The sequence below is a fragment of the Nakamurella sp. UYEF19 genome (assembly GCF_040546275.1).
Taxonomy (GTDB): domain Bacteria; phylum Actinomycetota; class Actinomycetes; order Mycobacteriales; family Nakamurellaceae; genus Nakamurella.
Genome location: NZ_JBEPNO010000009.1, coordinates 170,563 through 215,494 on the forward strand (window position 1 = coordinate 170,563; position 44,932 = coordinate 215,494).

At 67.8% G+C, this 44,932-nt stretch carries 39 protein-coding genes (1 of these 39 cut by a window edge); 15 read left to right on the plus strand and 24 right to left on the minus strand.

Annotated features, from left to right (window positions below; all coding sequences use genetic code 11):
- The 3 genes from ABIB25_RS14695 to ABIB25_RS14705 all read left to right on the plus strand — a co-directional run.
- Window positions 1–317: the 3' end of a class I SAM-dependent methyltransferase gene (locus tag ABIB25_RS14695; protein ID WP_354529207.1), read on the plus strand. It extends 340 nt beyond the left edge of the window; 317 of the gene's 657 nt are visible here — the last part of the coding sequence; the start codon falls outside the window, past its left edge; it ends in the stop codon at window positions 315–317.
- Window positions 318–584: 267 nt separating this feature from the next.
- Window positions 585–1,442, plus strand: a complete 858-nt coding sequence (locus ABIB25_RS14700) for a glycosyltransferase family 2 protein (protein WP_354529208.1) — start codon at window positions 585–587, stop codon at window positions 1,440–1,442.
- 45 nt (window positions 1,443–1,487) lie between these two features.
- Window positions 1,488–1,754: a hypothetical protein gene (locus ABIB25_RS14705; RefSeq protein ID WP_354529209.1), complete on the plus strand. Its 267-nt coding sequence runs from the start codon at window positions 1,488–1,490 to the stop codon at window positions 1,752–1,754.
- Window positions 1,755–1,775: 21 nt separating this feature from the next.
- Here ABIB25_RS14705 and ABIB25_RS14710 read toward each other — a convergent pair whose 3' ends face one another.
- Window positions 1,776–2,609, minus strand: a complete 834-nt coding sequence (locus ABIB25_RS14710; RefSeq protein WP_354529210.1) for an AraC family transcriptional regulator — start codon at window positions 2,607–2,609, stop codon at window positions 1,776–1,778.
- Window positions 2,610–2,703: 94 nt separating this feature from the next.
- Here ABIB25_RS14710 and ABIB25_RS14715 point away from each other — a divergent pair, with 94 nt between their 5' ends.
- The gene (locus ABIB25_RS14715) at window positions 2,704–3,519 is read left to right on the plus strand and encodes a phytanoyl-CoA dioxygenase family protein (protein WP_354529211.1); all 816 of its coding nucleotides are present in this window, start codon (window positions 2,704–2,706) and stop codon (window positions 3,517–3,519) included.
- Between the two features lie 71 nt (window positions 3,520–3,590).
- Here the strand turns inward: ABIB25_RS14715 and ABIB25_RS14720 are convergent, their stop codons facing one another.
- The 10 genes from ABIB25_RS14720 to ABIB25_RS14765 form a co-directional block, all read right to left on the minus strand.
- A complete protein-coding gene (locus ABIB25_RS14720; protein WP_354529212.1) occupies window positions 3,591–4,451 on the minus strand; it encodes a carbohydrate ABC transporter permease in 861 nt (286 codons plus the stop codon).
- Window positions 4,448–5,359, minus strand: a complete 912-nt coding sequence (locus ABIB25_RS14725) for a carbohydrate ABC transporter permease (RefSeq protein ID WP_354529213.1) — start codon at window positions 5,357–5,359, stop codon at window positions 4,448–4,450. The genes ABIB25_RS14720 and ABIB25_RS14725 overlap by 4 nt, the downstream gene beginning before the upstream one ends.
- A 17-nt stretch (window positions 5,360–5,376) precedes the next feature.
- Window positions 5,377–6,648 (minus strand): extracellular solute-binding protein, encoded by a 1,272-nt coding sequence (locus tag ABIB25_RS14730; protein WP_354529214.1) that lies wholly within the window; start codon window positions 6,646–6,648, stop codon window positions 5,377–5,379.
- Window positions 6,649–6,718: 70 nt separating this feature from the next.
- A complete protein-coding gene (locus ABIB25_RS14735; RefSeq protein WP_354529215.1) occupies window positions 6,719–8,080 on the minus strand; it encodes an FAD-dependent oxidoreductase in 1,362 nt (453 codons plus the stop codon).
- Window positions 8,077–9,051 (minus strand): phosphotriesterase family protein, encoded by a 975-nt coding sequence (locus tag ABIB25_RS14740; RefSeq protein ID WP_354529216.1) that lies wholly within the window; start codon window positions 9,049–9,051, stop codon window positions 8,077–8,079. Before ABIB25_RS14740 ends, ABIB25_RS14735 begins: the two co-directional genes overlap by 4 nt.
- The gene (locus ABIB25_RS14745; RefSeq protein ID WP_354529217.1) at window positions 9,048–9,743 is read right to left on the minus strand and encodes an SDR family NAD(P)-dependent oxidoreductase; all 696 of its coding nucleotides are present in this window, start codon (window positions 9,741–9,743) and stop codon (window positions 9,048–9,050) included. The genes ABIB25_RS14740 and ABIB25_RS14745 overlap by 4 nt, the downstream gene beginning before the upstream one ends.
- Complete coding sequence (locus tag ABIB25_RS14750) at window positions 9,740–10,513, minus strand: sugar isomerase domain-containing protein (RefSeq protein ID WP_354529218.1); 774 nt, start codon at window positions 10,511–10,513, stop codon at window positions 9,740–9,742. The genes ABIB25_RS14745 and ABIB25_RS14750 overlap by 4 nt, the downstream gene beginning before the upstream one ends.
- Window positions 10,510–11,481 (minus strand): ROK family protein, encoded by a 972-nt coding sequence (locus ABIB25_RS14755; protein WP_354529219.1) that lies wholly within the window; start codon window positions 11,479–11,481, stop codon window positions 10,510–10,512. The genes ABIB25_RS14750 and ABIB25_RS14755 overlap by 4 nt, the downstream gene beginning before the upstream one ends.
- Window positions 11,481–12,605 (minus strand): Gfo/Idh/MocA family protein, encoded by a 1,125-nt coding sequence (locus ABIB25_RS14760; protein WP_354529220.1) that lies wholly within the window; start codon window positions 12,603–12,605, stop codon window positions 11,481–11,483. The genes ABIB25_RS14755 and ABIB25_RS14760 overlap by 1 nt, the downstream gene beginning before the upstream one ends.
- On the minus strand, window positions 12,602–13,750 hold the full coding sequence (locus ABIB25_RS14765) for a Gfo/Idh/MocA family protein (RefSeq protein ID WP_354529221.1): 1,149 nt from the start codon (window positions 13,748–13,750) through the stop codon (window positions 12,602–12,604). The genes ABIB25_RS14760 and ABIB25_RS14765 overlap by 4 nt, the downstream gene beginning before the upstream one ends.
- 138 nt (window positions 13,751–13,888) lie before the next feature.
- On the opposite strand from ABIB25_RS14765, the gene ABIB25_RS14770 reads away from it, so the two are divergent.
- From ABIB25_RS14770 to ABIB25_RS14780, 3 genes are all read left to right on the plus strand, one after another.
- Complete coding sequence (locus ABIB25_RS14770; protein WP_354529222.1) at window positions 13,889–14,905, plus strand: sugar-binding transcriptional regulator; 1,017 nt, start codon at window positions 13,889–13,891, stop codon at window positions 14,903–14,905.
- On the plus strand, window positions 14,898–15,533 hold the full coding sequence (locus ABIB25_RS14775) for a bifunctional 4-hydroxy-2-oxoglutarate aldolase/2-dehydro-3-deoxy-phosphogluconate aldolase (protein WP_354529223.1): 636 nt from the start codon (window positions 14,898–14,900) through the stop codon (window positions 15,531–15,533). Before ABIB25_RS14770 ends, ABIB25_RS14775 begins: the two co-directional genes overlap by 8 nt.
- Before the next feature lie 106 nt (window positions 15,534–15,639).
- A complete protein-coding gene (locus ABIB25_RS14780; RefSeq protein ID WP_354529224.1) occupies window positions 15,640–16,299 on the plus strand; it encodes a sigma-70 family RNA polymerase sigma factor in 660 nt (219 codons plus the stop codon).
- A gap of 40 nt (window positions 16,300–16,339) precedes the next feature.
- Here ABIB25_RS14780 and ABIB25_RS14785 read toward each other — a convergent pair whose 3' ends face one another.
- The 4 genes from ABIB25_RS14785 to ABIB25_RS14800 all read right to left on the minus strand — a co-directional run bounded on the left by ABIB25_RS14785 (window position 16,340) and on the right by ABIB25_RS14800 (window position 18,795).
- A complete protein-coding gene (locus ABIB25_RS14785) occupies window positions 16,340–17,092 on the minus strand; it encodes an SDR family oxidoreductase (protein WP_354529225.1) in 753 nt (250 codons plus the stop codon).
- Between the two features lie 132 nt (window positions 17,093–17,224).
- The gene (locus tag ABIB25_RS14790) at window positions 17,225–17,668 is read right to left on the minus strand and encodes a MarR family winged helix-turn-helix transcriptional regulator (RefSeq protein ID WP_354529226.1); all 444 of its coding nucleotides are present in this window, start codon (window positions 17,666–17,668) and stop codon (window positions 17,225–17,227) included.
- A 53-nt stretch (window positions 17,669–17,721) separates the two neighbouring features.
- Complete coding sequence (locus ABIB25_RS14795) at window positions 17,722–17,934, minus strand: hypothetical protein (RefSeq protein ID WP_354529227.1); 213 nt, start codon at window positions 17,932–17,934, stop codon at window positions 17,722–17,724.
- A 51-nt stretch (window positions 17,935–17,985) separates the two neighbouring features.
- The gene (locus tag ABIB25_RS14800) at window positions 17,986–18,795 is read right to left on the minus strand and encodes a spermidine synthase (protein WP_354529228.1); all 810 of its coding nucleotides are present in this window, start codon (window positions 18,793–18,795) and stop codon (window positions 17,986–17,988) included.
- 78 nt (window positions 18,796–18,873) lie between these two features.
- Between ABIB25_RS14800 and ABIB25_RS14805 the strand changes: the two genes are divergently transcribed.
- The 3 genes from ABIB25_RS14805 to ABIB25_RS14815 all read left to right on the plus strand — a co-directional run bounded on the left by ABIB25_RS14805 (window position 18,874) and on the right by ABIB25_RS14815 (window position 20,823).
- Entirely contained in the window at window positions 18,874–19,272 is a 399-nt protein-coding gene (locus ABIB25_RS14805; protein ID WP_354529229.1) for a pyridoxamine 5'-phosphate oxidase family protein, read from the plus strand.
- 138 nt (window positions 19,273–19,410) lie between these two features.
- The gene (locus ABIB25_RS14810; protein WP_354529230.1) at window positions 19,411–20,181 is read left to right on the plus strand and encodes an alpha/beta fold hydrolase; all 771 of its coding nucleotides are present in this window, start codon (window positions 19,411–19,413) and stop codon (window positions 20,179–20,181) included.
- A 141-nt stretch (window positions 20,182–20,322) separates the two neighbouring features.
- Entirely contained in the window at window positions 20,323–20,823 is a 501-nt protein-coding gene (locus ABIB25_RS14815; RefSeq protein WP_354529231.1) for a polyketide cyclase, read from the plus strand.
- A gap of 31 nt (window positions 20,824–20,854) precedes the next feature.
- On the opposite strand, the gene ABIB25_RS14820 is transcribed toward ABIB25_RS14815, so the two are convergent.
- Complete coding sequence (locus ABIB25_RS14820) at window positions 20,855–21,430, minus strand: dienelactone hydrolase family protein (RefSeq protein ID WP_354529232.1); 576 nt, start codon at window positions 21,428–21,430, stop codon at window positions 20,855–20,857.
- 80 nt (window positions 21,431–21,510) lie between these two features.
- Between ABIB25_RS14820 and ABIB25_RS14825 the strand changes: the two genes are divergently transcribed.
- On the plus strand, window positions 21,511–22,095 hold the full coding sequence (locus ABIB25_RS14825) for an ArsR/SmtB family transcription factor (protein WP_354529233.1): 585 nt from the start codon (window positions 21,511–21,513) through the stop codon (window positions 22,093–22,095).
- Between the two features lie 13 nt (window positions 22,096–22,108).
- Here ABIB25_RS14825 and ABIB25_RS14830 read toward each other — a convergent pair whose 3' ends face one another.
- Window positions 22,109–22,672 carry a TetR/AcrR family transcriptional regulator gene (locus tag ABIB25_RS14830; protein ID WP_354529249.1) on the minus strand — a complete coding sequence of 188 codons (564 nt, stop codon included), beginning with the start codon at window positions 22,670–22,672 and terminating at the stop codon, window positions 22,109–22,111.
- 234 nt (window positions 22,673–22,906) lie between these two features.
- On the opposite strand from ABIB25_RS14830, the gene ABIB25_RS14835 reads away from it, so the two are divergent.
- Together ABIB25_RS14835 and ABIB25_RS14840 are read left to right on the plus strand one after the other, a co-directional pair.
- The gene (locus ABIB25_RS14835; RefSeq protein ID WP_354529234.1) at window positions 22,907–23,938 is read left to right on the plus strand and encodes an aldo/keto reductase; all 1,032 of its coding nucleotides are present in this window, start codon (window positions 22,907–22,909) and stop codon (window positions 23,936–23,938) included.
- Entirely contained in the window at window positions 23,938–24,828 is an 891-nt protein-coding gene (locus ABIB25_RS14840) for an LLM class flavin-dependent oxidoreductase (protein ID WP_354529235.1), read from the plus strand. The genes ABIB25_RS14835 and ABIB25_RS14840 overlap by 1 nt, the downstream gene beginning before the upstream one ends.
- Here ABIB25_RS14840 and ABIB25_RS14845 read toward each other — a convergent pair.
- Window positions 24,822–25,181 carry a VOC family protein gene (locus tag ABIB25_RS14845; RefSeq protein ID WP_354529236.1) on the minus strand — a complete coding sequence of 120 codons (360 nt, stop codon included), beginning with the start codon at window positions 25,179–25,181 and terminating at the stop codon, window positions 24,822–24,824. The two genes, ABIB25_RS14840 and ABIB25_RS14845, sit on opposite strands and share 7 nt — an antisense overlap.
- Window positions 25,182–25,193: 12 nt before the next feature.
- Window positions 25,194–25,403 carry a hypothetical protein gene (locus ABIB25_RS14850; RefSeq protein WP_354529237.1) on the minus strand — a complete coding sequence of 70 codons (210 nt, stop codon included), beginning with the start codon at window positions 25,401–25,403 and terminating at the stop codon, window positions 25,194–25,196.
- Window positions 25,404–25,726: 323 nt separating this feature from the next.
- Here ABIB25_RS14850 and ABIB25_RS14855 point away from each other — a divergent pair, with 323 nt between their 5' ends.
- On the plus strand, window positions 25,727–28,960 hold the full coding sequence (locus tag ABIB25_RS14855) for an eCIS core domain-containing protein (protein ID WP_354529238.1): 3,234 nt from the start codon (window positions 25,727–25,729) through the stop codon (window positions 28,958–28,960).
- 112 nt (window positions 28,961–29,072) lie between these two features.
- On the opposite strand, the gene katG is transcribed toward ABIB25_RS14855, so the two are convergent.
- The 3 genes from katG to ABIB25_RS14870 all read right to left on the minus strand — a co-directional run bounded on the left by katG (window position 29,073) and on the right by ABIB25_RS14870 (window position 32,708).
- Window positions 29,073–31,271 (minus strand): catalase/peroxidase HPI, encoded by a 2,199-nt coding sequence (katG, locus tag ABIB25_RS14860; RefSeq protein WP_354529250.1) that lies wholly within the window; start codon window positions 31,269–31,271, stop codon window positions 29,073–29,075.
- A gap of 83 nt (window positions 31,272–31,354) precedes the next feature.
- Complete coding sequence (locus tag ABIB25_RS14865; protein WP_354529239.1) at window positions 31,355–31,819, minus strand: Fur family transcriptional regulator; 465 nt, start codon at window positions 31,817–31,819, stop codon at window positions 31,355–31,357.
- A gap of 166 nt (window positions 31,820–31,985) precedes the next feature.
- On the minus strand, window positions 31,986–32,708 hold the full coding sequence (locus ABIB25_RS14870; protein ID WP_354529240.1) for a GAF domain-containing protein: 723 nt from the start codon (window positions 32,706–32,708) through the stop codon (window positions 31,986–31,988).
- Between the two features lie 141 nt (window positions 32,709–32,849).
- Here ABIB25_RS14870 and ABIB25_RS14875 point away from each other — a divergent pair, with 141 nt between their 5' ends.
- On the plus strand, window positions 32,850–33,284 hold the full coding sequence (locus tag ABIB25_RS14875; RefSeq protein ID WP_354529241.1) for a DUF1810 domain-containing protein: 435 nt from the start codon (window positions 32,850–32,852) through the stop codon (window positions 33,282–33,284).
- Window positions 33,285–33,294: 10 nt separating this feature from the next.
- Here ABIB25_RS14875 and ABIB25_RS14880 read toward each other — a convergent pair whose 3' ends face one another.
- Together ABIB25_RS14880 and ABIB25_RS14885 are read right to left on the minus strand one after the other, a co-directional pair.
- Window positions 33,295–33,933: a hypothetical protein gene (locus ABIB25_RS14880; RefSeq protein WP_354529242.1), complete on the minus strand. Its 639-nt coding sequence runs from the start codon at window positions 33,931–33,933 to the stop codon at window positions 33,295–33,297.
- Window positions 33,934–33,982: 49 nt separating this feature from the next.
- A complete protein-coding gene (locus ABIB25_RS14885) occupies window positions 33,983–44,929 on the minus strand; it encodes an Ig-like domain-containing protein (RefSeq protein WP_354529251.1) in 10,947 nt (3,648 codons plus the stop codon).
- Between the last annotated feature and the right edge of the window lie 3 nt (window positions 44,930–44,932).

Genomic DNA, 44,932 nt, shown 5'->3' on the forward strand with positions numbered 1-44,932 from the left:
TGCTTGCGTTCTACTCGGTCATCCATGTCCCGGACGAGGCGATCCCCGGTGTGCTCCGACATTTTCACCGGATTCTTCGGCCGGATGGTGTTGCGCTGCTGGGCTTTCACGTCGGCGACGAGCACCGCATCAAGACGGAGGGGTACGGCGGCCACCGGATGAACCTGCCGCTGGATCTGCGACCGATGGACCGGATGACGGGCTGGCTCCGAGACGCGGGATTCGGCATCGAGGCGCAGATCCTCCTCGAACCGGACGCCAAGGTGCCCGGCGGCATCGTGGTCGCCAGGCGGTCGGGCATCAGCGCCGAGAGCTGATACGACCTGTGGGGTCTCAACCAGCGCAACGAGACCACCCAGCTCGGCATCCGCCTCATCATCGCAACCGTCCCTACCCTCAGTCACGCGGCGCCCTGAAATCGTCACTTCGGTGGCAGCTATTCGTCGTCAGCACCCGAACGGATGGGCGAGACATGACAGAAAGTGCACCTTCTAACATCCTCGGCGTAAACCCTGTCGTCAATCGGGTGATCCCGATAGCTTGGGCTGGTCCACCACCGCCTTCGAGAATCCCGGGAGAAAATGATGCGTGTTGCGCCGACTCGACCGACCCAGCCCACCGTCAGCATCGTCGTTCCCGCCCGGAACGAGGCTCGTAACCTCGAGGTTGTGCTCCCGGGACTACCTGACGGCGTGGAGGTCATCGTCGTGGACGGCCACTCCCAGGACGACACGGAACAGGTGGTGAACGTCGTCCGACCGGACGCCGCCTTCGTCCAGCAGACCCGACGGGGCAAGGGCAACGCCCTGGCCGTCGGTTTCGCCCGGGCGACCGGCGACATCATCGTCATGTTCGACGCCGATGGTTCCGCCGACCCGGCCGAGATCGATCGGTTCGTGACCGCACTGAAGAACGGCGCGGATTTCGCCAAAGGTAGCCGGGTACTCGCCGGCGGCGGGAGTGCGGACATCACCTTGCTGCGTGACACGGGCAATCGCGCCCTGACCTGGTTGACGAACCGGGGTTTCCGTACCCGCTACACCGACCTGTGCTACGGCTACAACGCCTTCTGGGCCGACGTCCTGCCGCATCTGGACCTGCCGCCGACCCATCCGACGTCGGACACGATGGTCTGGGGTGACGGCTTCGAGATCGAGACCCTGATCAACTGCCGGGTCGCCGTCGCCGACCTTCGCGTCGCTGAGGTGCCCAGTGTGGAGCTGTTGCGCCTCTTCGGAGCCAGCAACCTGCACGCGGTGCGCGACGGACTTCGGGTCCTCAAGACCATCGCGACGGAGTGGCGAAGGGCCCGCAGCATCAGCCGTGTCGGCCGAGCCGACCGTGCGAACGCCCACCCGCGGCCGGTCGCCGAGCCGACCTCGGCCCAGCGGCCTTTGTCGCGCGATGACGGGGGCCGGGAGTCCTACCGCGCTTCGGCGTGAACATCCCGTCCCCACACCCATCAAATCTCCTGCGAAAGCTGATCGATGAATCGACGACAAATCCTCCTGGCCACCCGGATCGTGGAGGGCCACACCGACGAACTGATACCAGCGGTTCACCAGGCCGACCTCGTCCACCTGAGCAAGTTGCTGCTGCACGCGCAGCATCTGCGGTGGCGTCGTTCGTCCGTGGTTCGCGAGATCGCCCGAGTGGAAGCGCATGTCATCAACCACCTGCGCGACGAGGGCCAGGAACGGCCGATGGCCAGACGCCGACAGCGTGGGCTGTTCGGGAAACGACGTCAGGCCTGAGCGTCCCGTCACCGGCTTCCGCTACGTCAACTCGAACCCGGCCCGGTAGTCCCGGGGCGTCATGTTCTTCACGTCGCGGAAGCGGCGGTTGAAGTTCGACAGATTCGAAAAACCGCAGTCGGTCGCGACGGTGGAAATGTTCAGGTCGGTGTCGCGCAGCAACCGGCACGCGGCGTTGACCCTGACCACGTTGAGATAGATGGTCACGTTGCTGCCGGTGCTCCGGGCGAAGACCCGGCTCGCCGAGCTGGGGGCCAGGTGGGCGGCGCCGGCGATCTGGGCCAGCGTGAGCCGGGACGCGAATTCACGATGCATCAACGCCACCATGGATTCGATCCGGCCGGCGGTGGCCTTGTTCAGGGCCGGCGACTCGTGCTCGCCGGCCAGCAGCGGGGCCTCGTGGTGCGACAGTTCCAGCAGCAGCCCGAGCAGCTCCACCGTCTTCTCCGCCGGCGGGAGCTGCTCCAGCCGCCGCAGCGGTGCGTCGGCCCAGGTAAACGACACTCCGCGCGACGCGCGGTCGAGCAACGAGGACACACCGTCGAAGACCGGCGCATCGAAGAACCCGCGCCCGAGGAAGTCCCGCTTGAACTGGATGACCACGGCCTCGTGCTCGGTGTCGCCCGGCGTTGACACGTAGGTGTGCGGGACCTCGGGGCCGATCAACGTCAGGTTCCCCGGGGAGTAGTCCCCGACCGAATCACCGATCAGGCGCGTGCCCGAACCCTGCCGGATGTAGGTCAGCTCGAACTCGCGGTGGAAGTGCCAGACCGATTCGAATTCCGGCACGGCGAAGGAGGTGATCTTCCAGGTCAGCGGGTAGGTCGGGACGATGTGCTCGAAGGCAGCCAGCACGGCGTCGACCTTTTCTCGAATGAGGGCAAAATAGTATCAGAACGTGCTTCCAGCGGCATTGTGGCGGCCCACCCCCCCACGCCATCCTTGAGTCATGACCAGCACCCTAGAAAACATGCGGACGAGGTACCACATCTCTCCGGAAACCGTCCAGAAGTTCAACGACGAGGGCTTCGTCAAGCTCTCCGATGTGTTGGAACCCGACGATCTCCGTCTCTACGAGGCCGAGATCACCGCCAAGGTGAAGGAGCTGAACACCCAGCACCTCCCGATGGAAGAGCGCGACACCTACAACAAGGCGTTCCTCCAGATCGCCAACCTGTGGGAGCACAGCGACATCGTCAAGGAGTTCGTCTTCTCCGAGCGGTTGGCGGCCATCGCCACCGACCTGATGCAGGTCCGCGGCGTCCGGCTCTACCACGACCAGGCGCTGTACAAGGAGTCCGGCGGCGGCATCACGCCGTGGCATGCGGACCAGTACTACTGGCCGGTGTCCAGCGACAAGACCGTCACCGTCTGGGTTCCGCTCCAGGAGACCCCGCTGGAGATGGGCCCGCTCGCCTTCGCCAAGGGTAGCCAGAAGTTCGAATTCGGCCGCGATCTGCCGATCAGCGACGAGTCGGAGGCCTCCTTGGAGAAGGAACTGGCCGAGCACGACTTCCCGCTGGTGCAGGCGCCCTACCACCTCGGCGACGTCAGCTTCCACACCGGCTGGACGTTCCATCGGGCCGGCGCCAACAACTCCGGCGCACCGCGGGCCGTCATGACGGTCATCTACATGGATGCCGACATCACGCTGACCGAGCCGGTCAACCAGTACCACTTGAACGAGATCGACAACTGGATGCCCGGCACCAAGCCCGGCGAGGTGCCGGCCAGCCTGCGCAACCCGGTGCTCTACCAGCGCTGAGATCCACCACCCACCCTTCTGACCGACGACAGTGGCCCGGAACACCGAGAGGTGCTCCGGGCCACTGCGTCTCAGCCCTTGAGCCCGCCGGTCACCGTCTGCACGAACTGCTTCTGGAAGATCGCGAACACGATGATGATCGGGATGGCGGTCAGCACGGAGCCGGCCATGATCCCGCCGTAGTCGGTGGTGTACTGGCCGACCAGGCTCTGCAGACCCACGGTGGCGGTGAAGGAACCGGGCTCGTTCATCAGCGACGACGCGATGACGTACTCCTGCCACGTCGTCACGATGACGAAGATGCCGGCCGACGTCAGCGCCGGTGCCAGCAGCGGCAGCACCACCCGGCGGAAGGTGCCGAAATTGCTGCAGCCGTCGATGGCCGCGGCTTCGTCGAGCTCGCGCGGGATGTCGTCGATGAAGCCCTTGAGCAGCAGCAGGCATACGGCGGTGTTGAGGCCGGCGTAGGCGATGCCGAGACCGATGATGTTGTTGAACAGGTTGAGGTCTGCCCAGAGCTTGTACAACGGAACGACCATGGAGACGGCCGGCACCACCTGGACGACGAGCACCAGCCAGAACAACGCGTTGCTCCCACGAAAGGTGAAGCGGGAAAAGGCATAGGCCGCGGAGGCACTGACGCCGACGCTGAGGATCGCGGCCACGCCGCAGGCGATCACGCTGTTCAGCAGGTTCGACGGGAAGCTGCCCTCGAGCACCCGGATGTAGTTGGCCAGGCTCATGTTGCTGAAGTCGAACGAGCTACCCGTCAGGACGTTGGTCTGCCGTAACGAGGCCAACAGCACCCAGACGAACGGCACCATCACGATCAGGAAGACGATGGACAGCACCACATTCGGGATCGCCCCGGCCAACCGGTGGCGTGATACGGCGACCGGCGCGATGGTGGGGGCTTCGGGAGCGGTGATCATCGTCTTGACCTCTTCCGTTGGGCGATGAGGCGAATGATGACCGGCACCAACACGATCAGCAGGATGATCACCGAGAGCGCCGACGCCTTGGCGATGTCGAACTCGGAGAACGCCGTGTTGTAGAGCCACACCGGCAAGGTCAGCGTCGCATTGGACGGGCCACCACCGGTCATCAGGTAGATGCCGTCGAAATAGTTGGACGTGGCGATCACACCGAGCACCAGGCTGGTGATGACGATCGCCTTCATCTGGGGCAGGACCACACCCTTGAGGGTCTGGAACGAGTTCGCCCCATCGATCTTCGCCGCCTCCCGCGTTTCCACCGGCACCGATTGCAGACCGGCGAGCAGCAACAGGAAGTAGAACGGGAAGCCCTTCCAGGCCGCCGCCAGGATGACGGCCGGGAGCGCCGTGTTCTGGTTGGCGAGCCACGCCTGGTCGGAGTGGATGCCGACCAGCGACAGCAGGGAGTTGACCAGCCCGTCCTCGTTGTAGAACACCACCCAGATGTTGGCCACCACGACGCCGGGCAGCACCCACGGGATGATCAGCACGGGCCTGATCCGTCGCACGAACCAACTGCTGCGGTCGGCGGCCAGTGCCGCCACCGCACCGAGCAGGAACTGCAGCGCTGTGACGCCGACCGTCCAGTAGATGGTCAGCAGCACCGAGTGGTAGAACAGCGGATCCGACAGCATGGACTTGTACTGAGCCAGGCCGACGTATTGATCAGTGCCGCCTGCCGCTGTCGTGAAGCTGGCATTGATGTTCTCGATGATCGGATAGCCGACCACGAACAGCAGGAGGGCGAAGGCCGGGATCAGCCAGACGTAGGGTCCTGCGTTCCGCCGGCGCGACGCCGGTCGGCGCGGGGAGATCCCCGCGCCGACCGCTTTGATCGATGTCACAGTGCTTCTCCGCGAATCTATTTCGTGAGAGTCGCGTCGAAGGCCGTCTGGGCCTGTGCCAATGCGGCTTTGGTGGACTGGGTTCCCTGGATGACGCTCTGCATCGTCGACATCAGCAGGTTGGCCTGAGCAACGAGGTTGGCGTTGAGCGGGATCGGGTTGTTGGCGTTCTCGTTCAGGATCTTCCAGTAGATGTCGTACTGCGGCGCCTTCAGCGCGGTGGCGGCGTCACGACCGGACTTCGTCGCCGGCATCAGACCGGTGAACTGCACGATGTTCTTCGGTGCGTACATGTCGTTCACGAAAGTCTTGAGCACGTCGAACTTGTCGGACTTGACGTAGGTCGGCACACCCAACACCCAGCCACCCGTGCTGGAGTAGGTGGTCTTGTCCTTCGGCATGGTCTGGCCGAGCTCGAAGTCGGTGGCCGATGCCTTGTCCTTGCTGGGGATGTCCCAGAAGCCGTCGAACTGCATGCCCACGGTGCCGGCGCCGAAGCCCTCGACACAGGTGGAGGAGGCGGTGGCGACCAGGTTCGACTTGTCACCGGTGGCGGCCATCGACTTGAAAAAGTTGAAGCCGGCTTCGGCCTCGGGCGTGTCCAGCGTTGCCTTGGTCTGCTCCTTGTTCATGAACGCGCCGCCGGACTGGATGACGAACGGGCCGGCGTTGGAGTTGACGGTGTACCACTTGTCGCCGCCGACATAGCAGAAGCCCTGGTACTTGTCGCCCAGCGCACGGACCTTCTGCGCCGCCGACAGCAGATCGGCGTAGGACGTGGTCTCGCCGAACGGCGCCACCCCGGCCTTGGCCAACAGCTTCTTGTTGTACTGCATCACCCGCGTGCCGGTGTCGATCGGGAGCGAGAGCTGCTTGCCGTCGAAAGCGGCTGCCTGGTAGAGGTTCGGGTAGAAGTTGGCGGTGGCCAGCTCTCCGGTGTCGCCGACGATGGGCACGATCGGCTGCAGGTACCCCTTCGAGGCGAAGGACGGGAAGGTGGTCCCGTTGATCTGGGCGATGTCCGGGCCCTGCCCGGCCCTGAAGGCCTGGCCGAGCGCGTTGTCGTACTGGGCGAACGGGATCTGCCGCAGCGTCACGGTGTAGCCCGGGTGAGACGTGTTGAAGGCGGCGATGTACGCCGCCACCCGTCCGGAATCGTCGCTCGGGATCCACACGCTCAGTTCTTTGGACGGAGCCGCGGAGCCGGAACTGCTGGACGAGCAGCTCGCGACGGTCAGCACCATCGCAGCCGCCATGGCGGCCACGCCGATCTTTCGGATGTTTCGCATTGTTCTCTTCCTTGAGGGCGAAGTGCGGGGTCTGATCGGGGCACGGCGGAAGTGCCGTACCCCGGTGCTGCTAGCGGAGCGACAGGACAAGCGACGGGTTCTCGAGAATGACGCCGTCGGCGAGCAATTGGTGCTGCAGGGCAGGAACATCCACGTCCCGGAGCGCCAGGTCTCCGGGAAGTGCCTGCGCAACAGCGGTACCGGCTGCCTGTCCCATCGCAAGGCACTGGGCGATGGAGCGACAGCTGGCATGGGCCTCGTGGGTGGCCGAGAGGCATCGGCCGGCCACGATCACGTTGGACAGCGCACGCGGGAGGAGGACCCGATACGGGATGTCGTAGGTCCCGGAATCGGGAATGTACTTCCAGACCGTGTCGGTGCCACCGGTGTGATCCTCGATCGGTGCGCCGCAGGACGCGATCGAGTCGTCGAAACGCCGTGCCGACAGCACGTCGTCGGCGGTCAGCTGGTACTCGCCGTGGATCCGGCGGCTCTCCCGGACGCCGATGTGCATGCCGACGCCGACCAGCTCGGCCGCCTCGTAGCCGGGAATCTTCTCGCGCAGGAAGCGCACGTACTCCCCGACCTGCCGCCGGCCCTCCATCTCGGCGCGGGACAGCGCCTGGACATCGGTGGGGTCGATGTTCTCCACCCGAGTCATGTTGGCCAGCGAAACGCCATCCACCGGGGTGCGGTGGATGCTGCCCTCCTGCCGCGGGAGGTCGTAGGCGCCAGAGGCTGCGCCCTCTGCCATCCGCGCGAAGAGCTCCTCCTTCGGGAAGGAACGCGACCGCTCGGTGTCGACGTTCGCCAGCCGGAAGGTGGTGGTCAGCGCCTGCACCTGCTCACCGGTCTCCGCGCCGTCGAACCCCGCCCCGCCGAACGCACAGACGTCGGCGTCGCCGGAGGAGTCGACGACGTACCGGGCGCTCACCCGGGAGAGGCCGTTCTTGTTGGCCACCAGGACACCGGTGATCTGGTCGGGCCGGTCGCCCTTGATCACGTCGATGACCACCGAGTGGAACAGCACCGGGACTTTCGCCGCCGTCACCAACCCGTCCCAGACGGTCAGCAGCACCTCCGGGTTGTAGGTGACACCGCCACCCGCGCCATAGGTGTTCGGCCGGATGAACGCAGCCCCGACGGAGGTGAGTGCGTCCACCACCTCGTCACCGATACCGCCGACCACCTTGCGGTTCTCGCCCGGTGTGTAGAAGCCGTAGAACGTGTCGAGCACGGCCGTGCCGATCCCGCCGAGGCGGCCGGACTTCTCCAGCAGCAGGACGTCGGCACCACCACGCGCGGCTGCGATCGCCGCTGTGCACCCGGCCGACCCACCGCCGACGACCAGCACGTCCACCGAGGCGATCTCGGGAATGGAGAACAGGGCGCCGCCGAGGGTGCCGGCCAGCGGGAAATGGTGGCGATTCATGCGGGAACTCCTTCGAGACGCAGGTAGGCGGCCGGGGTGTCGACGAGCAGGGCATCCACCCCGGCGACGCCGATCCGTCTGACCAGCCGGGGCACGAAGTCGCGGCCCAGCACATCCATGCCGGGGCCGCCGCCGTAGGCGCGCAACGTGTTCCGCCGGCCGACGTCGGTCCCCAGCATCAGCTTCCCGGCGAAGCCACGCTCGACCATCTCGGCCACCAGATCGAGCAGGGCGCTCTCGGGGCGGTACTTGATGCGGCCGACGGTGTCGTAGACCAGAAAAGCGCCACGCTGCATCAGTTCCTCGTGGGCGTCCGGATCGGGGTTGCGATCGAGGTGGGCCAACATCACCCGGGAGGCCGGCAGGCCACCGGACTCGACGACGTCCAGGATCTGGTGACCGCTGGTGCCGACCTCGGTGTGTACGGCGAGCGGAACACCGGTGAGAACCGCTGCCTCGACGCAGATCTCGAGGCGCTCCCGCTCGGTGCGGCTGATCAACTGGTAGGACGCACCGGCTTTGATCACACCGGCCCTGGCCGAACTGGTGTCGCGGAACGGGACGCTCCAGTCGGAGGCGTCCATGCCCTCCTCGATGTCCGAGACCACGGCGCGGAGCAGTTGATCGGCGGTCGCCTGGTAGATCCAGTGATCAGCGCGGTAGTGGGCGTCGCGGTGGTACCCGGTCGCCGCCACGATGTGCAGCCCGGTGTCCTGGGCGACCTTCGCCAGCTCGGCCGGACGGCGGCCGAGACCGATGGTGGTGAGATCGACCAGGGCGTCGATCCCGGAATCGCGGACCGTCTCCAGCTCCTGGATCGCCTTGCCCAGGTCCTGGAAGTCCTCGCCGGCCAGCAGCGGGGACGACAGGAAGACGTGCTCGTGGGCATCCGTGCGGCCCAGCTGCGATACGTCGAGATCGCCGGTGACGGTGCGGATCAGGGCTGTAGCCGTGGTGGCGGGCGTACTCATCGCAGCGTCCATCCGCCATCGGCGGGGATCTCGGCACCGCTGAGGTCGCCGGCCTCGTCGGACAGCACCCAGCACACCACCTTCGCCACCGATTCGGCCCGCTGCGCTCCGTGGCTGACCCGTTGCAGTGACTGCAGTCTCGGCCCGAGCTCAGGTGATTCGACGGCGCGTCGGGCCATCGGGGTGTCGACCACGCCCGGAGACACCAGATTGACCCGGACACCGTCGGCCGCACCGACGTACGCCGAGGACCGGACCAGCGGCAGCAGGGCCGCCTTGGCGCTGGCATAGGCCACCGTCAGGAACTCGTCGTCGAGGGTCTTCGCGAGGGCCGAGCCGACGACTGCGACCGAGCCTCCGCCACTGGCCGCGAGGGCCGGGACGGCCGCACGCAGCAGCCGGAATACCGACTCGTGGTTGACCCGGTGCACTTCCCGCCAGGCCTCGTCGGTGCAGACGCCGATCGGTCCGTCGCCAAGGCGCCGACCGCTCATCCCGATGGCGTGGACCACTCCATCGAACGTTCCGAGCTCGGCAGTGGCGAATTCGATCGCACGCTCTGCACCACCGGGCTCGGTGATGTCGATGGTGTCGCGGTCGACGCCGACGTTCGGGATGCCACGGGCGGTCAGCTCGCGCATGACGGCCGCGCCGATCCCGCCAGTGGCTCCTGCCACCAGCACGCCGTTCACCTCCGTCTCCGAACGCGCAGGACCGCGGCCGACCGCTCGGCCTGGTCGAGATAGGCATCCTCGAAGAGAGCGTGCGAACGCTCCGCCCCGACGACGGCCGCACTGGTGAGCACCGACGGCAGTTGTCCACGGCCGGCGAGGATCTGCGCGGTCGAGACCTTCAGCATGTTGACGATCGCGGTGGCCGCGAGCGTGCTGCCCGGTCCGACCGGTGTCTCGACACCTTTGAGCGTGCAGAGGGAGTCACCGACCGGTGTGCACAGGTCGATGACAAGATCGCTGACGTCGGAGAGCTTCTGGCCCGAGCTGTGCCGCGGGGTGCTGGCGCCGTACTCCGACATCGAGGTCACGCCGACCACCGGGAGACCGGCCTTCCGCGCGATCATCGCCAGCTCGATGGCGACCGCGTTCTGGCCGCTCGCGCTGAACAGGATCATGCTCTGCGGCGGCGCCAGTTCGAAGTTGGCCAGGATCGCGTCGGCGAGCCCCTCGACCTTCTCCAGGAACATGGCCTGGCGCTGCCCGTTGTTGCCCACCACCTGGGTGTGGAAGGTGGTGGACAGCTCGACCAGCGGGTAGAAGCCGGGGAACGACCCGTAGCGAGGGAACAGTTCTTCCACCGCGATCCGGGAATGGCCGGTACCGGAGGCGAACATCACCGACCCGACACCGATCGAATCGGCGGCGATCTTCGCGGCCTGCTCGATGTTCTCGCCCTGGGTCTGCTCGATCCGGTCCAGGATCTCCCGAGCGCTGCTGAGCCAATTCATGTCAGTACACCAGTTCCTTGACTAAGCGGGAATGTGATCGAGCGGGAATGTGACGAGCCGGAATGTGACGAGCGGGCGGCGAGGGCGGCGCCGAGGGCGCCGGCCCGGGAACCGAGCGAGGAGGCGAGCACCTCCACCTCGCCGAGAAGCAGCCGACGATCGGCCAACCGGTCACGGCACCGCTGCCGGTAGCCGTCGAGTTCGTCGGCCACCGCCCCACCGACGACGACGGTGCGGGCCCCGGTGTAGGCGCAGACGGAGGAGATTCCGACGGCGAAGGCGTCGTAGGCCTGCTCCAGCACCCGTTCCGCCACCGGGTTGTGCTCGGCCTCCCGCGCCAGCAACGGCAGCGCGTCCGGGCCGTCGACCACCGTGACACCGCGTAGTTGCGCCCGGGCCAGGACGTAGGCGCCGCCGGCGTAGGCCTCGACGCAGCCGGCGCTGCCGCAACCGCACCGCTCACCGTCGATCACCGCTGTGAGATGACCTACCTCGCCGAAGTTGTCGCGGCCGGAGCTGACGACCTTGCCACCGACCACCACCGCGCCACCGATGCCGGTGCCGATGGTGGCGAACAGGACGTCGCTGCGGCCGTGCGCGGCTCCAAGTTCCAGTTCTGCGACGGCGAAAGCTCTGGCGTCGTTGAGCAGGACCGGTGTGCTATCGATCCGGTTGGCCAGGTAGGCGCGCACCGCGAACCCGGACCACTCGCCGGATACGTTGGGCAACAACGTGATCGTGTCGCGCTCCGGACTGAGGTGCCCGGGGACGGCGATGCCGACGCCTTCCACCGGGCCGCCTCCGGCCATGCGTTCCTGGCAGAGCGCCGCGATCGCCTCGGTCACCGCGAGATGCCCGGTGGTCGGCGTGCGGACCTTCCCGGAGGCGATGCTCCGGCCGTCATCGGAGAGGAGCTCCCACTTGATGTAGGTGCCACCGAGGTCGATGCCGAGCCAGGACCCGGACATCAACGGTCGGCGGAGTTCACGGTGCGCGGGTCGACGCTGCTGCGAAGCCGGTCCGACTGCAATGCGGCGTAGCAGAGCTGCAGTCCCGCAAGGGCCGTGCCGGCCTCGTTGGACGGCACCGTGCCTTCCTCCAGCGATCGCAGGAGGACGCCCATGCTGCCGTGCATGCCGTTCGCGAACCACGAGCCCTGCAGGTCGACGGTCTCGGTGCCGCGGTCGGTGAAGAGGTTGACCGAGCTGCTACCCAGGTATTCGTCGCTGCTGTTGTAGAGCACGCCCTTCGTCCCCTCGACGCGGTAGCCGGCCCACTCCTGCAGGTGACTGCTGCCCCGGAAGGTCACCGACGCCTGGGCATCCGGAAACTCGATGAGGGCATAGGCGTTGGTCGGCACGGAGATCACCGAGTTGGAGACCGACTTCGTCCGCGCCGTCACCTCGGTCGCCTCCTTGCCGGAGAACACCTGGGCGACCATGTCGAACCAATGGATGCCGTAGTCGAAGAGGATCAGTTCCTGCATCGTCGAGAAGATCGCGTTGTCGGCGACGACCTCGTCGTGCGGCCAGTACACCCAGAAATCGGCCGACAGCACGTCGCCGATCAGTCCGGACCTGATGGCGGACAACAGATAGGCGAAATGTGGTGTCCAGCGGCCGTTCTGGTTGACGGCGAGGGTCCGGTCGTTGGCCTTGGCGTACTCCACCAGGCTGCGGCCCTCGGAGATCTCCCGGACGAAGGGCTTCTGGCTCAGGACGTTCTTGCCGTGGTCGAGGGCGGCGCGCACGAGATCCGGGCGCACGTCGACGTGGGTGGCGATGTCGACGACGTCGATGTCGTCCCGCGCGAGCATCTCGAGGTGGTCGGTGTAGACATCGGCCGCCGGGAAGAACTCCTGCTGCCGCTCGACAGCCCGGTCGCGGACGATGTCGCACAGGGCGACCACCGAGTATCCGGCCTCCTTGTAGGCCGCCAGGTGCCAGGCGGAGATGCCGCCACAACCGATGACGGCGATCCGAGCGGACTTCACTGCCGGGTCGACCGGCAGGTACTGGACGCCGGCCGCCGTCAGGTCGGGGGCTGCCCGGTCGGGGGAGACCTCTGCGGGGGCTGCCAGGTCGGAGGTCATGCGATCTTCCCTTCGGCGAAAGCGTTGCGGTCTGCGGTGCCGGTACTGCCCAGGGGGGTGGCGCTGCCCAGGAGTTCGGTGATGCGACCGGACGACACGGCAAGGACGGCGGTGTCGACGATCTGCTGCCCCTTGCGGGAGACCTCCTTGCTGGACGGGCCGCTGGGTTGCGATCCGGTGTCCAGGCAGTGCAGGACGTGCGCAAGGGCCCCGGTCTGGTCCGGCCGGGCCTCGTCGACCGGAACGGCGACGGGCTCCGGATGGGCGGTCGTCTGCACGTGCACGGCGGGCGCGAAGTCGCGGCTGGTGATGGTGCCCTCGGTGCCGACCACCACGAACCCACAGGCCGGCGCCGGCTGGATCGTCCAGGGGTCGGAGAACGTGCCCCACTTGGTCTGGAACGTCGAGAGGCCGGAGGGGTAGGACGCGGTGACGACCGACTGCTCGTCCACCCGCAGGCCCACCGGACCCCAGGTCTGGGCCGTGATCCTGTCGGGCATCTCGCCATCGCGGAACCAGCTGGCCAGCGTCGAGCCGTAGCCGAGATAGTCCAGCAGCGATCCGCCACCGAACTCCGGCGAGTACCACCAGGACGCCGACTTCTTCTCCAGGCTGGCCTTGCCGAGATCCTTCTTGCCGTGCTCGTGTTCCAGCGGGCCGCGGTTGCCGTCGTAGTAGTGCACCTCGATGACGTCGCCGATCATGCCCTCCGCGATCAACCGCTGCGTGGTGAAGTGGGCCGGGTACCAGGCCAGCGGCCAGTTGACGGCCAGCAGGGTGTCGTTGCTGTCGGCGGCGTTGATCATGCGATCGGCGTCCTCGAGCGTCAGCGCGAATGGCTTCTCCAGGATGACGTGGATACCCCGTGGTGCAAGAAGTTCCACCAATTCGGTGTGTTCCCCGGTGGTGGAGCAAACGATTGCAATCTGCGGGTCCGCCTGGTCGATCAGGTGGTTCAGATCTTCGTAGCGTACATCGGTCGGTACATTCAGGTCATCGGAGACGGCGTCGCGACGGGCCGTCTCCGTGTCCCACACACCGACGAGTTGTGCGGCGGGCTGACCCATGATTTGTTTGATCTGATCACCGGCGTGCATGTGAGCGAATCCGATCACGGCGACGCGGTACGCGGCTTTCTCAGCCATGTGACTCCTTTGTCCGAACCTGATGCTTCGTCTGTGAGGGCAATCTGTCGGCGAACTGGTCTGCCGGCCGACTCCTGTTGCTTCTCTGCTCGTTTGAGCGTTAGTATTGCGCTCATCTGATAGAGGGAGTGTTGCACGATGCCTTTGGACCAGTCAACCCCCGAGCCACCCATCGACTTCGACGAGGAACTTGCTGCGACCGTCAGCCGGTTGTTCTGGCTCGAGGACCGGTCGAAGACCGAGATCGCCGATGAGTTCGGGCTTTCGCGGTTCAAGGTCGCGAGAATCCTGGACGACGCCCGGCGGTACGGGATCGCCCGGATCGAGATCGTCGAACCCACCGAGCGCATCGGGCGGCTGGCCGGGCAGGTGCGGGAGGCCTACGGCCTGACGGATGTGCGGCTGTCCGTCCGACCGATCACCACCTCCGGCGGACTCGCCGAACTCGGCGCGGTCGCCGCGTCGTTCCTGTCGGAGCGGATCCGGCCCGGAATGGTGCTGGGGCTGGGTTGGGGCAGCACCATGGCCGAGGTCGTCGCCCACCTGGCACCCGGCGGACCGGCGGACGTGGTGCAGCTGGCCGGCGGGTTCGCCAGCTCGGACGACGACTTCAACGGCAACCAGCTCGTCATGGCGGCCAGCGCCGTCCTCGGCGGCAACCCGTATCTGCTGCATGCGCCGGCGCTGGTGTCCTCGGTCGAGGCCCGCACCGTCCTACGTGCCGACGAGACGATCGCGAGAACCGTTGCCAAGTATCAGGAACTGGCGGCCATCGTCACCGGAATCGGCGTGTGGAAGGCGCACTCGAGCTCCGCGCTGTATCGCGGGAACGTATTGAGCGCCTCGGTCCATGCCGAGCTGCGCAAGTGGGATGTGGTCGGCGACACCTGTTGTCATTTCATCGACGCCCACGGTACGGTGATCGCCGCCCTGGAGGGACGCGTCACCGGTATCTCGGTGACCGAGATCCGCAGTACGCCAGTGCGTGTCGCAGTCGCCGGTGGCGCGGACAAGCTGGCGCCGATCCGGGCTGCGCTGGCCAGCGGCCTGCCCAACGTCCTCATCACCGACCTGAGCACCGCCCGCGCGTTGCTGGCCACCGGGATCGACAGAGACGGACGGAAAGACAGAGACGGAGGGTTGAACCATGGTTGAGGTCCTGCAGTCGGTGCTGACCAGGCTGGAGACGGCACGGATCGTTCCGGTGGTGGTGATCGACGATGCCGGCATGGCCGCCGACGTGGCGGACGCTCTGGTAGCCGGCGGAATCCATTGCGCTGAAATCACCTTGCGGACGAGTGCCGGCCTGGCTTCGATGGCCGCCATCTCCGGCCGGGACGATTTCACCCTCGGAGCGGGCACGGTCCTGACACCGGAACAGGTGGACGCCTGCGCCGACGCCGGCGCCGAGTTCATCGTCAGTCCGGGCTTCGACGAGTCGGTCGTCCGACGGGCGCAGGAACGCGGAATCGTGGCGCTACCGGGCATCGCGACAGCGACCGAACTGCAGTGGGCGCTACGGGCCGGTCTCGACGCGGTGAAGTTCTTCCCCGCCGATCGTCTGGGTGGCCTGGCCGGCATCTCCGCTCTGGCCGCCCCGTTCCCCGCGGTCCGGTTCCTGCCCAGCGGCGGAGTGGGGGTCGGCAACGTCGTCGACTACCTCGCGCACCCATCGGTCTTCGCCGTCGGCGGCAGTTGGATGGTCCCCCGCGCCGCCATCGCCGACCGTGACTTCGCGCTGATTGCGAGGCTGAGCGCGGAGGCCGCAACTCTCGTGCGCTGAGGAAGCTCACGGATTGCAATTAGTCGTGATCAAAGCGTGATGTTTTCTAGAGTGACGCTTCGGCAGACCGGCCGTCTTCCCTACAACGGGCTCAAGCAGACGGGCCTTGCAGATCACTTCGCGGCGCCTCCCGGCTCCGAGGAAGCAGGCCGATATCACCTGCCTCGATGTACTCATCGCACCTCTGACGACACGCGCCTCGTCGACCCGTCCGACGACGGTTCGTGACCACGACCTGGACCTGGTCGCCGTCGGTCACGGCGACCGTCAGGCCTTCCACCGCCTCCATCGCGCCTTCGCGGCAAAGGTATTCGGATTGGCACGCACGACGATCCGCGACCAGACGATGGCCGAGGACGTCACCCAGGACGTGTTCCTCGAACTGTGGCGCAAGGCGTCCCGGTTCGACCCGGCCAAGGGATCGGCCAACTCCTGGATCATGACATTGACCAGATCGCGGGCCATCGACCGCATCCGCATGGCCGAGGGCACCCGCGTCCGGGATACGACCTGGTCGCGGCGTGAGGTCACCCGCGACTTCGACAGCGTGACCGAGACCGTTCTGGCCTCGGCCGATCACCACCAGGTCGGAGCGGCCCTGTCCACGTTGTCCGCTCTGCAGCAGCAGGCCATCGTGATGACCTACTTCCGGGGGCTGAGCTGCACCGAGGTGGCCACGATGCTCCGCATCCCGACCAGCACCGTCAAGACCCGATGCCGCGACGGTCTGATCAAGCTGCGCCTGCAGCTGGCCGAGGCGGCGTAGTTCCCGGCCCGCCGGCGAGCGCGGCCACCTGCGCGTACGACTACCAGGCGGTGAACCCACCGTCCACGGTGAGGTCCGTCGCGGTGATGTAGGCGGCTGCCGAACTGAGCAGGAACGCGACGGGTCGGGCGATCTCCTCGACCGAGGCCATGCGGCCGATCGGTGTCTGCTCGGCGAACATCGCGTTGAGCTCGAGCGGGTTGTTGACCGTCATCTCGGTCGACGTGTAGCCGGGGCTGACGGAGTTGACGCGGACGCCGCCGGCCGCCCACTCGACCCCCAGCGCCTTCGTCAGGTGGATCACGCCGGCCTTCGCGGTACAGTAGGCGGCGTGCGCCAGGCCGCGGTTGATGATGTGGCCGGACATGGAGGCGATGTTGACGATGGCGCCGCCGTTGGCCCGGATGCTCTCGTACTCGGCCTGGCACGAGTAGAACAAGCCGTCGAGATCGACCTCCATCACCTTGTTCCAGTCGTCGGCCGTGGTGGTCGCGGAATCGCCCGCCATGTCGATGCCCGCGCAGTTCACCGCGTACCTGACCGGGCCGACGGCCGAAGCGGCCCCTACTGCGGCGAAGACCGCCTCCCGGTCGCGTACGTCGACCGGAAGCACCCTGTGCCCGACACCCGCAGCGCGGCAGAGAGTTTCGAATGCCGAGTAGTCGGCCAGGGGCTGGTCCAGACACGCCAGGTTCACGCCCTCGGCGGCAAGGACGCCGGCGATCGCGAGCCCGATCCCCCGCGCGCCACCGGTGAGGACGGCGACCGACCCGGCCTCCAGCGTGGCGATCACGCTTTTCCCGCGGAGCAGAACACGAAGCCGCCGGCGACGATCGCCTGGTTGTAGGGGCCGAGGGCGGCGGGTGCTCGATCGGTGGAAACAGCTTGGCGTGCAGTCACTGTCTCATCTCTCTCTGATGCTGATTCAGTCGACGGCAGCGGGTTGTGCAGCATGGAGCGCGGCGGCGCAGGCGTCCAGATCGGCGCGCAGGGCGCGCCGTTGCTTCGGTGACAGCGGAGCGAGCATCTTTTCCTCGATCTGGGCGACGGCATGGGACACGGCCGCGAGGAGCGTAGATCCATGGGGAGTGAGAGTGATCTGCTGATCCTTTCCAGCGCCGTGAATCTGGATCAGGCCGGTCGACGTCAGACCCGAGAGCAGTTGGTGTGTGGCCTGTCTCGTGACGAAGACACCTCGGGCGAGTTCGGCGTTGGACAGCCCCGGCCGGTGGGCCAGCAGCTCGAGGCAGGCGTACTGCGAGACACTGAGGTCGAACTCCCTCAGCCGCGCATCCATCGCCACCCGCAAGGCCCAGGTGACGCGTTTGAGGGAGTATCCGACCGAGGTGGCGACATCCACTTGACTCATGTCAATATCTTGACATGGACTATCGCGTCGGGCTCTGATGAGCGCGTCCCGGCTCAGGTTTCCATGTTCACCGAGCGCCGGAAGTCGACCAGCATCTGCTCGACACGTTCGTGCAGCGATTGATCATCCGATGCGGCCGTCGCCCGGCTCAACGCTTCCATCATCGCGAGCAACTCGCGCCGCTGCCGCGGTCGTTGTGCCGTCACCCTGACCTTCGTCTGGGCCTTCAACTGCTTGTACTGCTGTTCCAGCTTGCTCAGCGCCACACTTCCTACTTCCGCATCAGTCCCTTCACCGTACGTGCGGCCCTCCGGCGGTCAATCCGAGCCGACGCGCCAGGTCTCGTCCGGCGGAGTCGGGGAGCGCAGGGACGAGGCATCGGTGAGCGGCTCGGCACCATCGAGGAAAGCGGCCAGCTCCGGCCCGGAGAGCGCGATCGGCCGTCCCATCGGACCGTCCTCCGCGACGATCGTCTCGATCGGCAGCCCACCGGCCGCGGCAGCCGCGATGACCAGGTTGCCGACGGTGCCCCGGTCGTCGCCGTGGACGAGCACTTCGGGGAACCATGCGGAAACGGCCGCCACCAACCGGCGCAGATAGAGCGAGTTCGCGGCGCCGGTCGTGTTGACCAGCAGAATTCCGGCCGGCCGCAACACCCTGGCGACGTCCGCGAAGAATTCCGCGGTACTCAGGGCGGCGGGCACGCGGCCACCACTGAAGGCATCGAGGACAACGGCATCGGCCGAGTCCGTCGGCAGTCCGGCCACACCGTCCCGCCCGTCGGCAAGCTCGAGGTCCACCCCGGACCCAGGGGGCAGCGGCAGCCGGGTCTGCACGACACGGAGCAGTTCGGCGTGCGACTCGAAGACCACCTGGACACTGCCGGGGCGGACCTCGTCGATCCACCGAGGCAGCGTTGCCCCGCCGCCGCCGACGTGCACGACGTCCAGCGGTCCGGGCGGAAGCGCATCGATGGTCTCGGCCAGTACCTGCACGTACGGGAACTCGAGGTAGGTCGGGTCGTCCAGGCTGACGTACGACTGGCGCACGCGGTCCAACAGCAACAACCACCCGCCCGGCCGGTCCTCGTCGGCCAGCAGTTCGACCTCACCCCCGTCTGTCCGCACCTGCCCACTGTAGGCAGGGGGCCCGGTGGCGGACCTCCTCCCTCTGGAAGACCCCGTGCCTCTGGAAGACTCTGCGAGATGAGCACCCTCCCCCTGTCTGAAAGGGCCAGAACCATGTTGGCCCGCCCGAATCCGGCTGTCATGGGCTGCACCCGTGGCGACGGTCAACCCGTCACGGTGGCCACCTGGTACCTGCTGGAGGACGACGATCGGATCCTGATCAATCTCGACGGCGGCCGGCGGCGGCTGGAGTACCTGCGGGCGGACCCGCGGGTCAGCCTCACCGTTCTGGACGGGGCTAACTGGGGGACCACCTGCAGCGTGCAGGGCAGGGTTGTCGATCTCGAGGACGATCCGGAGCTCGTGGGGATCGACCGGCTCTCGACGCACTACCTGAGCATTCCGTACCCGAACCGCGACAGCCCCCGCGTCAGCGGCCACATCCAGGTCGACGCCTGGAGCAGTTGGCACCTCTAGCAGTGGGTCCGACCGGCCGCGAGCGGTGGGTTGGAAGTAGGTTCTGGAGGCGCGGCTGTCCTATCGGACGACGACCGTTCGTAGTACTCATGACGGCACGGAGGTCCGGCCGCACCGACTGACGAGAGGTTCTCCGAGATGACCACCACCGCGCCGACCACCACCGGATACGCGGATGTCAACGGCCTGCACCTCTACTACGAGGTGCACGGCGATGGCACCCCGCTGGTGTTGATCCACGGCGGCCTGCTGACCATCGACATCAACTTCGCCGGCCTCATCCCGACGCTCGCCGAGTCACATCAGGTGGTCGCGCTGGAGCTCCAGGGCCACGGCCGGACCGCCGACATCGACCGCCCGATCACCCCGGCCAACTCGGCCGACGACGTGGTGGCACTGTTGGATCACCTCGGTATCGAACGGGCTCACGTGCTCGGCCACAGCATGGGCGCGGCCGTTGCCCTGGAACTGGCCGTCAACCACCCGACCCGAGTGCTGTCGGTGGTGCCGATCTCGGGCAGCGTCCGCCCCGAGGGCATGCATTCCGACCTCGGCGACCCGGCCATGTTCGCTACCTCGACCCGGATGCCCACCGCCGAGGACTTCGGCGAGTTCACGGCGGCCTACCAGCGGTTGTCGCCGCACCCGGAGCACTTCGAGGAGTTCATGGGCACCATGTCCGCCTCGGCTGCGGACCTGCACGGCTGGTCCGACGAGCAGCTGGCCGGCATCACCGCGCCGGTCCTGATCGTGCTGGGCGATCACGACTTCGTCACCCTCGAGCACGCCGCCCTGATGAAGGAGCTGATACCCGGATCGCAGCTCGCCGTCCTGCCGGGCACCACTCACATGCAGGCCACGAAGCGGCCTGGCCTACTGCTCCCCCTGCTCGCAGCGTTCCTGGACTGACATCCTGGCGCCCGACGGCAAAATGACACTTCGTGTCGTTCTCTAGGATGCACAGATGAGTCGAAGGCAGCCGAACACCGGTGAGCGGTTGCAGACCGCCACCACTGCTGATCACGCTCCCGAAGACGCAGGGGTACAACGATGATCGCCGATCGGTGGGGCGTGAGCGACGACGAGGTCGCACGTCGCTACCCGTGCGACGACCTCGTCCCCACCCCGGTGCTGCAGGCCTGGCGCGGGGTGACCGTCGAGACCCCGCCCGAGGTCGTGTGGCCGTGGGTCGGCCAGATCAGGCTGGCGCCCTATTCCTACGACCTCATCGACAATCTCGGACGTGGGTCGCCCCGAGAGCTGCAGAATCTGCCGGAACCGGCGGTTGGCGAGCCGTTCTCGAAGACAGCCGGGCGGCCGATGGGGCGCATCCTTGCCGTGGCCAGGGCCGACCACCTCACCGCCCGGATCATGGGCGCCGTGTTGTCCTACGTCCTGGTACCCACCGGGAACAACACCCGGCTGCTGCTCAAGATCGTGATGGCGAACGGATCGCTGATCGCGCCGATCGTCTCGATCGGCGATCTGGTGATGGCGCGCCGGCAACTGCTCAATCTCAAGCAGCTGGCCGAGAAGTCCCACCGGGCCTAGTTTTCTCGAGGGCGACGGTGGCGCGCCAGGATCAGCCGATCCTGTCCAGGAACGCCAGCACCCTGTCCATCAGGAGACTCGCGGCCGCCGCGTCGTAGGCGGGCAGCGAGGAATCGGCGAACAGGTGCTCCGGGCCGGGATAGACGAACAGTTCGGCCTTGTCGTTGGAGGCGACAAGCTCCCGGGCGGCGTCGATGTCGCCCTCGCCGGCGAAGTACGGGTCGGCGTCCATGCCATGGATCTGCACCGGTAAACCTGCCGGCCACGAACCGAACTCCGACACGGGGAGGCAGGAGTAGAAGAACAGCGCACCCGCAGCACCGGCGCGAGTCTGGGCGAGGCGTTGGGCCGGCATCACCCCGAGCGAGAAACCGGCATACACAAGGGATTCGCTCAGTTCTTGGGCGGCTGCGACACCACGCTCCATGATGGCGCCGAACCCGGTCTGCGAGGCATAGGCGACTCCATCGTCGAGGTTGTCGAAGGTGTGTCCGTCGTAGAGATCCGGTACGTGGACGGTGTGCCCGGCCTGACGCAACTCGGCGGCGAACTCCTCGACACCCTTCGTCAATCCCTGAGCGTGGTGGTACAGCAGGACCTCTGCCATCGTCTACTCCCCTTGTCGTGAACGAACCGGCGGATGAAACCAGATATTCGGTACGTTCGACCACGGTAGTCTCATCGACCATGGCAGGCAACAGGGAGGTTCCGGACTACGACCTCGAGGAGACGATCGAGCTCACCACGGCCGAGCAGGTGCGGGCGATCAGCGACCCCCTGCGGACCACCATTCTCGGGCTGCTGCACGAGCGGGCCGCCTCCGTGACCGAGCTGGCAATCGCCGTCAAACGTCCGAAAAGCACTGTCGCGCATCATGTCAACGTGCTGACCGCTGCCGGTATCCTACGGGTGGTCCGAACCCGACGGGTCAGAGCAACCCAGGAACGCTACTACGGCCGGGCCGCACGGATGTTCTACGTCGGCCTCGGACGACAGACCAATGGCGTGGACCTCCCCATGGACTTCAACGACTTCGAGGTCGCGCAGAAGGAGTCGGCCGCCGCCTACGAAGCCGGGCAGATGCGCTCGTTCATCCGGCACGCCCGGATACCCGACGGGCAGGCGGCGCAGTTCTGGAGACGCATCGACGAGGCGATCCACGAGTTCGACCGCCTCCCCCGCTCGGGCGAGACGACCTACGGATTCGTCGTTGGGCTCTACCCGATCCACGACTACCCCACCCTGCCGCCGGCCGCGGATCTGGACGTCTGAAAGCCCGGAACCACTACGGCAGGCGCAACCCGGCGACGAGCAGATCCACCAGACGACGTGCGTCGTACCGGGGGTCGCTGCCCGAGCCGATGCAGAGGTTGCCGACGCCCCACATCAGTTCCAGGGCGTCCAGGTCGGTGCGGATCTCACCCGCGGTGCCGGCGGCCGCGAGGAGTTCGGCGCAGACCGGCACGAGGCGGTCGAGGAAGTAGGCGTGCAGGTTCTGGAAGGCGGCATCATCGGACTGCAGCGCCCCGGCGAGACCGTGCTTGGTGACCAGGAAGTCGACGAACAGATCGATCCACTCACCCAGTGCGGCATGCGGGGAGGTACTGCCCGCCAGCAGCGTGGGCCCGGCCTCCGCGCAGGCCTGCACCTGATGCCGGTAGACGGCGACGATCAGGTCCGCCCGCGTCGGGAAGTGGCGGTAGATGGTGGCCACACCCACGCCGGCCCGCGCTGCGATCTCACGCACCGGGGCGTTCACGCCGGACACGACGAAGGCCGCTGCGGCCGCCTCGAGCAGCGACTCCTCGTTTCGCCTGGCATCGGCCCGCTTGCGCGGGAGCGCCGGCATCGATCCGCTCACGGGGCCGATCCCTGACGGTGCCACCGGTTCTGCCGATGCCACCGGTTCTGCCGATGCCGCTGGGTCGAGCGATACCACTGGGTCGGACCCTCCGTCACTCCATTTGCAAACGGAACCATGTTCCGTATAGTCCTTAACGGAATCATGATCCGTTTGTCCATCCTGACAGAACAGGCGATCACGGGCCACCCACTCGTTCCCATCGTCACAGGAGGAACCCCCATGCAGTACCGCAACTTGGGCCGAACCGGCGTACGGGTCAGCACTCTCGCGCTCGGCGCGATGAACTTCGGTCAGATCGGACGCACCACCCAGGACGACGCCACCGCCATCGTCGATGCCGCCCTCGAGGCCGGGATCAACTTCATCGACACCGCCGACATGTACAGCCAGGGTGAATCGGAGGAGATGGTCGGCAAGGCTCTCCGGTCTGGGCCGGCCGGCCGCCGCGACGACATCGTGCTCGCCACCAAGGCGTACCTGCCGATGGGCGACGAGCGCAACCACCGGGGCAGTTCACGCCGCTGGTTGATCACCGAGCTCGAGAACAGTTTGCGCAGACTCGATGTCGACCACGTCGACCTCTACCAGATGCACCGGTGGGACCCCACCACGAGCGACGAGGAGACCTTGTCCGCCCTGACCGACCTCCAGCGCGCCGGCAAGATCCGTTACTTGGGCTCCTCGACGTTCCCGGCCTACCGCATCGTGCAAGCCCAGTGGGCGGCACGGGAGCACCACCTGAGCCGATACGTCACCGAACAGCCCGGCTACTCGATCCTGCAGCGCGGCATCGAGACCCACGTCCTCCCCGTCACCGAGCAGTACGGACTCGGCGTGCTGGTCTGGAGCCCGTTGGCCTCCGGCTGGCTGTCCGGCGCGATCCGCGAGGGTCGGGCGGTCACCACCAACCGCTCGGCGATGATGCCGCAGCGCTTCGACACCGCCACCGCAGCGAACCGGGCCAAGATGGATGCAGTCGAGCAACTGGCCAGGGTCGCCGCCGACGCCGGCCTGACGATGATCCAACTCGCCCTCGCCTTCGTCACCGCGCACCCGGCCGTGACCAGCGCCATCATCGGCCCACGGACTCTGGCACACCTGCATTCCCAGCTCGATGCCGCCGACATCGCGCTCTCCGCGGATGTTCTCGACGCCATCGACGCCATCGTCGCACCGGGCGTCGACCTGGCCGCCGACGAGAAGTTCGACGCTCCACCGGCTCTGCTCGACCCGTCCCTGCGGAGGCGTTGATGTCCGCAGTATTCCCGGCAGCAGAGACGAAGCGTCCGAGTTTCGGCATTGCCACCCCGCCCATGCAGGTGGCCTACCAGGATCTCCTGCGGGTCTGGCGCGAGGCGGACACCATTCCCGAGATCGAGCACGCGTGGCTGTTCGACCACCTGATGCCGATCGGCGGCGACCCGGACGGGCCGATCTTCGAGGGCTGGACCCTGCTCTGCGCCCTCGCCGCGCAGAGCGAGCGGATGCGCCTCGGGCTCCTGGTGACCAGCAACCGTTTCCGGCCACCCGCGATGCTGGCCAAGATCGCCACCACCGTCGACATCGTCTCCGGCGGTCGGCTCGACTTCGGCATCGGTGCCGGATCGCGGCCCAGCCATCCCATCGCCCGCCGCGAGTACGAGGCCCATGGCTTGCCGTACCACGACTTCGCCCACTCCGTCGGGAGTCTCGCGGAGGCCTGCACCATCATCCGGCGGCTGTGGACCGAGGACGCCCCGTTCGACTTCGACGGCACCTACCACCAGCTGACCGGAGCGTTCGGCAATCCGAAACCGGTCCAGCGGCCGCACCCGCCGATCATTGTCGGCGGACGGGCAGCATCGACGTTGCGTGTGGTCGCCGAACACGCCGACCTCTGGAACATCCCCGGTGGCGACATCGAGGACGCGGTCAGCCGCAGCGCCCTGCTGGACCGGTACTGCATCGAGATCGGCCGCGACCCGGCAGCCATCACCCGCTCGATCTTCCTGGGGGTGTCCTACGATCGGCCGGAGACGACCAGAGCGTCGATCGCGGAGGCGCTCGGTGCCGGTTTCAGCCACGTCGTCCTCGGGCTGGGATCGCCCTACCCCGCCGGCGCCGCCCGCTGGGTCGCCGACGAGCTGATCGCTGGTCAGTAGTACTGCACCAGGCAGAACTCATGACCTTCCGGATCGAGCATCGTCAGGACCACACCCTCGTCGTAGTCGTGTCGCTCGCCAGACCAGCGTCCGCCCAGCTCCTGGACCTGCCGGCGCCCGGCGGCGATGTCGTCGACCTGGACGTCGAGGTGGATGCGGACCTTGGCGGTCCTGGCCTCCGGGACCGCCTGGAAGGTGAGCCGCGGCTGGTCGTCCAGCCTGGAGCCGACGGTGGCCCACCCGGGGCCATCGTGCTCGGCCGAGATCGGCCGGTCCAGCAGCACACTCCAGAATCCCGCCAGGGAAACCGGGTCGGCGCAGTCGACGGTGACGGCAGTCCAACGGTTCGTCATCACCGGATCCTCTCAGGCCCCTGTCCTGCCGACCAGCAACTGCACCGCCTGGCAGTGGGCACTCATCTCGCCCCGGGTCAGCTCGTCCAGTTGATCGGCGTCGAGTCCGGTCAGCGACTTGGTCATCTCCAGAGCTGCTTCGAGTTCGTCGTGCCGGGCCCCGGCCGCAGTGGTCCGAAGCGCCTCCGACAGGAACCACAGTCGGACAACAGGTTCAGGCACGGCTCACCCATCGGTTTGTCGAAGGCGAACTGATGCGACGATGCGAAGGAGTGCACCACGCAGCAGAGGCCGAGGCAGTTCGCGCAGTCAGGCTGCAGCTCGGACCGGCCCTTGCCGTCCGTGGTCGGGAGAGGTGCCATTCGACTCGAGCCCCTTTCCACCACCTGCTGCCGCTCACGAAAGCGACCGCCGCCGTACCATTGCGCCACTCAGATGCCTTGACTTCTCACCCCTTTGCAGGCATGGCTGCAGGCCGTCCGCTGACAAGATGACGGGTGGGGCGCTGACGAGCACGCCGGCGTACGCCGTGGTGTGGAGGCCAGATGTTCTCGAGGATCCGTCCCGACCGCAGTCCGTCTGCCAGGCCCGCGCCGAAAGTGCCCGGAAACGCGCTGACCGCCCCTGATCCGTCGGTGGATTTCAGTCCTGCGCCCACCCCCGGACGGCTGCGCCGTTCGACCGCAGCCGTCACGGACCCGCTGGGTGGGTCGCCCGTTCCAGCCGACGTCCAACACTTCCTCCGGCGCAGCCGCGGTGGCGGCGCAGCGCTCCCCGCCGCGTTGGGTACCTCCATGGGCGAGGAGTTGGGTGCGGACCTCCGTTCGGTACGGGTCCACACCGGCCCGGAATCGGACGCCGCGGCCCGCGCACTCCAGGCCACCGCCTTCGCCGACGGCCTGGACCTCCACTTTCGCAACGGGACCTACGCACCGACAACTCAAGCTGGCCAACGACTTCTGGCCCACGAAGTCAGCCACGTGGCGCAGGACGGCGCGACCGCGGCATCCCCGACTGTCGGACGCGCCGACGATCCGGCCGAACAGGCGGCCGACCGGACCGCCGATCGGATCGTCGGGGCCTTGCGGCGCTCCCCGACTCCCGCCACGGTGATCAGCCGGGACGGCGCGCAGGTCGCTGCCCAGTGGCGGGACACGCTGCCGCTGCAGCGTTCTGCGGTCGGCAACCACCGGATACCCGTGCGACGGCTGTTTCCGGGCGACGAACATCCGAGGGCGCAGTCTCCGGAGACGGCCGTGACCCTTCTGACGGACGAGAAGTCTTTGACGACCACCTCGCCCGACCAGGTGAGCGCCGGTGGTCCCGGTCAGGCCGACCTGTCGCCGGCGGCTCTCCAGTACTGCGAGGTCCTGTCCAAGCTGATGGGCGAAGCGCAGAAGGAGAAGATGAAGGAACTGCTCCGGACGTCACACCCGGACAAAGGCGGTACCGACGAAGAATTCCAGGCTGTCTGGGCCGCGATCAAGTGGCTGCAGCAGAAGAACGAGTCGGAGGAGAAGAAGGGTGGAGGCCCGACCAAGCTCTTGACGTCCGGCAAGTTTGACACGAAGGATCCCCGCAAGGCCACGCTCGATGGGCACCTGGCCGGGACGTCGGCCTCGCCGGCACCGAAGGTCGATCCGTCGGCGCCCGGAAAGCTCGATTTCGTCTGGTATTGGACCGAGATCAAATCGTTTCCGGCCGACGTCACGGCCGCGATCGACGCATTCTCCAGTAGTTCGAACGCGGTGGACCAGGCACGCGACCTGCTGCTGCCGAAGATGACCGGCAAGCTGCAGTCCTGGTTCACGGCTGAACTCAACGGGCTCGCCGCCCGGATGGCCGCCCTGGGCGGCCGCGCGATCGCCACCGCCGATCGCGCGGCGGCCCTGGCTGATGTCACATTGCTCAGCACGGACCTCGCACAGTTGCTCACCATGGCCACGGACCGTCTCGCCGATGCCGAGAAGGCCCGCGACATCGCCGCGCAACTGGAGGTCGAGCGGCTACAGCGCGAGGAAGAAGAACGGTTGGCCGCCGAAGAGGCGAGAGCCGAGCAGGAGAAGGAGGAGCGGGAGAAGCAGGCAGCCGAGGAAAAGGCCACGAAGGAGGCGGCCGACAAGAAGGAAGCCGACGAAAAGGCCGCGGCGGAGAAGGCTGATGCGCAGAAGAAGGACGAAGACGCAAAGAAGGCGGTCGAGGACAAGAGGGAAGCCGAGGAGAAGCGGCTGAAACAGCTGAAGGAAGACCGGGCGAAGGCCGAGAAGGATAGGGCCGACAAGAGGGCGGCAGAGCAGCAGCGCCTCGACGACGAGGCAGCACGACGCGACCAGGAGGAGCAGGACAACGAAGCCACCTTCGGCGACAAGACCGCCAGCCACGCGGCCGCCGTGAAGGTCGGCGACAGCCTCGCCTCGTTCGACTACGACGCCAAGATCAAGCAACTCGATGCGGCGTTGGCCACAGCGGAGAAGGAAGCCGCCGAGCTGGCGAAGAAGGCCCAGAAGAAGAAGCCACAGGGGAAGTCGAAGACCATCTCGGCCACGTCGTTGCCGGTCGAAGAGGATCCCGCCCTGGTCGAGGTCACCCCGACCCCGGAAGGCGACCATGCTGCCGGGGTCGCGGAAGCGACCGGACGCCGCACCGACACCACCAACCGGACGGTCTCGGAGCTGGGTGCGGTGGCCACGTCACCAGTCGGCCAGGCGCTCCCGGACGCTGACCTGGCCTGGGTGCTGAGCGAGTCCAAGGGTTCGGTCGAACTGGCCGGCGGGTTGGCCGAGCTGGTCGGGCACCAGCCGGACGGCCTGGCCGTGGCGAAGAAATTGGTGTCCGGGTTCGACGTCAAACGGCTGGCCCCGGTCTGCGGCCGGCTGCTGGACGATCAGGCGCCGGCGGAGCTGACACCGGAAACGGCGGCGCTCCTGGAGGGGTGCGCCTCGAAGCCCTACCGGAGGACGTTCCGGACGTGGCTCTGGGGCTGCGTCCGGAACGGAACCCTCGAATCGGCACTCGAATTGTGCCGTCCGTTTTCCGACACCCTCGGCACCGTCGCCCTTGTTGCGCCCGTCCTGGGTTTCACCGAGAACACCGGGACCTTCCTGCAGATCCTGCAGAAGTGCAAGGCAAAACAGGCGGACGTCACCACCTTGCTGGCTCTGTCCACCGCGGCCGGGTTCGACAAGCTGCTCAATGCGATGCGCAACAAGGACCTGGCCGCCGCCGACGTGTGCACCGTCATGACGCCAGTCCACCTGGCCAGGTTCACCCTGCTCGAACTCACCAGGCTCTGCGACACCTGGCCCAAGGACCTGGCTCTCGTCGCCGAACTGCTCCCGTTGGCCGAGCCGCACTGCCCGAGCCTGATCGGCCTCCTGATCAACGTTGGCGAGCTCGGCCGCTCCAAGCCGCTGCTGGTCACCGCGCTCCAGGCCGAAGCGCAACTCGTCGACAAGATTCCGACGTTCTCGATCACCATCAGACAACCAGAAGATCGCTATGTGGGACCGCGGAACCTGCGGGAGCACAACCGGACCGTCGGTGCTCGCACCGGGTTTCTCGCTCTCAACTTCGCCGGCTCGACCGGCAAGCTCAACACCCACTGGGACTCCATGGGCACGCAGAGAGGAAAGATCAGCTCGATGCACATCAAGAATGCCGAGGACACCGGCAGAGGCCTCGAGCTGAACAAATGGATGCAGTTCTTCAAGGAGTTGCCGGCAGCGGTCGTGCTGGCGCAGAACACCGGGAATCCGACCGGCGGACAGCTGTCGCTCTAGATTCGCCGCCGACGAGGATCGAAGCGGCGCAGCATACCCCACGACGTCCAGGTCTGCCCTTGCGGGCTGACCTGGACGTCGGGGTCACAGGTGGTTCAGTGGAGCAGTCGGATCAGACCAGGTCGAACCGGTCCAGGTTCATGACCTTGTCCCAGGCCGCGACGAAGTCGCGCACGAACTTCTCACCGGCATCGTCGCTCGCGTAGACCTCGGCGAGCGCACGCAGTTCGGAGTTCGATCCGAACACCAGGTCGGCGCGGCTGCCGGTCCAGGCAACCTCACCCGCGGCGTTGCGACCCTCGAAGACGTCCGCATCTTCCGCCGTCGACTTCCAGGCGATACCGATCTCGAGCAGGTTCGAGAAGAAGTCGTTGGTCAGCGCGCCCGGCTTCGACGTCAGCACGCCGACGCTCGACTGCTTGACGGTCGCGCCAATGGAACGCATGCCACCGACGAGCACCGTCATCTCGGGTGCACTCAGGTTGAGCAGGTTGGCCCGATCGACCAGCAAGTACTCGGCCGGCAGCACGTTGCCCTTGCCGAGGTAGTTGCGGAAGCCGTCGGCCTTCGGCTCGAGTGCGGCGAAGGAGTCGACGTCCGTCTGGTCCTGCGACGCGTCCGTCCGGCCCGGGGTGAACGGGACCGAAACGGCATGGCCGCCCTCGGCAGAGGCCCGCTCGACGGCAGCGCACCCGCCGAGCACGATCAGGTCGGCCAGCGAAACCTTGGCGACGCCGGCGGCGTTGAAGGACTGCTGGATGCCCTCGAGCGACCTCAGAACCTGCGACAGCGTCTCGGGATCGTTTGCCTCCCAGTCTTTCTGCGGCTCGAGACGGATGCGGGCGCCGTTGGCGCCGCCACGTTTGTCGCTCCCACGGAACGTCGAGGCCGACGCCCAGGCGGTCGAGACGAGCTGTGCCACAGACAGTCCGGAGTCCAGGATCTGGCCCTTGAGGGTCGCGATCGCGTCGGCACCGATCACCTCGTGATCCGCGGCCGGCACCGGGTCCTGCCAGATCAGCGTCTCGCTCGGGACGAGCGGGCCGAGATACCGCTGGATCGGGCCCATGTCGCGGTGGGTCAACTTGAACCAGGCACGGGCGAAAGCATCGGCGAACTGATCGGGGTTGTCCTTGAAGCGCCGCGTGATCGGCTCGTAGATCGGGTCGACGATCAGCGCGAGGTCGGACGTCAGCATTGTCGGGGGGCGGCTCAGCGAGCCGTCGGTCGGGTCGGGGACGGTGTTGGCCCCGGCGCCGTCCTTCGGCTGCCACTGGTTCGCGCCGGCGGGGCTCTTGGTCAGCTCCCACTGGTAGGCGTAGAGGTTCTCGAGATAGCTCTGGTCCCAGGTGGTCGGGGTCGAGTTCCAGGTGACCTCGAGGCCGCTGGTGATCGCATCCCGGCCTTTGCCGGTGTTGAAGCTCTGCTTCCAGCCCAGGCCCTGCTCCTCGATGGGCGCACCCTCGGGTTCCGCCCCGACGTACAGATCCGGGTCGGCCGCACCGTGGGTCTTGCCAAACGTGTGGCCGCCGGCGACGAGCGCGACGGTCTCCTCGTCGTTCATCGCCATCCGCGCGAACGTCTCCCGGATGTCACGTGCGGAGCCGAGCGCGTCCGGGATGCCGTTGGGGCCTTCCGGATTGACGTAGATCAGGCCCATCTGCACTGCAGCCAGCGGGTTCTCGAGTTCACGGTCACCCGTGTAGCGCTCGTCGCCCAACCAGGTCTGCTCCGGACCCCAGTAGACGTCCTCGTCCGGCTCCCAGACGTCCGGACGGCCGCCGGCGAAGCCGAAGGTCTTGAACCCCATGGTTTCCAGGGCGCGGTTGCCGGTGAAGATGATCAGGTCGGCCCAGGAGACCTTGCTGCCGTACTTCTTCTTGACCGGCCACAGCAGCCGGCGGGCCTTGTCGAGGTTGCCGTTGTCCGGCCAGCTGTTGAGGGGAGCGAAGCGCTGCATGCCGGCACCGGCGCCACCGCGACCGTCACTGATGCGGTACGTACCGGCGCTGTGCCAGGCCATCCGGATCATGAAGGGGCCGTAGTGGCCGAAGTCGGCGGGCCACCAGTCCTGCGAGGTGGTGAGCACGGCGTCGACGTCCGCGGCCAGCGCGTCCAGGTCGACGGTCTTGAACGCCGCGGCGTAGTCGAAGTCGTCGCTCATCGGGTTCGCGACGGCAGGGTGCTTGCGCAGGATCTTCAGGTTGAGCTGGTTGGGCCACCAGTCACGGTTGCCCGCACCTTCGGTCGGATGATTGCGGGTACCGACAGTCGCGACCGGGCACTTGGCCTCGCTCTCCTCCGACTGCATGTCGCCGACGACGGCATTGTGGTTGTGCTCGGACACTTTTCGATCCTTCCGGGAGTAGGACATCGGAACTGCTGGCGGCGTGATCAGGAAATCGTGTGGTGGGCGAATTTCTTTCTCGAATAGCAGTCGGGGCACAGACCCCAGTAGGTGACCTCGGCTTCGTCGATCGAGAAGCCGTTGTCGTCGGACGCGGTCAGGCAGGGCGCCTCACCGACCGCGCAGTCCACATCGGTGATGACGGCACATGACCGGCAGACCATGTGATGGTGGTTGTCCCCCACCCGCGACTCGTAGCGGGCGACCGATCCGGACGGCTGGATCAGGCGGACCAGACCGGCGGCCGTCAACCGGTGCAGTGAGTCGTACACGGCCTGACGCGACACCTGCGGGTGGTCGATCTTGACGGCGCCGATGATCGAATCGGTATCGGAATGCGGGTGGGTGTGCACCGCGCTGAGCACGGCCAGACGCGGACGCGTGACTCGCAGGGTCGCCCCACGCAGCATGAGCTCGAAGTCGCTCGGCTCGAGGTGCGGGTTCGTTGCCATCCCCAGCAGTCTGTCCCGCTTTCTGGACTGAGTCAAGACAACAGCTGCGGGGATGACCTTCGTTCGCGGGGATGAACATGTCGTATTTGGGGCTGGTGGGACAGACGTAGACAACTTGATCCCCGCCGCTCGATCCCGCAGCCGAACCGACGGCGGACAGGCGGACTCAGTCGACGAGAGCCTGGACGAGCAACTCGCCATCAGCAATGGCGCCGGCGATGTCATCGACCGTCGCGTCGTGGGTGTAAGCGTGACCACGGAGCAGGGCCAGGGAATCGCGCGGCCCCATGCTCAGCGCAATGTCGACCATGCCCATCGCGATCCAGACCCGGGATCGGGCGCGGGCTGCTGCGGTGTTCAGCCACACCGGTTGCCCGCGACCGTCGGAGAGGCCGGAGTGGGTGGCCAGCAGCGAGCCGACGACGTCGGTGACCTCCTGAACGGCTTGCAGCGCGTCGTCGGTGATCGCGGGCTGCAACTCGGTGTAGTACAGATCGACGGCCGCATTTCCACCGAAATCTTCGTTATCGACCGGTAAAGACAGGATTGCGCGGTATGGCGTCTTCATCACCAATTCCGCAGAAAATGTGGGCCATCGCTGCCTCATGATGTCCGCCGTCGCCAGTACAGCACTGTCCTGGACGTGGGCGGCCAGGCACGGTCCTTCGCCGACGGTGAACTGCAGTCGCTCGGCCAGGACGGCATGGTCGTCGCTGGCACCGAGCGGGACGCGGTGGCGGAAGCCGCTGAAGTAGCTCATCCCGGCTGCGGCCACGGGCAGCACCTGCGCGCACGCCCTCATCAATCGCGAGGGCAACAGTTCCGGCCCCGGAAGGTCGCGGTTGTTGTCGACCGAAGCCAACTCGACGATGCGAACGGAAACATCCATGAGTATCGTTCGACCCCCCGTCGGCGAAAAGCTCCAGCTTCGACCTAGTTTACACCGTATGGGAGACATGATGGCGGTCGGGAACTCGGCGGAGTAGATCGGACCTCCTTGACGGCTCGGCGACGAAAGGAGAATCGCCCGGTGTCCGACCCGCTTGACCTCTCGAGGTTCGTGACCGCGCAGGACGGCGGACGGACCTACGCTGCGGCGGTCGCCGAGCTGCGCCGTGGTCGGAAGACGAGCCACTGGATGTGGTTCGTCTTCCCGCAGATCGCCGGTCTGGGCAACAGCGCCATGTCCCGGCGCTATGCGATCTCCGGCCTCGAGGAAGGCACGGCCTACCTGCAGCACCCGGTGCTCGGGCCCCGCCTCCTCGAGGTGTCGAACATCGTGGTGCACACCGAAGGTGCGACGGCGCAGGGGATCTTCGGCGGCATCGACGCCCGGAAGCTGCACTCCTGCGTGACCTTGTTCCGTCGGATCGAGCCGGCCGAGGCCGTCTTCGAGACGGCGCTGGACCGGTTCTTCGACGGCCGACCCGACCCGATGACGATCCGGCTCATCGACGGCGCATGACCCGCTGCGTTCAGGTCTTCCGCACGGCACGCAGGACGCACTGGGTGCCGGCCGGCGGCTTGAACTTCTGACGTGCGGTCCAGCCGTGGGTCTGGCCGGCCTTGACGACCACCTCGGTCGTCGCCGAATCGATCACCCGGGAGTACTTGTCGGTGAAGAACACCAGGACACGGAACGTGCTGGCCCCGGCCGCGGAGTTCTTGGCGGTACCGGTGGCCTCCCAGCCCGAAGCACTCCTGCTGCAACCGGTCAAGAGGATCGACGTCCGCAGGGCGGGGGTGTCCTTGATCTGCGAGTCCTTCGGGATCGAGTGCTGCGGGGCAGCGGCGGGGAGGGGCGTGACCGTGACCTTCGGAACAGCGGACTTAACCGTCGCCGTCGTCCCGGCGGCCGCGGACTTCCGACCGGGAGAGGTGGACGCGCCACCCGCTTTCCCGGCAGACGTCCCGGGCTTACCGGCGGCCGTCCCGGTCCCGGGCGGCGCGGCACCAGGCGACCCCACCGCCCCGGCAGCAGCTCCCCTGACGGAATCCGCCGCCGAGGGCGACGGTGACGCTGTCGGCGAGCTCGTGCAGGACACCGCGCCCAGCATGATCGCGCCGGCGCAGACGGCGGCGAGCCCACGACGAATACCACTCAGTGATGCCATCAGATGTCCTTCTCCTCTTCGGTGGTGCTGGTCCGGTGCGGCGGCGCGATCAGTGCCGTGAGGGCCTCCGGCGACGCCGGCCGACGACCACCAGTACCAAACCGGCGAGCAGCACCAGCAGGCCCGTCCACAAGAGCTCGGTTCCGGGCAGACCGGTGTAGGACAGTCCACCTCCGGGCGGCGGCGTGGCGCCGGGCGGCGGCGTTCCTCCCGGAGGCGTGGCGCCGGGAGGTGGCGTGGCGGTCGGCGGGGTGGCGGTCGGCGGCGTGGGGGTCGGCGGAGTGGGGGTCGGCGGAGTGGGCGTCGAGGTCGCCGCCGGAACGGTGATGGTGACGGTGGCCGTCGCGCACTTGCGCGTCGGGGTCGACGTGTCGCACACCCGGTAGGTGAACTGGTCCGTCCCGGAGAATCCGGCGGCCGGGGTGTAGGTGACGGTGCCGTTCGCGTGTACCACCACCGTTCCGTTGGCCGGCTTCACCGTGATCGACACCGAACCCGGATCCAGCGGGGCGCCACCGGTGGTGGTGGTGTCGTTGCCGAGGATCGAGATCGTCACCGGGGTGTCCAGCGGGGTGGTGACGGTGTCGTCGACGGCCGTGACTGTCGCGAGAACCGTGACGGTGACGACCGTCTCGCTGCAGACCGGGGTCGGCTGGGACGTGTCGCACACCCGGTAGGCGAACTGGTCCGTCCCGGAGAATCCGGCGTTCGGGGTGTAGGTGATCGCCCCGGTGACCGGGTCGACCGTCGTGGTCCCGTGGCCGGCCTTCACCGTCACCGTCACCGAGGCGGGGTCCAACGGCTGTCCGGTGGCGGAGGAGTCGTTTCGCAGGACGTCGATGACGGTGGCCTTGCCGGGTGCGGTGGTAGCGGCATCCGGATCTGCGACGACCTTGTCCGCGCCGACCGTGATGGTCACCGTCGCCGTGGTGCAGGCCGGGGTCGGGATCGACGTGTCGCACACCCGGTAGGTGTAGGTGTCGGTCCCGCTGTAGCCGGCCGCCGGGATGTAGGTGATCACCCCGGTGGTCGGGTCGACGCTGACGGAGCCGTGGGTCGGCGCCCTGGTGACCGTCACCGAGGTGGGATCCAGCGGAGCACCGCCCGGCGCATGGGTGTCGTTGGCCAGCACGTCGGTGGTGACCGGCGTGTTCTGGCGGGTGACGGACGCGTCACCGGCGGCCTTGACCGCGTTGGGCACCGTGACGGTCACCGTGGCGTTGGCGCACACCGGCATCGGGGCCGACGTGTCGCACACCCGGTAGGTGTACGTGTCCGTCCCGGAGAACCCGGCGGCCGGCGCGTAGGTGATGGCTCCGGTAGTGGGGTTCACCGAGGTCGTGCCGTGCAGCGGCGCGGCGGTCACGGTGACCGAGGCCGGATCCAGCGGGGAGCTGGAGACCAGCACGGTGTCGTTGGCCAGGACGTCGATGACGACCGGGGTGGTCGGCGGCGTGGTCGCCCGGTCGTTCGCCGCGGTGACGGCGTTCGGCAGGACGGTGACCGAGACGGTGGCCGTGGAGCAGACCGGGGTCGGGATCGAGGTGTCGCATACCTGGTAGCTGAACGAGTCCGGTCCGGAGTAGCCCTTGGTCGGGGTGTAGGTGATGGTGCCGTCCGCGTTGACCTTCGTCGTGCCATGGCCAGGCGCCGCGGTGACCGTCACACTCGACGGGTCCAGAGGCGCGCCGCCGTTGGTGACGGTGTCGTTCCCGAGGACGTCGATCCGGTCCGGGGTGTTCAGACCCGTGCTGGTGGTGTCCGCCGTCGCCGTGACGACCGACGGCACCGTGATGGTGACCGTCGCCCTGGCGCAGACCGGGGTCGGGATCGATAGGTCGCACACCTGGTAGACGTAGGTGTCGGTCCCGGCGAACCCGGCGGCCGGGGTGTAGGTGATCGCCCCGGTGGCCGGGTTGACCGCCGTCGTGCCGTGCTTCGGCCCGGTGGTGACCGAGACCGACGCGGGATTCAACGGTGCGCCGTCGGTAGCGACGGTGTCGTTGGCCAGCACGTTCGTGACGACCGGGGTGATCGGCGGCGTGATACCGCTGTCGGCGACCGCCGTGACGATGTTGGCCGCCACCGCGACGGTGACCCTGGCCGTCGAGCAGACCGGTGTCGGGGTGGACGAGTCGCAGACCGTGTAGCTGTAGAAGTCCGGACCGGAGTAGTTGGCGGCCGGGGTGTAGGTGATGCGGCCGGTGGCCGGATCGACCGTGGTGGTGCCGTGCTTCGCCGCGCCGGTGACCGAGACCGATGCCGGATCCAACGGAGAACCGTTGGGCGAGAACACATCGTTGGTGAGCACGTCGGTGGTCACCGCGGTGTTCTGCGCCGTGGGGGCCAGGTCGCCGGTGGCCGAGACGATGTTGGGCACCCGGACGCTGACGGTCGCCGACTGGCAGACCTTCGTCGGGGTCGAGGTGTCGCAGACCGTGTAGGTGAACGTGTCCGAGCCGGAGAATTCGGTATTAGGCGTGTAGGTGATCGCTCCCGTCGTCGGGTCCACCGAGGTGGTGCCGTGCAGTGGTGCGGTGCTGACGGTCGGGTTGTCGAACGACTGGCCGGTGGAGGTGGAGTCGTTGAACCGGACGTCGATGGTGACCGGGGTGGCCGGGTTGGTGACGCCGGCGTCCGGGTTGGCGGCGACGACGTCCGTGCCGACCTCGACGGTGACGGTCGCGGGGTCGCAGACCGGGGTCGGACTCGAGGTGTCGCACACCCGGTAGGTGTACGAGTCCGGTCCCGAGTAGCCGGGCGTCGGCCGGTAGGTGATGGCACCGGTGGACGGGTCGACCGTGGTGGTGCCGTGCGTGGGCGGCCCGGTCACCGAGACGGACGCCGGATCGAGCGGCGCGCCGAACGGGGTGATCGTGTCGTTGCTCAGGATCGGTGTGGTGACGGTTCCGTTCTGCGGGACAGCCACGTCGTCGCCCTGGGCCGAGACGACGCTGGGCACCGTGATCGAGACGCTGGCGGTGGCGCAGACCGGCGTCGGGGTCGAGGAGTCGCAGACCCGGTAGGTGTACGTGTCGACCCCGGAGAACCCGCTGTTGGGCTTGTAGGTGATCGCTCCGGTGATGTGGTTGACCGTGGTGGTGCCGTGGGCGGGCGGAACGGTCACCGTGACCGAGGCCGGATCCAGCGGGGCGCCGTTCGGCAGGATCGTGTCGTTGTCGAGCACGTTGGTGGTGACCGGGGTGAGCGGCCCGGTGCTGGACGTGTCCGGCGTGCCGGTCACGGTGTTCGATCCGACGGTCAGGTTCACCGTCGCGGTCGAGCACACCGGGGTCGGCGTCGACGAGTCGCAGACGCGGTAGGTGAACGAGTCGAGCCCGGTGTAGTTGGCCGTCGGCGTGTAGGTGACCTTGCCGGTGGTCGGATCGACCGAGGTGGTGCCGTGCGCCGGTGCGGTCCCGACGGTCACGGAGGCCGGGTCCAGCGGGGACCCGCCGGTGGTCACCGTGTCGTTCGCCAGCACGTTGATGGCGGTCGGCGTGTTCTGGGCGACCGTGGCCGAGTCACCATTGGCGGTGACCACGTTGGAAACGGTCACGGTGACCGTTGCGGTCCCGCACACCGGCGTCGGGGTGGACCGGTCGCACACCCGGTAGGTGTAGGTGTCCGTGCCGGAGAAGCCGGTCGCCGGGGTGTAGGTGACCGCCCCGGTGGTCGGGTTGACCGTGGTGGTGCCGTGGGCGGGAGCGACCGCGACGGTGACGGAGGCCGGGTTCAGCGGGGCGCCGCCGGTGGTGACCGTGTCGTTGGCCAGCACGTTCGTCGTGACGGAGTGGGCCGGCAGCGCGTTGGCCGTGTCGGGCGTGACGGTCACCGTGTTGGCCGGGATGGTGACGGACACCGTCGCGGTCGAGCAGACCGGCGTCGGGGTCGAGGTGTCGCACACCCGGTAGGTGAACGCGTCCGGACCGCTGTAGTTCGCCGCCGGGGTGTAGGTGACCCTGCCGGTGACCGGGTCGACCGAGGTGGTGCCGTGGGCCGGGGTGGTGGTGGTGACCGAGACCGGGTTCAGCGGAGCGGCTCCGGCCGAGGTGGTGTCGTTCGCCAGGACGTCGACTATGACCGGGGCGTTCTGCGCCCCGACCGCGGTGTCACCGACGGCCTTCACCGTGCTCGGGACGGCGACCCTCACCGTTGCGGTGGCGCAGACCGGCGTGGTCGAGGTGTCGCAGACCTGGTAGGAGTAGGTGTCCGTGCCGGAGAAGCCGGCGGCCGGGGTGTAGGTGACGGCCCCCGTCGCCGGGTTGACCGCAGTGGTGCCGTGGCCGGCCGGCGTGGTGACCGTGACGGACGCCGGGTCCAGCGGTGAGCCGCCGGTGGCGACGGTGTCGTTGGCCAGCACGTCGGTGGTGACGGCCGTGCCCGGGGTGGTCGTCGCGGCGTCGTTGGCCGCCGTGACGGTGTTCGCCGTCACGGTCACCGCGACGGTGCCGGTCGAGCAGGTGGCGACGGGCAGGGAGCGGTCGCAGACCGTGTAGGCGAACGCATCCGGACCGGAGTAGCCCGCGGCCGGCGTGTAGGTGACGGCGCCGGTGGTCGGGTTGACCGTGGTGGTGCCGTGCGCCGGGATGCTGGTGGTGACCGAACCCGGGTTCAGGGCGGCGCCACCCGTCGTCACGGTGTCGTTGGTCAGCACCGGGATCACGACGCGCGTGTTCGGGCCGGCGGTGGCCGTGTCGTTCGTGGCCTTGACGGCGTTGGGCACCGTGATGGTGACCGTGGCCGTGCCGCACAGCGGCGTCGGGGTCGAGGAGTCGCACACCCGGTAGGTGTAGGTGTCGACACCGGAGAAGCCGGCCGCGGGGGTGTAGGTGACGGCCCCCGTGGTGGTGTTCACCGAGGTGGTGCCGTGTCCCGCCGGGGTCTGGACGGTGACGGAGGCCGGGTTGAGGGCGGCCCCGCCGGCCGAGACGGTGTCGTTGGCCAGCACGTTGGTGGTGACCGGGGTGACGGGCATGGTGCTACCGCTGTCGTTGACCGCCGTCACCGTGTTGGTGCCGACGGTGACCGCGACGGTCGCGCTCGAGCAGACCGGCGTCGGGGTCGGGGCGAGCGGAGCGCCGGGGTATGTCATGGACCGGTCGCACACCTGGTAGGTGAACGTGTCAGGACCGGAGTAGCCGACCGCCGGGATGTAGGTGACGACACCGGTGGTGGTGTTCACCGAGGTGGTCCCGTGGGCCGGGGTGCCTGCCGTCACTGACGCGGGGTTGAGCGGCGCAGCACCGGCGCTGATGGTGTCGTTGGCCAGGACCGCGACGGCCACCGGGGTGTTCTGCGCGGTGTTGGCCGCGTCGTTGATCGCGGTGACGGTGGTCGGCACGGTGATGGTCACCTTGGCGACGGCGCAGATCGGCGTCGCCGAGGTGTCGCAGACCTGGTAGGAGTACGAGTCCACACCGGAGAACCCGGCGGCCGGGGTATAGGTGATGGTCCCGTTCGCGGTGTTCACCGCGGTGGTGCCGTGACCGGCCGGGACGGTGACCCCGACCGACGCCGGATCCAGGGCGGACCCGCCGGCCGCGACGGTGTCGTTGGCCAGCACGTTGGTGGTGATCGGGGTGACCGGCGGCGTGCTGCCGCTGTCGGCCACTGCCGTCACGGCGTTCGGACGGACGGTGATCGTGACGGTGCCGGTGGCGCAGACGGGCGTCGGCGTCGAGGTGTCGCACTCGGTGTAGGTGAACATGTCGGGCCCGGCGTAGCCGGCGGTCGGTGTGTACGTCGCGCTGCCGGTGGTCGAATCGATGACGACGGCGCCGTGCGACGGCGCCGTCGCCGTCACCGACGCCGGGTTGAGCGGTGCTCCGTTCGGGCTGACGGTGTCGCCGGCCAGCAGGTTCACCGTCAACGGGACGTTCTCGTTGGTCACGGCGACGTTGTTCGACGGCGTGACCACGTTGGGCACCGCGACGGTCACCGTTGCCGTGGAGCAGACCGGCGTGCTGGACAGGTCGCAGACCCGGTAGGCGTACGTGTCGGTGCCCGAGAAGCCGTTGTTCGGCCGGTAGGTGATGGCGCCGGTGGTGGTGTTCACCGTCGTCGTGCCGTGGCCCGGCGCGGTGGTGACGGTGACGGAGGCCGGGTTCAGCGCCGAACCGGTGGCCGACTTGGTGTCGTTCGCCAGGACGTCGGTGGTGACCGCGGTTCCGGGCGGAGTGGTGGCGTTGTCGTCGTTCGCCTTGACCACGTTCGAGCCCACGGTGACAGTGACGGTGGCGATGGCGCAGACCACCGTCGGGGTCGAGGAATCGCAGACCTGGTAGCTGTAGCTGTCCGGGCCGGAGGTGCCGGCGGCCGGGGTGTAGGTGATGGCTCCCGTGGCGGTGTCCACCGAGGTGGTGCCGTGCGCCGGGCCGGCCGTCACGAGGACCGACGCCGGGTTGAGCGGCGACCCGTTGACGGTGTGGGTGTCGTTGGCCAGGACCGGGCTGGTGACTGCCGTGTTCTGCGTCGTGGTGGCAGTGTCGTTGACCGCGGTCACCACGTTCGGCACGGTGATCGTCACCGCCGTGCTGGCGCAGATGGCCGTCGGGATGGACGTGTCGCAGACCTTGTAGCTGTAGGCGTCGGTGCCGGAGAACCCGACTGCCGGGGTGTAGGTGATGTTGCCGGTCCCGTTGATCGCAGTGGTCCCGTGGGCGGGCTGCACCGTGACGGTCGGGAAGGCCAGCGGCTGTCCGGTGGAGGTGGTGTCGTTGGTCCGGACGTTGGTGGTGACGGTGACGCCAGGAGCGGTGGTGTCGGAGTCCGGGGTCGCGGTCACGACGTTGGCGCCGACCGTCAGGTTCACGGTGGCGGAGCCGCAGACCGGTGTCGGGGTCGGGGCGAGCGGCGCGACGGGGTATGTCACGGAGGAATCACAGACGGTGTAGGTGTAGGAATCCGGGCCGGTGTAGCCAGTGACCGGCGTGTAGGTGATGACCCCGGTGGTGGTGTTCACGCTGGTGGCGCCGTGTGCGCCCGGCGTCGCCACGGTGACCGACGCCTTGTTCAGCGGGGCACCGTTGGCCGAGATGGTGTCATTCGCCAGCACGGAGGTGGCGACGGCGGTGTTTTGCGGCGTGGCGGAGATGTCGTCCTTGACCGTGACCACGTTCGGCACGCCGACGGTGACGGTGGCGGTGGAGCAGACCGGCGTCGGGGTCGAGGTGTCGCAGACCGTGTAGCCGAAGGTGTCCGTGCCGGAGAACCCGTTAGCCGGGGTGTAGGTGATGGCGCCCGTGCCCGGATCCACCGCCGTGGTGCCTTGACCGGCCGGAGTGCTGACGGTCGGGTTGGCCAGGGGTTGCCCGGTGGAGGTGGAGTCGTTGGCACGGACGTTCACGGAGACCGGGTTGCCCGGGGTCGTGGTGGCGTTGTCCGGGTTGGCCACCACCGTGTTGGCACCGACCGTCACGGAGACGGTGGCGGTCGAGCACACCGGGGTCGGGGACGGGGCGAGCGGAGCGACGGGGTATGTCACGGAGGTGTCGCAGACCCGGTAGGTGTAGCTGTCCGGTCCGGTGTAACCGGCGCTCGGCGTGTAGGTGACCGCTCCGGTGGTGGTGCTCACCGTGGTGGTGCCGTGAGCGGGACCGATGGTGATGGTGACCGACGCCGGGTTCAGCGCGGCGCCGTTCGTGGACACCGTGTCGTTCCCGAGCACCGCGGTGGTGACCGGCGTGTTCTGCGGCGTGGTGGCCGTGTCGGCGTTGGCCTTCACGACGTTGGGCACGGTGATCGTGACCGTCGCCGAAGCACAGACCGGCGTCGGGTTCGAGGTGTCGCAGACCTTGTAGACGTAGGTGTCGACGCCGGAGAAGCCGTTGGCCGGCGAGTAGGTGATGTTGCCGGTGGTCGGGTCGACGGCAGTGCTGCCGTGTCCGGGCGCGGTGGTGACGGTCGGGTTGGCCAGGGGCTGGCCGGTCGAGCTGGAGTCGTTCGCCTTGACGTTCGTCGTGACCGGCGTGCCGGGGACGGTCGTGTCGGTGTCGTTGCCGGCGGTGACGGTGTTCGCCCCGACGGTGACCGCGACGGTAGCGGTCGAGCAGACCGGCGTGGGGGTCGGGGCGAGCGGAGCGACGGGGTAGGTCGCGGAGCCGTCGCAGACCTTGTAGCTGTAGCTGTCGGGACCGGAGTAGCCGGTCTGCGGCTGGTAGGTGATGGACCCGGTGGTCGGGTCGACGGTGGCGGTGCCGTGGGTGGGACCGGTCTGCACCGCGACCGACGCCGGGTTCAGCGGGGCGCCGCCGGCGGTGACCGTGTCGTTGGAGAGCACGACGGTGACGACCGGGGCATTCTGGGCGGCCGCTGCGGTGTCGTTGACCGCCGTCACCGTGCTGGGCACGGTGATGGTCACGGTGGCCGTGGCGCAGACCGGCGTGGCCGAGGTGTCGCAGACCTTGTACCGATAGGTGTCGACGCCGGAGAAGCCGTTGGGCGGCGTGTAAGTGATGGCGCCGGTGCCCGGGTTCACCGAGGTGGAGCCGCGACCTGCGGCCGTGACGACGACGACCGAGGCCGGATCGAGCGGGGCTGCACCGGCAGACACCGTGTCGTTGGCGAGCACATTCGTGACGATCGGCGTGATCGGCGCGGTGGTGCCGGAATCGTTGACCGCGGTGACGACGTTCGGCGCGATGGTCACCGTGACGACGGTGGCCGTGGTGCAGACCGGCGTCGGTCTGGAGGTGTCGCAGACCGTGTAGGTGAACGAGTCAGGGCCGGAGTACCCGGCGGCCGGGGTGTAGGTGACGGCGCCGGTGGTCGGGTTGACCGTGGTGGTGCCGTGCGCGGGGGTGCTGGCCACCACGGTGGCCGGGTTGAGGGGCGCGCCGCCCGCGGAGACCGTGTCGTTGGCCAGGACGTTGACCACGACCGGGGTGTTCGGCTGGGCGTTCGCCGTGTCCGGGTTGGCCGTCAACACGTTCGGAACCGTGATGGTCACCGTGGCGGTGGCGCAGAGCGGAGTCGGCGTGGAGGTGTCGCAGACGGTGTAGCCGTAGGTGTCGACCCCGGAGAATCCGTTCGCCGGCGCGTAGGTGATGGTCCCGGAGGAGTTGACCACCGTGCTGCCGTGACCAGCCGCCGTGGTGACCGCGACGGTGGCCGGGTTCAGCGGAGCGCCGTTGGGCTTGACCGTGTCGTTGGCCAGCACGGTGGTGGTGATCGGGGTGACCGGCGGGGTGGTGCCGGCGTCGTTGACGGCGGTGACGGTGTTGGCCGGGACGGTGATCGTCACGGTGGCGGTGCTGCAGACCGGTGTGGGGGTGGAGGAGTCGCAGACCTGGTAGCTGTAGGTGTCCGTGCCGGCGAAGTTCGCGGCCGGGGTGTAGGTGATGGCCCCGTTGGCGGTGTTCACCGCGGTGGTGCCGTGGTTGGCCGGGGTGGTGACGGCGACGGAGGCCGGGTTCAGGGGCGAGCCGCCGGTGGTGATGGTGTCGTTGGTCAGCACCGTCGTGGTGATGGCGGTGTTCTGCGGCGTCGTGCCGCTGTCGTTGACGGCCGTGACGGTGCTGGGGACCGTCACGATGACCGTGGCGATGGCACAGACCGGGCTCGCCGACGTGTCGCAGACCTGGTACTTGAAGGTGTCAACCCCCGAGAAGCCCGCCGCCGGGGTGTACGTGACGGCGCCGTTGGCGGCGTTCACCGCGGTGGTGCCGTGGCCGGCCGGGGTGCTGATGGAGACCGAGGCCGGGTTCAGCGGCGAACCGCCGGCTGCGACGGTGTCGTTCGCCAGGACGGGGATGACGATGGCCGTCGTCGGCGGGGTGGTCCGGGCGTCGTTGACCGCGGTGACGGCGTTGCCGCCGACGGTGACCGAGACGGCCGCCATGGAGCAGACCGGGGTGGGCGTCGACCCGTCGCAGACCGTGTAGGTGAAGGTGTCCGGTCCGCTGTAGCCGGCGGTCGGCGTGTACGTGACGACGCCGGTGGTGGTGTTCACCGTGGTGCTGCCATGAGCCGGCGGGGTGGTCGTCACCGAGCCGGGGTTGAGCGGCGCGCCACCGGTGCTGGTGGTGTCGTTGCCCAGCACGGAGACCTGGACGGCCGTGTTCTGCGGGGTGATCGCCGTGTCGTTGACCGCGGTGACCGCGTTGGGCACGGCGACGGTGACGGTGGCGGTCGCGCAGACCGGCGTCGGGGTGGAGAGGTCGCAGACCTTGTAGGTGTAGAGGTCGGTACCGGAGAACCCGGCGGCCGGCGTGTAGGTGATGGCGCCCGTGGACGTGTTCACCGAGGTGGCGCCATGTGCGGGAGCGATCGTCACGCTGACCGACGCCGGGTTCAGGGCAGCCCCGTTCGTAGCCTTCGTGTCGTTGCCGAGCACATTGGTGGTGACCGCGGTAGCCGGCGCCGTCGAGGAGTTGTCGTTGTTGGCGACGACGGTGTTGGAGCCGACGGTCACGGTGACCGTCGCGGTGCCGCAGACCTGGGTCGGGGTGGAGCTGTCGCAGACCTGGTACGTGTAGGAATCCGGACCGGAGTACCCGGCAGTCGGCGTGTAGGTGACCTTGCCGGTGGCCGGATCAACGGTGGTGGTGCCGTGAACCGGGGTGGAGGTCGTGACCGATGCCGGGTTCAGGGCGGCGCCGTTGGTGGTGTGGGTGTCATTCGCCAGGACGTCGGTGACGACCGGGGTGTTCTGTCCGGTGGTGGCGGTGTCGTTCACCGGGGTCACCGCGTTCGGCACGGTGATGGTGACGGTGGTGCTGGAGCACACCGCCGTCGGCGTCGAGGTGTCGCAGACCCGGTAGGTGTAGACGTCGACGCCGGAGAACCCGACCGCCGGGGTGTAGGTGATGTTCCCCGAACCGTTGACCGCGGCGGTGCCGTGGCCGGGCTGGACGGTGACCGTCGGGAACGCCAACGGCTGCCCGGTGGAGGTGGTGTCATTGGTCCGGACGTTGGTGGTGACCGGCGTGTTCGGCGCGGTGGTCGTCGAATCCGGGGTGGCGGTGACGGTGTTCGCGCCGACGGTGATGTTCACCGT

Bases quoted from the DNA above. Each gene is read 5' to 3' on its own strand.
- ABIB25_RS14810 (WP_354529230.1), top strand. From the start codon at position 19,411: ATGACCACCACCGCGCCGACCACCACCGGATACGCGGATGTCAACGGC.
- ABIB25_RS14755 (WP_354529219.1), bottom strand. From the start codon at position 11,481: ATGTCCGGGTCCTGGCTCGGCATCGACCTCGGTGGCACCTACATCAAG.
- ABIB25_RS14735 (WP_354529215.1), bottom strand. From the start codon at position 8,080: ATGAATCGCCACCATTTCCCGCTGGCCGGCACCCTCGGCGGCGCCCTG.
- ABIB25_RS14825 (WP_354529233.1), top strand. From the start codon at position 21,511: ATGGCAGGCAACAGGGAGGTTCCGGACTACGACCTCGAGGAGACGATC.
- ABIB25_RS14790 (WP_354529226.1), bottom strand. From the start codon at position 17,668: ATGAGTCAAGTGGATGTCGCCACCTCGGTCGGATACTCCCTCAAACGC.
- ABIB25_RS14870 (WP_354529240.1), bottom strand. From the start codon at position 32,708: ATGGATGTTTCCGTTCGCATCGTCGAGTTGGCTTCGGTCGACAACAAC.
- ABIB25_RS14815 (WP_354529231.1), top strand. From the start codon at position 20,323: ATGATCGCCGATCGGTGGGGCGTGAGCGACGACGAGGTCGCACGTCGC.
- ABIB25_RS14715 (WP_354529211.1), top strand. From the start codon at position 2,704: ATGACCAGCACCCTAGAAAACATGCGGACGAGGTACCACATCTCTCCG.
- ABIB25_RS14835 (WP_354529234.1), top strand. From the start codon at position 22,907: ATGCAGTACCGCAACTTGGGCCGAACCGGCGTACGGGTCAGCACTCTC.
- ABIB25_RS14775 (WP_354529223.1), top strand. From the start codon at position 14,898: ATGGTTGAGGTCCTGCAGTCGGTGCTGACCAGGCTGGAGACGGCACGG.
- ABIB25_RS14805 (WP_354529229.1), top strand. From the start codon at position 18,874: ATGAGCACCCTCCCCCTGTCTGAAAGGGCCAGAACCATGTTGGCCCGC.
- ABIB25_RS14770 (WP_354529222.1), top strand. From the start codon at position 13,889: ATGCCTTTGGACCAGTCAACCCCCGAGCCACCCATCGACTTCGACGAG.
- ABIB25_RS14730 (WP_354529214.1), bottom strand. From the start codon at position 6,648: ATGCGAAACATCCGAAAGATCGGCGTGGCCGCCATGGCGGCTGCGATG.
- ABIB25_RS14880 (WP_354529242.1), bottom strand. From the start codon at position 33,933: ATGGCATCACTGAGTGGTATTCGTCGTGGGCTCGCCGCCGTCTGCGCC.
- ABIB25_RS14705 (WP_354529209.1), top strand. From the start codon at position 1,488: ATGAATCGACGACAAATCCTCCTGGCCACCCGGATCGTGGAGGGCCAC.
- ABIB25_RS14845 (WP_354529236.1), bottom strand. From the start codon at position 25,181: ATGACGAACCGTTGGACTGCCGTCACCGTCGACTGCGCCGACCCGGTT.
- ABIB25_RS14855 (WP_354529238.1), top strand. From the start codon at position 25,727: ATGTTCTCGAGGATCCGTCCCGACCGCAGTCCGTCTGCCAGGCCCGCG.
- ABIB25_RS14700 (WP_354529208.1), top strand. From the start codon at position 585: ATGCGTGTTGCGCCGACTCGACCGACCCAGCCCACCGTCAGCATCGTC.
- ABIB25_RS14740 (WP_354529216.1), bottom strand. From the start codon at position 9,051: ATGAGTACGCCCGCCACCACGGCTACAGCCCTGATCCGCACCGTCACC.
- ABIB25_RS14720 (WP_354529212.1), bottom strand. From the start codon at position 4,451: ATGATCACCGCTCCCGAAGCCCCCACCATCGCGCCGGTCGCCGTATCA.
- ABIB25_RS14760 (WP_354529220.1), bottom strand. From the start codon at position 12,605: ATGACCTCCGACCTGGCAGCCCCCGCAGAGGTCTCCCCCGACCGGGCA.
- katG (WP_354529250.1), bottom strand. From the start codon at position 31,271: ATGCAGTCGGAGGAGAGCGAGGCCAAGTGCCCGGTCGCGACTGTCGGT.
- ABIB25_RS14820 (WP_354529232.1), bottom strand. From the start codon at position 21,430: ATGGCAGAGGTCCTGCTGTACCACCACGCTCAGGGATTGACGAAGGGT.
- ABIB25_RS14765 (WP_354529221.1), bottom strand. From the start codon at position 13,750: ATGGCTGAGAAAGCCGCGTACCGCGTCGCCGTGATCGGATTCGCTCAC.
- ABIB25_RS14750 (WP_354529218.1), bottom strand. From the start codon at position 10,513: ATGAATTGGCTCAGCAGCGCTCGGGAGATCCTGGACCGGATCGAGCAG.
- ABIB25_RS14830 (WP_354529249.1), bottom strand. From the start codon at position 22,672: ATGCCGGCGCTCCCGCGCAAGCGGGCCGATGCCAGGCGAAACGAGGAG.
- ABIB25_RS14865 (WP_354529239.1), bottom strand. From the start codon at position 31,819: ATGGCAACGAACCCGCACCTCGAGCCGAGCGACTTCGAGCTCATGCTG.
- ABIB25_RS14840 (WP_354529235.1), top strand. From the start codon at position 23,938: ATGTCCGCAGTATTCCCGGCAGCAGAGACGAAGCGTCCGAGTTTCGGC.